This window comes from Rhizobium sp. YS-1r (assembly GCF_000757525.1).
Taxonomy (GTDB): domain Bacteria; phylum Pseudomonadota; class Alphaproteobacteria; order Rhizobiales; family Rhizobiaceae; genus Neorhizobium; species Neorhizobium petrolearium.
The window spans coordinates 1-55,316 of record NZ_JPYQ01000009.1; the positions used below are offsets into that span (position 1 = coordinate 1).

55 protein-coding genes and 1 tRNA gene (1 of these 56 running past the window's edge) are annotated in these 55,316 nt (G+C 61.6%); 36 read left to right on the top strand and 20 right to left on the bottom strand.

Features of this window, described 5'->3' with window-relative positions; translation table 11 throughout:
* Window positions 1-50 precede the first annotated feature (50 nt).
* The gene (locus JL39_RS09290; RefSeq protein ID WP_037148970.1) at window positions 51-563 is read right to left on the bottom strand and encodes a pyridoxamine 5'-phosphate oxidase family protein; all 513 of its coding nucleotides are present in this window, start codon (window positions 561-563) and stop codon (window positions 51-53) included.
* 184 nt (window positions 564-747) lie between these two features.
* On the opposite strand from JL39_RS09290, the gene JL39_RS09295 reads away from it, so the two are divergent.
* A complete protein-coding gene (locus JL39_RS09295; protein WP_037148978.1) occupies window positions 748-1,494 on the top strand; it encodes a YebC/PmpR family DNA-binding transcriptional regulator in 747 nt (248 codons plus the stop codon).
* A gap of 165 nt (window positions 1,495-1,659) precedes the next feature.
* Here JL39_RS09295 and JL39_RS09300 read toward each other — a convergent pair whose 3' ends face one another.
* Window positions 1,660-2,661, bottom strand: a complete 1,002-nt coding sequence (locus JL39_RS09300; RefSeq protein ID WP_037148980.1) for an LLM class flavin-dependent oxidoreductase — start codon at window positions 2,659-2,661, stop codon at window positions 1,660-1,662.
* 115 nt (window positions 2,662-2,776) lie between these two features.
* Window positions 2,777-3,607 carry a methyl-accepting chemotaxis protein gene (locus JL39_RS09305; RefSeq protein ID WP_037148982.1) on the bottom strand — a complete coding sequence of 277 codons (831 nt, stop codon included), beginning with the start codon at window positions 3,605-3,607 and terminating at the stop codon, window positions 2,777-2,779.
* Between the two features lie 198 nt (window positions 3,608-3,805).
* Here JL39_RS09305 and ruvC point away from each other — a divergent pair, with 198 nt between their 5' ends.
* The 6 genes from ruvC (at window position 3,806) to JL39_RS09335 (ending at window position 7,460) form a co-directional block, all read left to right on the top strand.
* Window positions 3,806-4,315, top strand: a complete 510-nt coding sequence (gene ruvC, locus JL39_RS09310; protein WP_037149610.1) for a crossover junction endodeoxyribonuclease RuvC — start codon at window positions 3,806-3,808, stop codon at window positions 4,313-4,315.
* 165 nt (window positions 4,316-4,480) lie between these two features.
* On the top strand, window positions 4,481-5,098 hold the full coding sequence (ruvA, locus tag JL39_RS09315; RefSeq protein WP_037148984.1) for a Holliday junction branch migration protein RuvA: 618 nt from the start codon (window positions 4,481-4,483) through the stop codon (window positions 5,096-5,098).
* A 65-nt stretch (window positions 5,099-5,163) separates the two neighbouring features.
* Window positions 5,164-5,442 carry an AbrB/MazE/SpoVT family DNA-binding domain-containing protein gene (locus tag JL39_RS09320; protein ID WP_037148987.1) on the top strand — a complete coding sequence of 93 codons (279 nt, stop codon included), beginning with the start codon at window positions 5,164-5,166 and terminating at the stop codon, window positions 5,440-5,442.
* Window positions 5,439-5,846 (top strand): type II toxin-antitoxin system VapC family toxin, encoded by a 408-nt coding sequence (locus JL39_RS09325; protein WP_037148989.1) that lies wholly within the window; start codon window positions 5,439-5,441, stop codon window positions 5,844-5,846. The genes JL39_RS09320 and JL39_RS09325 overlap by 4 nt, the downstream gene beginning before the upstream one ends.
* A complete protein-coding gene (gene ruvB / locus JL39_RS09330) occupies window positions 5,843-6,883 on the top strand; it encodes a Holliday junction branch migration DNA helicase RuvB (RefSeq protein ID WP_037148991.1) in 1,041 nt (346 codons plus the stop codon). The genes JL39_RS09325 and ruvB overlap by 4 nt, the downstream gene beginning before the upstream one ends.
* A gap of 190 nt (window positions 6,884-7,073) precedes the next feature.
* Window positions 7,074-7,460, top strand: coding sequence for a hypothetical protein (locus tag JL39_RS09335; protein ID WP_037148993.1), 387 nt, complete (start codon window positions 7,074-7,076; stop codon window positions 7,458-7,460).
* On the opposite strand, the gene JL39_RS09340 is transcribed toward JL39_RS09335, so the two are convergent.
* The 3 genes from JL39_RS09340 to JL39_RS09350 all read right to left on the bottom strand — a co-directional run bounded on the left by JL39_RS09340 (window position 7,423) and on the right by JL39_RS09350 (window position 10,477).
* Entirely contained in the window at window positions 7,423-8,310 is an 888-nt protein-coding gene (locus JL39_RS09340) for an NAD(P)-dependent oxidoreductase (RefSeq protein ID WP_037148995.1), read from the bottom strand. The genes JL39_RS09335 and JL39_RS09340 overlap by 38 nt on opposite strands.
* Complete coding sequence (locus JL39_RS09345) at window positions 8,307-9,119, bottom strand: glycosyltransferase (RefSeq protein ID WP_037148996.1); 813 nt, start codon at window positions 9,117-9,119, stop codon at window positions 8,307-8,309. The genes JL39_RS09340 and JL39_RS09345 overlap by 4 nt, the downstream gene beginning before the upstream one ends.
* A 137-nt stretch (window positions 9,120-9,256) precedes the next feature.
* On the bottom strand, window positions 9,257-10,477 hold the full coding sequence (locus JL39_RS09350; RefSeq protein ID WP_037148998.1) for an NAD-dependent epimerase/dehydratase family protein: 1,221 nt from the start codon (window positions 10,475-10,477) through the stop codon (window positions 9,257-9,259).
* Between the two features lie 122 nt (window positions 10,478-10,599).
* On the opposite strand from JL39_RS09350, the gene ybgC reads away from it, so the two are divergent.
* From ybgC to glmM, 10 genes are all read left to right on the top strand, one after another.
* Window positions 10,600-11,049 (top strand): tol-pal system-associated acyl-CoA thioesterase, encoded by a 450-nt coding sequence (ybgC, locus tag JL39_RS09355; RefSeq protein WP_037149613.1) that lies wholly within the window; start codon window positions 10,600-10,602, stop codon window positions 11,047-11,049.
* Window positions 11,050-11,303: 254 nt separating this feature from the next.
* Window positions 11,304-12,023 (top strand): protein TolQ, encoded by a 720-nt coding sequence (tolQ, locus tag JL39_RS09360; RefSeq protein WP_037149000.1) that lies wholly within the window; start codon window positions 11,304-11,306, stop codon window positions 12,021-12,023.
* Between the two features lie 25 nt (window positions 12,024-12,048).
* Window positions 12,049-12,501, top strand: a complete 453-nt coding sequence (gene tolR, locus JL39_RS09365) for a protein TolR (protein WP_037149007.1) — start codon at window positions 12,049-12,051, stop codon at window positions 12,499-12,501.
* A gap of 10 nt (window positions 12,502-12,511) precedes the next feature.
* Window positions 12,512-13,675: a hypothetical protein gene (locus tag JL39_RS09370; protein WP_037149009.1), complete on the top strand. Its 1,164-nt coding sequence runs from the start codon at window positions 12,512-12,514 to the stop codon at window positions 13,673-13,675.
* A gap of 14 nt (window positions 13,676-13,689) precedes the next feature.
* On the top strand, window positions 13,690-14,997 hold the full coding sequence (gene tolB / locus JL39_RS09375; protein WP_037149011.1) for a Tol-Pal system beta propeller repeat protein TolB: 1,308 nt from the start codon (window positions 13,690-13,692) through the stop codon (window positions 14,995-14,997).
* Window positions 14,998-15,181: 184 nt separating this feature from the next.
* A complete protein-coding gene (pal, locus tag JL39_RS09380) occupies window positions 15,182-15,691 on the top strand; it encodes a peptidoglycan-associated lipoprotein Pal (protein WP_037149017.1) in 510 nt (169 codons plus the stop codon).
* Between the two features lie 178 nt (window positions 15,692-15,869).
* Entirely contained in the window at window positions 15,870-16,904 is a 1,035-nt protein-coding gene (gene ybgF / locus JL39_RS09385; RefSeq protein WP_037149019.1) for a tol-pal system protein YbgF, read from the top strand.
* A 10-nt stretch (window positions 16,905-16,914) separates the two neighbouring features.
* Entirely contained in the window at window positions 16,915-18,297 is a 1,383-nt protein-coding gene (gene tilS / locus JL39_RS09390; RefSeq protein WP_037149021.1) for a tRNA lysidine(34) synthetase TilS, read from the top strand.
* A 109-nt stretch (window positions 18,298-18,406) separates the two neighbouring features.
* On the top strand, window positions 18,407-20,344 hold the full coding sequence (ftsH, locus tag JL39_RS09395; RefSeq protein ID WP_037149022.1) for an ATP-dependent zinc metalloprotease FtsH: 1,938 nt from the start codon (window positions 18,407-18,409) through the stop codon (window positions 20,342-20,344).
* 287 nt (window positions 20,345-20,631) lie between these two features.
* Window positions 20,632-21,987: a phosphoglucosamine mutase gene (glmM, locus tag JL39_RS09400; protein ID WP_037149024.1), complete on the top strand. Its 1,356-nt coding sequence runs from the start codon at window positions 20,632-20,634 to the stop codon at window positions 21,985-21,987.
* A gap of 48 nt (window positions 21,988-22,035) precedes the next feature.
* On the opposite strand, the gene JL39_RS32105 is transcribed toward glmM, so the two are convergent.
* Window positions 22,036-22,194 (bottom strand): hypothetical protein, encoded by a 159-nt coding sequence (locus JL39_RS32105; RefSeq protein WP_200883933.1) that lies wholly within the window; start codon window positions 22,192-22,194, stop codon window positions 22,036-22,038.
* Between the two features lie 235 nt (window positions 22,195-22,429).
* On the opposite strand from JL39_RS32105, the gene JL39_RS09405 reads away from it, so the two are divergent.
* From JL39_RS09405 to serA, 4 genes are all read left to right on the top strand, one after another.
* The gene (locus JL39_RS09405; protein ID WP_037149028.1) at window positions 22,430-23,269 is read left to right on the top strand and encodes an outer membrane protein; all 840 of its coding nucleotides are present in this window, start codon (window positions 22,430-22,432) and stop codon (window positions 23,267-23,269) included.
* 83 nt (window positions 23,270-23,352) lie between these two features.
* Window positions 23,353-24,603, top strand: a complete 1,251-nt coding sequence (locus tag JL39_RS09410; RefSeq protein ID WP_052182785.1) for a GNAT family N-acetyltransferase — start codon at window positions 23,353-23,355, stop codon at window positions 24,601-24,603.
* Between the two features lie 142 nt (window positions 24,604-24,745).
* Window positions 24,746-25,924 carry a phosphoserine transaminase gene (locus tag JL39_RS09415; protein ID WP_037149030.1) on the top strand — a complete coding sequence of 393 codons (1,179 nt, stop codon included), beginning with the start codon at window positions 24,746-24,748 and terminating at the stop codon, window positions 25,922-25,924.
* Between the two features lie 80 nt (window positions 25,925-26,004).
* Window positions 26,005-27,600, top strand: coding sequence for a phosphoglycerate dehydrogenase (gene serA / locus JL39_RS09420; RefSeq protein ID WP_037149032.1), 1,596 nt, complete (start codon window positions 26,005-26,007; stop codon window positions 27,598-27,600).
* A gap of 52 nt (window positions 27,601-27,652) precedes the next feature.
* Here the strand turns inward: serA and JL39_RS09425 are convergent, their stop codons facing one another.
* Window positions 27,653-28,099: a DUF305 domain-containing protein gene (locus tag JL39_RS09425; protein WP_037149042.1), complete on the bottom strand. Its 447-nt coding sequence runs from the start codon at window positions 28,097-28,099 to the stop codon at window positions 27,653-27,655.
* Window positions 28,100-28,358: 259 nt separating this feature from the next.
* On the opposite strand from JL39_RS09425, the gene JL39_RS09430 reads away from it, so the two are divergent.
* Window positions 28,359-29,390, top strand: coding sequence for a Tim44 domain-containing protein (locus tag JL39_RS09430; RefSeq protein ID WP_037149045.1), 1,032 nt, complete (start codon window positions 28,359-28,361; stop codon window positions 29,388-29,390).
* Here JL39_RS09430 and JL39_RS09435 read toward each other — a convergent pair.
* Window positions 29,387-29,806 (bottom strand): DUF1810 domain-containing protein, encoded by a 420-nt coding sequence (locus tag JL39_RS09435; RefSeq protein ID WP_037149048.1) that lies wholly within the window; start codon window positions 29,804-29,806, stop codon window positions 29,387-29,389. The two genes, JL39_RS09430 and JL39_RS09435, sit on opposite strands and share 4 nt — an antisense overlap.
* A gap of 118 nt (window positions 29,807-29,924) precedes the next feature.
* On the opposite strand from JL39_RS09435, the gene JL39_RS09440 reads away from it, so the two are divergent.
* The 3 genes from JL39_RS09440 (at window position 29,925) to JL39_RS09450 (ending at window position 33,611) form a co-directional block, all read left to right on the top strand.
* A complete protein-coding gene (locus JL39_RS09440; RefSeq protein ID WP_037149051.1) occupies window positions 29,925-31,040 on the top strand; it encodes a mechanosensitive ion channel domain-containing protein in 1,116 nt (371 codons plus the stop codon).
* 1,166 nt (window positions 31,041-32,206) lie between these two features.
* Entirely contained in the window at window positions 32,207-33,403 is a 1,197-nt protein-coding gene (gene mnmA, locus JL39_RS09445; protein WP_037149055.1) for a tRNA 2-thiouridine(34) synthase MnmA, read from the top strand.
* 131 nt (window positions 33,404-33,534) lie between these two features.
* A tRNA-Met gene (locus JL39_RS09450) sits at window positions 33,535-33,611 on the top strand.
* Between the two features lie 432 nt (window positions 33,612-34,043).
* Here the strand turns inward: JL39_RS09450 and JL39_RS09455 are convergent.
* Window positions 34,044-34,340, bottom strand: coding sequence for a ribbon-helix-helix protein, CopG family (locus JL39_RS09455; RefSeq protein ID WP_037149059.1), 297 nt, complete (start codon window positions 34,338-34,340; stop codon window positions 34,044-34,046).
* Window positions 34,341-34,520: 180 nt separating this feature from the next.
* The gene (locus tag JL39_RS09460; protein WP_037149618.1) at window positions 34,521-35,882 is read right to left on the bottom strand and encodes an amidase; all 1,362 of its coding nucleotides are present in this window, start codon (window positions 35,880-35,882) and stop codon (window positions 34,521-34,523) included.
* A 156-nt stretch (window positions 35,883-36,038) separates the two neighbouring features.
* Here JL39_RS09460 and JL39_RS09465 point away from each other — a divergent pair, with 156 nt between their 5' ends.
* Window positions 36,039-36,341: a membrane protein gene (locus JL39_RS09465; protein WP_037149063.1), complete on the top strand. Its 303-nt coding sequence runs from the start codon at window positions 36,039-36,041 to the stop codon at window positions 36,339-36,341.
* 5 nt (window positions 36,342-36,346) lie between these two features.
* Here the strand turns inward: JL39_RS09465 and JL39_RS09470 are convergent, their stop codons facing one another.
* Window positions 36,347-37,201 (bottom strand): glycerophosphodiester phosphodiesterase family protein, encoded by an 855-nt coding sequence (locus tag JL39_RS09470; RefSeq protein WP_037149066.1) that lies wholly within the window; start codon window positions 37,199-37,201, stop codon window positions 36,347-36,349.
* Window positions 37,202-37,414: 213 nt separating this feature from the next.
* Here JL39_RS09470 and JL39_RS09475 point away from each other — a divergent pair, with 213 nt between their 5' ends.
* A complete protein-coding gene (locus tag JL39_RS09475; RefSeq protein ID WP_037149068.1) occupies window positions 37,415-37,834 on the top strand; it encodes a DUF983 domain-containing protein in 420 nt (139 codons plus the stop codon).
* Window positions 37,835-37,987: 153 nt separating this feature from the next.
* Entirely contained in the window at window positions 37,988-38,845 is an 858-nt protein-coding gene (locus JL39_RS09480) for an SDR family oxidoreductase (protein ID WP_037149071.1), read from the top strand.
* Between the two features lie 77 nt (window positions 38,846-38,922).
* Here JL39_RS09480 and JL39_RS09485 read toward each other — a convergent pair whose 3' ends face one another.
* Together JL39_RS09485 and JL39_RS09490 are read right to left on the bottom strand one after the other, a co-directional pair.
* Window positions 38,923-39,207, bottom strand: a complete 285-nt coding sequence (locus JL39_RS09485; protein ID WP_037149074.1) for a hypothetical protein — start codon at window positions 39,205-39,207, stop codon at window positions 38,923-38,925.
* Window positions 39,204-40,529: an NAD(P)/FAD-dependent oxidoreductase gene (locus JL39_RS09490; protein ID WP_081952772.1), complete on the bottom strand. Its 1,326-nt coding sequence runs from the start codon at window positions 40,527-40,529 to the stop codon at window positions 39,204-39,206. The genes JL39_RS09485 and JL39_RS09490 overlap by 4 nt, the downstream gene beginning before the upstream one ends.
* Before the next feature lie 37 nt (window positions 40,530-40,566).
* Here JL39_RS09490 and JL39_RS09495 point away from each other — a divergent pair, with 37 nt between their 5' ends.
* Complete coding sequence (locus tag JL39_RS09495) at window positions 40,567-40,746, top strand: hypothetical protein (RefSeq protein ID WP_037149077.1); 180 nt, start codon at window positions 40,567-40,569, stop codon at window positions 40,744-40,746.
* A gap of 97 nt (window positions 40,747-40,843) precedes the next feature.
* On the opposite strand, the gene treY is transcribed toward JL39_RS09495, so the two are convergent.
* Both treY and treZ read right to left on the bottom strand, forming a co-directional pair.
* A complete protein-coding gene (gene treY, locus JL39_RS09500) occupies window positions 40,844-43,384 on the bottom strand; it encodes a malto-oligosyltrehalose synthase (protein ID WP_037149080.1) in 2,541 nt (846 codons plus the stop codon).
* Entirely contained in the window at window positions 43,381-45,195 is a 1,815-nt protein-coding gene (gene treZ / locus JL39_RS09505) for a malto-oligosyltrehalose trehalohydrolase (protein ID WP_037149622.1), read from the bottom strand. The genes treY and treZ overlap by 4 nt, the downstream gene beginning before the upstream one ends.
* Window positions 45,196-45,381: 186 nt before the next feature.
* Here treZ and JL39_RS09510 point away from each other — a divergent pair, with 186 nt between their 5' ends.
* The 5 genes from JL39_RS09510 to lpdA all read left to right on the top strand — a co-directional run bounded on the left by JL39_RS09510 (window position 45,382) and on the right by lpdA (window position 51,638).
* Entirely contained in the window at window positions 45,382-46,512 is a 1,131-nt protein-coding gene (locus JL39_RS09510; RefSeq protein ID WP_037149082.1) for an acyl-CoA dehydrogenase family protein, read from the top strand.
* Between the two features lie 47 nt (window positions 46,513-46,559).
* Window positions 46,560-47,810 (top strand): 3-methyl-2-oxobutanoate dehydrogenase (2-methylpropanoyl-transferring) subunit alpha, encoded by a 1,251-nt coding sequence (locus JL39_RS09515; RefSeq protein WP_244446858.1) that lies wholly within the window; start codon window positions 46,560-46,562, stop codon window positions 47,808-47,810.
* Between the two features lie 3 nt (window positions 47,811-47,813).
* The gene (locus JL39_RS09520; RefSeq protein WP_037149086.1) at window positions 47,814-48,827 is read left to right on the top strand and encodes an alpha-ketoacid dehydrogenase subunit beta; all 1,014 of its coding nucleotides are present in this window, start codon (window positions 47,814-47,816) and stop codon (window positions 48,825-48,827) included.
* Window position 48,828: 1 nt separating this feature from the next.
* Entirely contained in the window at window positions 48,829-50,124 is a 1,296-nt protein-coding gene (locus JL39_RS09525; protein ID WP_037149089.1) for a dihydrolipoamide acetyltransferase family protein, read from the top strand.
* Between the two features lie 116 nt (window positions 50,125-50,240).
* Window positions 50,241-51,638, top strand: a complete 1,398-nt coding sequence (lpdA, locus tag JL39_RS09530; RefSeq protein ID WP_037149092.1) for a dihydrolipoyl dehydrogenase — start codon at window positions 50,241-50,243, stop codon at window positions 51,636-51,638.
* A gap of 129 nt (window positions 51,639-51,767) precedes the next feature.
* Here lpdA and JL39_RS09535 read toward each other — a convergent pair whose 3' ends face one another.
* Together JL39_RS09535 and JL39_RS09540 are read right to left on the bottom strand one after the other, a co-directional pair.
* Entirely contained in the window at window positions 51,768-52,487 is a 720-nt protein-coding gene (locus JL39_RS09535) for a metallophosphoesterase (protein WP_037149628.1), read from the bottom strand.
* Between the two features lie 32 nt (window positions 52,488-52,519).
* A complete protein-coding gene (locus JL39_RS09540) occupies window positions 52,520-53,311 on the bottom strand; it encodes a nucleotidyltransferase family protein (RefSeq protein WP_244446869.1) in 792 nt (263 codons plus the stop codon).
* Between the two features lie 331 nt (window positions 53,312-53,642).
* On the opposite strand from JL39_RS09540, the gene JL39_RS09545 reads away from it, so the two are divergent.
* Window positions 53,643-53,831 (top strand): DUF3008 family protein, encoded by a 189-nt coding sequence (locus JL39_RS09545; RefSeq protein WP_037149094.1) that lies wholly within the window; start codon window positions 53,643-53,645, stop codon window positions 53,829-53,831.
* Between the two features lie 92 nt (window positions 53,832-53,923).
* Window positions 53,924-54,154, top strand: coding sequence for a hypothetical protein (locus JL39_RS09550; protein WP_037149096.1), 231 nt, complete (start codon window positions 53,924-53,926; stop codon window positions 54,152-54,154).
* Between the two features lie 299 nt (window positions 54,155-54,453).
* Here JL39_RS09550 and hutX read toward each other — a convergent pair whose 3' ends face one another.
* Together hutX and JL39_RS09560 are read right to left on the bottom strand one after the other, a co-directional pair.
* Window positions 54,454-54,978, bottom strand: coding sequence for a heme utilization cystosolic carrier protein HutX (gene hutX, locus JL39_RS09555; protein WP_037149098.1), 525 nt, complete (start codon window positions 54,976-54,978; stop codon window positions 54,454-54,456).
* 9 nt (window positions 54,979-54,987) lie between these two features.
* On the bottom strand, window positions 54,988-55,316 hold the 3' portion of the coding sequence (locus JL39_RS09560; protein ID WP_037149100.1) for an antibiotic biosynthesis monooxygenase. The gene runs 16 nt beyond the window's last position; 329 of the gene's 345 nt are visible here — the last part of the coding sequence; its start codon lies beyond the right edge, outside the window; it ends in the stop codon at window positions 54,988-54,990.

Sequence of the window (55,316 nt, forward strand, 5' to 3'; positions counted from 1 at the left end):
GTCTTATCCAATACCTTTGCTCAACGAGTCATAATCTCTGGGACGTCACACTAGTGGAATTGCGGAAAGGCGAGGTGCTGCTTGACGCCGACCTCCGGCACCTTCTCGTCCTTCAGGTTCGCCTTGGCGATTTCCCAGCCGAACTTCAGCGAACTGTCCGTGGACGCCCAGATTTCCGCATCGTCGACGCGGAAGGCGAGCATGGTGAGCAGCGAGTCCTCCTTGCCGTTTTCGTACCAGGCGGCGGTCACGGCGCTCCAGTAGTTGTCGATCTTTGCCGGATCCTTGCGCACTTCGAGCGTTCCGGCAAGGCAGGCATGATAGTCGTGGTTCTTGCCGACGACGCAGAAATGCGCCCGTGTACCCGGACGGATGGCTCGCACCAGGTCCGTATCGGTCTTGGTGAAGAACCAGATCGTGCTGGTCTTCCGATCCACATGCGGCGCCATCGGCTGGAAATGCATATGCGAGCCTTCGATGCCGAGCATGCCTGCATGGATGTTGTCGATCTCGTCCCAGAGCTGGCGTTCCGGCGCTTCGCGGGCTTCTGTCAGGCTTGCCATAGATTGTCTCCTCTATCTTCGTTCAGATGAAGAAACAGCGAGGCTCGGGCTTTGTTCCTGGATCGGGGCGGCGAAAAGCCCGCGCCCCAACCGGAAATGCTCTTGAACGGAAAAGCCTTGAACCTGTTGGGCTTCGAAATTATAAGGCGCCCATTCCAAAGCAAGCTAAAGCGTCAGGGGTCCCATGGCTGGCCATTCACAGTTCAAGAACATCATGCACCGGAAGGGCAAGCAGGACTCGATCCGGTCGAAGCTGTTCTCCAAGCTCGCGCGCGAAATCACCGTCGCCGCCAAGCAGGGTTTGCCCGATCCGACCATGAATGCGGCCTTGCGTCTGGCGATCCAGAACGCCAAGGCGCAGTCCATGCCGAAGGACAATATCGACCGCGCCATCAAGAAGGCGTCCGGCGCGGATGCCGAAACCTATGATTCCGTCCGCTACGAAGGCTACGGTCCGGGCGGCACGGCAGTCATCGTCGAGGCGCTGACCGACAACCGCAACCGCACGGCCTCGAACGTCCGTTCGATCTTCACCAAGGCGGGCGGTGCGCTCGGCGAAACCGGTTCGGTCTCTTTCTCCTTCGATCATGTGGGCGAGATCACTTACAAGCCGGGCGCCGGCGATGCGGACAAGGTAATGGAGGCGGCGATCGAGGCGGGCGCCGACGACGTGACCTCCGACGAGGACGGCCACACGATCATCTGCGCGTTCGAAAGCCTTGGCGAAGTATCGAAAGCGCTGGAAGCCACGCTCGGCGAAGCCGAGACCGTCAAGGCGATCTGGAGGCCGCAGAACACGATCGAGGTCGACGAGGAAAAGGCGCAGTCGCTGATGAAGCTCATCGACAACCTGGAAGACGACGACGACGTGCAGAACGTCTATTCGAACTTCGAGGTCTCAGACGAGGTGATGGCCAAGCTTTCGGCTTGAGCCTACGCATCTTTCAACGCCCCTCATCCGCCCTGCCGGGCACCTTCTCCCCGTCAGAACGGGGAGAAGGACATATGCCGCGCCGGTTTCCGCGCCATGGACGTTGAGTTTGGCACGTTCCCTCTCCCCGCGAGGGGCAGGGTTCGGGTCGGGTGTAAATAGCCGCTACGCCTTCACCTTCTCCATCATCGGCAAGGTCGCGAACAGTTCCACCGAGCGCAGGCGCTTGTCGACGTCGTGGATCGGCATGGAGATGATCAGTTCGTCGGCCTCGGTCTCTTCGAGAAAATCGCTGAGCTTCGCCGTGATCGTCGGCACGGAGCCCACTGCCGCGTAACGCAGCGTGTGCTCGACGTTCATCTTCTCCATCGGCGTCCATAGGCCTTCCATGCTGTCGACCGGCTTCGGGAAGCGGGTGCGGACGTTCTTGCGCAAATTGACGAACTGCTGCTGCGAGGACGTGAAAAGCCGCTCAGCCTCGGCATCGGTTTCTGCCGCGACGCCCATGACGCCTACCATCACATAGGGCTTGTCGAGCTCAAGCGAGGGCTGGAACCGCTCACGGTAGATTGCGATCGCTTCCATCAGCATGTCGGGCGCGAAATGCGAGGCGAAGGCGTAGGGAAGGCCCAGCGCGGCGGCGAGGTGGGCGCTATAGATGCTCGATCCAAGCAGCCAGATCGGCACATGGGCGTCCATGCCGGGAACGGCGATGAGGCCCTGGTCCCTTTCCGGCGTGCCAAGCAGTTTTTGCAACTCGAGGATGTCGTGCGGGAAATTTTCCGCACCTGCTTCGAGGTTGCGGCGAAGCGCGCTTGCGGTGCGCATGTCGGTTCCCGGTGCACGGCCGAGGCCGAGATCGACACGACCGGGCAGCAGTGCTTCCAGCGTGCCGAACTGTTCGGCAATAACGAGCGGCGAATGATTGGGCAGCATGATGCCGCCGGAGCCGACGCGGATTGTCCTGGTCGCGGCGCCCACATGGCCGATCACCAGCGATGTGGCGGCGCTTGCGATGCCCGGCATGCCATGGTGTTCGGCGAGCCAGACCCGTTTATAGCCCTCTTCTTCCGCCTTGATCGCCATGCGGCGGGACTGATCGAGTGCATCGCGCACGGAATAACCTTCGCCGATTGGCGAAAGATCGAGAATGGAAAAGGGGATCATCGGCATGTCCTGAACGGATGGGTGACAGGGTGTCCCATCTATTTAGGCAGCCGTGTCCAGGAATGCGACCCCTCCGATCCACGGAAAAAGGGGCCGCGATGGCGGCCCCGACAGATCACGATTTGACCAGCCGCAGATGCGGACCACGCGTACCGGGATCACGCGGCGGCGGGTTGATGACCGTGACATGCATGAAGCGGCTTGCCTTCTGGTCGATCTCGGCGATCTCCCGGTCCATGCGGTCGAGCGTCAGCGTTTCGATATCTGCCTTCAGGCTTGCGGAGCGTCTCGATTTTGCAAGTTCGTTCAGTTCGTCATAGGTGGAGGACGCGGTGCCGGCCTGGGTTTCAACCCCCTCCGCGAGATTGCCGATGTGTTCGCCTAGAGCGTCCAGATAAAGGCTGAGGGCGTCCAGTTCCCGGCCGATCTGCTCAGTCTTCTCCGAGAGCGCCTCGATGCGGCCGGGTGATGCCTTGCCGCCGGGGTCGCTGCCGATCTTTTCAATAAGCCTCAGCGCGGCGGCAACCGCCTCCTTGGGACGGTGGATGTCGAGCTTGGCGTTCTCGGCGATGGTGGCCGCGTGCTGGGCAAGTGCCTTCTGCTGACGAAGGCCCAGGGCCACGGTGCCGGCAGCCGCGACCGCTTTGGAAAGGCGCGTGGATTCGTCGGCCTCTTTCCCGGCGTTTTCGGTCATGCTCTTCCGAAGAGCATCGGATTCGCGGCGCAGGAGACGGGCATTGCCGATGACCGAATCCACCGTGCTGCTCAGTGCGCGCAGACCGCGGTTGAAATCCCGCCGCATGCCCTCCAAGTGGGTGGGAAAGGGCGTATCGATTGTCGCCTCCAGGTCCCCGACGGCAAACCGTCTCAGCCCACTGTCCAGCGCGTTGACGACGACACGCATATGCTGCAGTTCCAATTCATTCGGATCTCGATCCCGTATCATTCGGGCGCCTCCTTTATGCTTCGGCTCCCCCCTTTGTGCTCAACCAACGCGGTGAAGGAAAGGCGGTTGCCGGATTTGTTGAGGTTCTGCCCAAATCCTTTTCCACATAGTTAACGGCGGCCGAGTTAGGCCGAAGTCGCCGATATGGCCGTCACGTCGGCGTGGCGCCTTTTGCGGGAAGGCGATAGGCTCATGCGCATGACAGAGACGATTCGCATCATCGGTATAGATCCGGGGCTTCGCCGCACCGGTTGGGGGATCATCGAGACGCTGGGCAACAGCCTGCGATTCGTCGCATCGGGCACGGTAACCTCGGATGGCGACATGGACCTCGCCTCGCGCCTCTGCCAGCTCCATGACGGGCTTGCAGAGATCGTGCATGCCTACAGGCCGGACGAGGCCGCAGTGGAACAGACCTTCGTCAACAAGGACGCGGTGGCGACGCTGAAGCTCGGCCAAGCGAGAGGGGTCGTCATGCTGGTGCCCGCGCGTGCCGGTCTGCCGGTTTCCGAATATGCACCGAATGCGGTGAAGAAGTCGGTGATCGGTGTCGGACATGGCGAAAAGCAGCAGATTCACATGATGCTGAAGATCCTGATGCCGAAGGCGGATTTCAAAGGCAATGACGCGGCCGACGCGCTGGCGATCGCCATCTGCCATGCCCATCACAGGGGTGGAAGACGCATGCGGCAGGCATTGGCGGGGTAGTTTGTTCTTGACTTGTTCACGTTGGGTCAATAGGTAATACTTGAGAAGTATTATCGTGCGCGTCACTGAAAAAGGTGTCTTCTTACGCGCGACGCGTCCCGCTATCGCGCCTATTTCCTTCGCTCGACATCATCTCCCCGAAACTCATCCCTGACGGACTTTCTTATGATCGGCAAGCTCAAAGGCACTATCGACGAGATCGGCGACGACTACGTTCTCGTGGACGTGCATGGCGTCTGTTACGAGGTCTTTTGCTCGTCCCGCGCGCTTTCGAAAATGGGCTCGGTGGGCGAGGCGGTGGTGCTCTTCATCGAGACGTATGTGCGTGAAGACCAGTTGAAGCTCTTCGGCTTTCTTTCGGCGCTGGAGCGGGAATGGTTCAACCTGTTGCAAAGCGTGCAGGGGGTCGGCGCCAAGGTGGCGCTCGCCGTGCTTTCGACGCTGACGCCATCCGAGCTTGCCAATGCGATCGCGCTGCAGGACCGGACTTCCGTGTCGCGGGCGCCGGGCGTTGGCCCAAAGGTGGCGATGCGCATCGTGACGGAACTGAAGAACAAGGCCCCGGCCTTTGCGGGCGAGGCGTCCGCGAATATCGGCTTCAAGCAGGAGATCGGCGAGGGTGTCGCTTCGGCGCCGGTCGCGGACGCGGTCTCGGCGCTGACCAATCTCGGCTACTCACGTGACCAGGCGGCGAATGCGGTGGCCGCCGCGTTGAAGAACGGCGGCGAAGGGGGTGACAGCGCCAAGCTGATCCGGCTGGGCTTGAAGGAACTGGCGCGGTGAGGGGATTGCAAAAGAGAGATTTCGCCTTACTATTCTCGGAATGTAAGGCGTAGCGGAGTTGCGATATGGGTTTCAGCATCACGATCACATCCAAGGGACAGATGACCATACCGAAAGACCTGCGTGACCAGTTGAAGGTCAAGCCGGGCGACAAATGCTATGCTTGGGTTCGCAACGGCGAGATGGTTGTCATTCCGCGTAATAAGCCTCTTGGTGAATTGGCTGGCGTACTCGGCAAGCCGCTGGCAAATGGACCGCTTTCGCAGAACGATATCGACAATGCTGTTATGGACGCCGCCGTCGAGCGATACGAAAACGCGATCAGACAGAGCGGCGGAGAATGAGTGGACGCATCGGCATCGATACCAACGTCCTATTGCGGATCGCCATTCCGGATGATGCGAGGCAGGTGGATGCCGTTAGCAGGCTTCTGGATCGGCTGGATGCCGACGATATTCTTTTCATCAATGTATCCGTCATCCTTGAAGCGAGCTGGGTCCTGAACCGCAAATACCGCTATCCCAGGGATCGTATCTTGGACTTCATTCAGGCCATATTGGAACGGCGCGAGTTCGAGGTGGCGGATTATGAGGCGGTCGGCAATGCTATCCATATCTGCCGTATGTCGAACGTGGATTTCGCCGATGCCTTGCTGAGTGAGATGAATCGTATCGATGACTGCAGTAAGACTTTTACGTTCGACAAGAAAGCCGCCGCGCGCGTCCCCGGAATGGAACTTCTCGCATGAGTGAAGCTGCCCGCCTGATATCGCCGGAAAAGCGGGGCGAAGACCTGGATGTGACGCTGCGCCCGCAGTCGCTGGACGAGTTCACCGGCCAGGCGGAGGCGCGCGCCAACCTGAAGGTCTTCATCGAGGCGGCGAAAGGGCGTGGCGAGGCGCTCGACCACGTGCTTTTCGTCGGCCCGCCCGGGCTCGGCAAGACGACGCTGGCGCAAATCATGGCGAAGGAACTCGGCGTCAATTTCCGTTCCACCTCCGGCCCGGTCATCGCCAAGGCGGGCGATCTTGCGGCACTGCTCACCAATCTCGAAGAGCGCGATGTGCTCTTCATCGACGAAATTCATCGCCTCAATCCGGCGGTCGAGGAAATCCTTTATCCCGCCATGGAGGATTTCCAGCTCGACCTCATTATCGGCGAGGGACCGGCGGCGCGTTCGGTGAAGATCGACCTTTCGAAATTCACGCTGGTCGCCGCCACCACCCGTCTCGGCCTGCTCACCACGCCGTTGCGGGACCGTTTCGGCATTCCGGTGCGCCTGTCGTTCTACACCGTTGAGGAACTGGAGCTCATCGTGCGGCGCGGCGCGCGGCTGATGAACCTGCCGATGACGGACGACGGCGCCCGTGAGATCGCCCGGCGTGCGCGCGGCACGCCGCGCATCGCGGGCCGGCTGTTGCGCCGCGTGCGTGACTTCGCGGAGGTCGCGAAGGCGGAGGCGGTGACGAAGGAGATAGCTGACGAGGCGCTGACGCGGCTTCTGGTCGATCATGCGGGTCTCGACCAGCTCGACAAGCGCTACCTCAACATGATCGCCGTGAATTTTGGTGGCGGGCCGGTTGGCATCGAGACGATTGCCGCTGGCCTGTCCGAACCGCGCGATGCGATCGAGGACATTATCGAGCCCTACATGATCCAGCAGGGTTTCATCCAGCGCACGCCGCGCGGCCGCGTTTTGACCGCAAATGCCTGGAAACATCTCGGAATGCAGCCGCCCAAGGATCTTGAGGCCGCGCAATTCCGGATGTTCACCGAGGACGAGTAAGCGATCACCTCCGGCGGTCCCGGCTGACCCGATCTTGATCTCCGGTCCCGGCCGGCGGAACCTTCGCTGTCTGCCTGGGTTTTCCTTGAAAAGGAGAACGCCATGCGGACGATCGATATCGAGAACGCAGTTCATCGGACATGGCAGCGAAGCGAGGGGGAGCTTCCGAAGAGCCGGTCGGAGTTCTGCCATGTCTGACCAGGGTCCCGATCGCATCCCCCCGGCCGAAGTGGCAGAAAATGCGGAGAAGGGGCTGAAATTGCGCGCGCAATATCGGCGCGGCGGCACGATGGCGGGTATCGCCCGGGCCCGCGATCTGAAGAACCGCAAGCCGCTTTCCGAGAAGACGATCAGGAAGATGGTAAGTTACTTCCATCGTCATAAGGCGGACAAGCGCGCCGAGAACTTCGGTGACGATGAGAATCCATCAACCGGCTATATCGCCTGGTTGCTTTGGGGAGGCGATGCCGGTCAGAAATGGGCCGAAGAGCACAAAAAGGCGATCGAAACGGCCAGAAACGAGGGCAGGATGCGGCGTTTCAAACAGTCGGAGCACGGGCGTTCGCCAGATTCCTGACAGTTCCGCTCAAAAGCATCATGCCGCCCGGCTTCCAGCCCAGCGTTCTGATCTTCTCCGTCGACATGGGATTGATCGAATGACGGTCGGCAGGGAGCGGCAGTTCATGCGGTCGATGCGGCAGATTGCCCAGGATTTCCCTTGTATCGGTCAGGATGTCGGAAATGTTGAAAACCTGCCCGTCGATCTTCCCTATCTCGGTATCGAGCATCAGGCGAACGGCAGCAGCCACGTCGTGGCCGTGGACCTCGGTGCCTGCCCGTGACGGCACGGGTCGACCGGCGAGGTAGTCCTCGAAAAGCGCGTCCCACTTGTTCGGCTGAAAGTCGCCGTAGACGCCCGTCAATCGCAGGCTCGCCGTGACGAAACCCGGGCCGGAGAGAGCTGCGAGTGCCCGCTCGCCGTCGAGCTTGATCTCTCCGTAAAGGCTGTCCGGCCTGAGGACGAGGTCTTCGGTCAGCGGCGTACCAGCCGGCAGTCCGTCGTAGACCGCACGACTGGAGAGAAAGATCGCGCGCCGCGTGCCCGCCCGTTTGGCCGTCTCGAAGAGCTTGACCGTCCCGTCGAGATTCAGCCGTCGGAAGCGGGCCGGATCGTCGCCTTCGCCGCCGCGGTATTTTCCGGGAAGGTGATCGAAGGCGGCATGCACGAAGAAATAGGCATCGTCGAAAGCCTCCATCCGGTCGATATCCGGATCAAGGGAGAGGGCTGCGAAACCGACCGGTCTGGAGAAGAGGTCGGGTGCGGGCGGCGTCCGCCCGCCGACGATGACCTGGTATCCGGCTTCCAGCAGGCCTTCGACGATGTAACGCCCCACAAGGCCCGTCCCGCCTGAAACCAGGACTTTCATGAAGGCTCCCCGGGTTTGGGAAGTGCCGCGAGATCCGGGACATCCCGACCCTCATGAAAGGCATCCCAAAGGTCGATCAGCGGGCGCAGGCGATCCGCTTTCGGATGATCCCTTTCCCAGGGTTTTTCATACTGGTAGTGCAGCACCGAAATGCTCTCCCAATCCCAGAGCGCCGGCATATTGAACCATACATATTGCAGCATGTTCATGAACACCGGCAGGCCGTGCCAGTCCGGGAAGAAGCTTTCGAGAAAGGTCTGGTCGGTGCGCCGCCAGAAGGCATCCGGCCGGTCGAGCGCGGCCAGCATCCGCTCGAAGGTCTCTGTGGAAGGCTTGGCAACGAAGACACCTGAGTTCAGCCGATGGAAATCGGCGAGGCTTTCATAGACATTCGGCGCGGCGGAGAATTCCGGATAGTCGAACAGCTTGTCGATGTTCTTCAGCACCAGCGCATCGGCATCGATGAAGACCGTCTTGTCGTATTCGGTGAGCTGCCAGAGGCGAAGCTTGCAGAAGTTGTCGAGGGGCGTGTGGAAGTCCGGCTTGCGGCCCTTGGTGAAGGGGGCCGCGCCATGCAGGTTTTGTCTGGCATGCCGTTCGTTGAAGGCGTCGGAGAGCGGCAAGTGGTCGACCTCGACCAGTCGGCAGCCGAGGGCTTCTAGCGGCGCAAGATCGTTTGCTCCGACACCGCCCGTGTGCAGTACGACGATGTCCGCCGCCGTTTCCGTCCGCTGGATCGAACGGGCGAGCGCCACGGCACCCATCGCGTAATCGGCATTGGTCACCAGCGTGACGAAGGCGTTTTTCATGGTGTGCAGTAGTCCCTTTTTAGCCCTCCGATCGTCATGCTCGGGCTTGTCCCGAGCATCTGCTGCCATTCAATATTCTCCGTGAACGGCAGATCCTCGGACAAGCCCGAGGATGACGGCGAGCAAATTCCCAGTCATCAGGATACCGATTTCAGCCGCTTGCCTTCCGGGTCGTGCTCCACCTTGGCGGCGATGTCCCTGGTCCAGGCAGAAACGGCGGGAACGCGTGATCTGTCAACGCGATAGGCGTATTTCTTCGCAACATCGACGATCTCGCCGAGCAGGCCTTCTCCGGGCGTGGTGGGAGCAAGGCCAAGACCGAGGAACTTCTCGTTCTTGACGATCAGCTCGTTTTCCGGCGCCTCTTTTCGCGGGTTCGGCAGCCAGGCGATCTTCGCGCCGGTCATCTTCGCGACCAATTCGGCAAGATCGCGCACCCGGTGAGTCTCGGTCATCTGATTGAAGATCTCGACGCGGCTGCCGCGCTCAGGCGGGTTGTTCAGTGCGATCTCGATGCAGCGCACCGAATCCTGGATATGGATGAAGGCGCGCGTCTGGCCGCCAGTGCCGTGCACGGTCAGCGGATAACCGATCGCCGCCTGGATGAGAAAACGATTCAAGACCGTCCCGTAATCCCCGTCATAATCGAATCTATTGATCAATTGCGTATGCCGCCGCGTTTGCTCCGTATGGGTGCCCCAGACGATGCCCTGATGCAGGTCGGTGATCCTCAGCCCGTCGTTCTTCGCGTAGAACTGGAAGAGAAGCTGATCCAGGCACTTCGTCATGTGGTAGATCGAGCCGGGATTGGCGGGATAGAGGATGTCCTGGGAAACGGTGCGGCCATCGGGGGTCTCGATACCGACCGGCAGATAGCCTTCCGGAATTGCCGCGCCGACCGTCGAATAACCGTAGACGCCCATTGTGCCGAGATGCACGAGGTGCGCGTCGAGTTCGAGTTCGACCAGAGCGTTCAAAAGGTTATGCGTGGCGTTGACGTTGTTGTTGACCGTGTAGTTCTTGTGCCGGTCGCTTTTCATGGAATAGGGCGCGGCGCGCTGTTCGGCGAAATGGATGATGGCGTCCGGTCGATGCTTTGCAAGCCAGCCCTTCAGGAGCTCGTAGTCCTTGGCGAGGTCGATCAGGTGGAAATGGATGCGGCGGCCGGTCTCCGCGTGCCAGATGCGGGTGCGCTCCTGGATGCTGTCCATCGGGGTGAGGGACTGGACGCCGAGCTCTGTGTCGATCCAGCGGCGGGAGAGGTTGTCGAGGATGTGAATTTCGTGGCCCGCATCGGACAGGTGAAGCGATGTCGGCCAGCCGACGAAACCGTCTCCGCCGAGGACTGCAATCTTCATGAGGTACTCTCCGCTGGTTTTCGATGAATTTCCTGATAGGGAGGAACTGTGACAGCTCTTGAAAGCTGGTTCAGTGTTCCACGATTATCCAGTGGGCGATGGGGTTTTTCCAAGGCAAGCTTATGCAGGCACACAATTTTTTGTTATCGGGCGAATTGGTCGAGGGAGGCCATCGGCTTGCCCAGCGCGTCTATTATGAAGACACGGATTTCTCGGGCCTCGTCTATCACGCGCGCTACCTGCACTTCCTCGAACGCGGCCGCACGGACTATCTGCGCTGCCTCGGTTGCGAGCAGAGCGCGCTTCTTTCGGCCGACGAGGAGGGGCTCGTCTTCGTCGTCCATCGGATGGAGATCGATTTCAAGCAGCCGGCCCGCATGGACGATATCCTCGTCATTCAGACGATGACGGAAAAGGCGGGCGGCGCGAAAATGGTGCTCAATCAGGAAATCCGCCGCGGCGACACGCTCTTGATTGCGGCAAAGGTGGTGATTGCCGTCATCAACAAACACGGCCGCCCGCGCCGCCTTCCGGAGAGCGTGGCGGAAAAGTTTCTGGGGCACCCGGTTTAGCTAAATGAAGTAAACCGGCATCCTCGGCTGTAACACATCCTTAACGATAATGATGTCTTACTGGCCGGTGAGGAATTTGTGCAACGCACGCCTTCCTTTGACCAAAATTGAAAGCGAGAAGCCAAGCTGGAAACTCAGGGCATCTTGGGGTTACGGCGGGCGCATTCAGCGATCAAGGACATTCTCGCGAGAGCGCGCTTTTGAACCCGCCCGGTCCTTAAAAACCGGGCGTTTGGATTCGGGGATAGTAGTAGATGGAACAGGTAGGTTTGGCGGCGGCGGCAAGCGAAGTAAGCCTCTGGTCGCTGTTCATGCAGGCCGGTCTTGTCGTCAAGCTGGTCATGATCGGTCTTATCGGCGCGTCGGTCTGGACCTGGGCGATCGTGATCGACAAATACGTGAGCTTCAACAAGGCGAAACGCCAGTTCGACCAGTTCGAACAGGTCTTCTGGTCCGGCCAGTCGCTGGAAGAGCTCTACCGCACGCTTTCGGAACGCCAGAACAACGGGCTTTCCGCTATCTTCGTCGCTGCCATGCGTGAGTGGAAGAAGAGCTTCGAGCGCGGCGCACGCGCGCCGATCGGATTGCAGATGCGCATCGACAGGGCGATGGACGTCACCATGGCACGTGAGAGCGAGGCTTATGAAGCCCGTCTCGGATCGCTCGCGACGATCGGTTCGGCGGGTCCGTTCATCGGCCTTTTCGGTACGGTCGTCGGTATCATGACCTCGTTCCAGGCGATCGCCGGTTCGAAATCCACCAACCTCGCCGTCGTCGCCCCGGGTATCGCCGAAGCGCTGCTTGCCACCGCGATCGGCCTCGTGGCGGCCATACCGGCGGTCATCGCCTACAACAAGTTCACCGCAGATGCCGGCAAGCTTTCGGGCCGCATGGAAGGTTTCGCGGACGAGTTTTCCGCCATTCTGTCGCGCCAGATCGATGAGAAGCTCCAGCCGCGCCAGGCGGCGCAGTAAAGCGATCCGCAAGGAGTAACGTATCATGGGTATGTCGGCCGGAGGAGCAAAGGCATCGGGTGGCGGCCGTCGCAGGCGCGGCGGCCGGCGCGGCGCTATCAGCGAGATCAACGTCACGCCGCTCGTCGACGTAATGCTCGTGCTGCTCATCATCTTCATGGTGGCGGCGCCGATGATGACTGTCGGCGTGCCGATCGACCTGCCGGAAACGCAGGCGAGTGCGATGAATGCCGATACGCAGCCGATCACTGTCTCGGTCAATCCGCAGGGTGAGATCTACCTGCAGGAAACGCCGATCGGCATCGACGAGATCGTACCGAAGCTGCAGGCGATCGCCACGACCGGCTACAACGAACGCATCTATGTGCGCGGCGACACGACCGCGGCCTACGGCGTCGTCATGAAGGTCATGGCCCGTATTTCCTCGGCCGGTTACAAGAATATCGGCCTCGTCACGCTTCAGGAACAGGAGAAGTGATCGCGGCGCCATGAGAGGTAGTCTCGGCACATCGCTGGTTCTCCACACACTGGTGCTCGGTTATGCGCTGGTGTCCATCAGCGCGCCGGCCTCCTTCGAGGTGGCCGACGTGGAAGCTTTGCCTGTCGATATCATTCCGGTCGAGTCGATCACCCAGATCCAGCAGGGTGACAAGAAGGCGCCCGTTGCCGAAAAGGCCGCGCCGAAGCCGACGACCAAGCCGAACATCGTCGAGAATGCCGAAAATGCCGGCGACAACGATATCGATCTGAAGACGCCGCCGACGCCCGCCAAGAAGCCGGTGCCGACGGAGGCGGCCGCTGCGCCGAAGCCGGCCGAGAAGCCGGTGCCGACCCCGACCCCCGAACAGAACGAGGTCAAGGACATCGTACCGGAGGAGACGGCACCGAAGCCGGCCGAGGTTGCCGCCCTGCCGGAACCAAAGCCCGAGGTGACGCCGCCGCAGCCCCAACCCGAACCGGCGCCGCAGCCCCAGCCGACACCCGCACCCGCCGAAACCCAGGCGGAAGAGATCCCGCTGCCGGACGCCGTGCCGATCCCCGCCGCCAAGCCGCGGCCGGAACCGCCGAAGGAAGAGGCCAAGCCCGTCGAGAAGCCTGCCGAAAAGCCGGCCGAGAAAAAGCCTGAGACGCCGAAGCCGGCGGAGACCGCAAAGGCTGCCGAGAAGCCGACCGACAAGAAGGAAGGCAAGAAGCAGGAGACCGCCAAGTCTTCTTCCTCGAAGGAGAGCGACTTCAACGCAGATCAGATTGCCGCACTGCTCAACAAGCAGGAGGCATCCGGCGGCGGCGCGAAACGTTCCAGCGCACCGGCGGCCATGGGCGGAAAGAAGGATACGGGCGGCTCCAAGCTCAGTCAGAGCGAAATGGATGCATTGCGCGGCCAGATCGAGAACAACTGGTCCGTCATCGCCGGCATCGAAGGGGCGGAGGGCGTGATCATCACCGTCACCATGAAACTGGACGAAACCGGTGCGATTGTCGGGCGACCGGAAGTGACGGCCAGGGGCGGCTCCGACGGCGCCCGCCGCACGCTCGAAGGCAGCGCGCTTCGTGCGGTCATGCGCTCGTCGCCCTTCAGGAACCTGCCCGCCGACAAATACGACGCCTGGAGCGAAGTCGTCGTTAACTTCGACCCAAGCGAATTGCTTTGAAAGGCTCTGATATCATGATGAAACGTTCTTTCATCCGCCTCGTGATCGCGCTTGCCGGCATGGCCGTGATGTTTGCCGCGCCGGCCGAGGCGCGCGTGGAAATCAACATCAACAAGGGCAATGTCGAACCGCTGCCGATCGCGATTACGGATTTCCTGTCGAACAACGAACTGGGGCCGCAGATTTCCCAGGTCGTTGCCGCCGACCTGAAGCGTTCCGGCCTTTTTGCGCCGATCGACAGACAGGCCTTCATCGAGAAGATTGCCGACCCGAACCGTGCACCGCGCTTCGAGGACTGGAAGGTCATCAATGCCCAGGCGCTGGTGACGGGCCGCGTGACCCGCGAAGGCGACGGGCGGCTTCGCGCCGAGTTCCGTCTCTGGGACACCTTCGCCGGCCAGCAGATGACCGGACAGCAGTTCTACACCCAGCCGGAGAACTGGCGCCGGGTCGCCCACATCATTGCCGACGCGATCTACAAGCAGATCACGGGCGAGGAGGGCTATTTCGACACCCGCGTCGTGTTCGTCTCGGAGAGCGGCCCCAAGACGGCCCGCCAGCGCCAGCTCGCGATCATGGACCAGGACGGGTTCAACGTCCGCACACTCACCGATGCCAGGAACATCGTGCTGACGCCGCGCTTCTCGCCGAGCCGCCAGGAAGTCACCTACATGTCCTTCGAAGGCAACCAGCCACGCGTCTACCTGCTCCAGCTCGAGACGGGACAGCGCGAGGTGGTCGGCAACTTCCCCGGCATGACGTTCTCGCCGCGCTTCTCGCCGGATGGCCAGAAGGTCATCATGAGCCTGCAGCAGGAAGGCAATTCCAACATCTATACGATGGATCTTCGCTCGCGCACCACGACGCGGCTGACCTCGACCCAGGCGATCGACACGTCGCCGTCCTATTCGCCGGATGGCACGCGCATAGCGTTTGAAAGCGACCGCGGCGGAAGGCCGCAGATCTATGTGATGAATGCCGACGGTTCGGGCCAGACCCGCATTTCGTTCGGCGACGGCTCTTATTCCACGCCGGTCTGGTCGCCCCGCGGAGATCTGATCGCCTTCACCAAGCAGTCGGGCGGCAAGTTCTCGATCGGCGTGATGAAGACGGATGGTTCGGGCGAACGCATCCTGACGACCGGCTTCCACAACGAGGGCCCGACCTGGGCGCCGAACGGCCGCGTCCTGATGTTCTTCCGCCAGGCGGCGGGCTCGGGCGGTCCGCAGCTCTATTCGATCGACCTGACCGGCTACAACGAACAGCTCATCAAGACCCCCTCCTATGCGTCCGACCCGGCCTGGTCTCCGCTTCTGGAGTAGGACCGATGAACACAAAGGAGGCGGCTTGTCGCCTCTTTTGCGCCCGAATCTACTGAGAAACGACCTAATAAGGGGCGCGGTAACATTTCGTTAACCATAAGTGTTTGGTCATGGTTAACCGAGCCCGGTTAGAGTCTGGCAACTCTGAAATTTCGGAATTGATTGATCTAAGGAGAGACCGGCCATGAGCCGCATGCAGAATCTCGCTCGCAACCCTGCCGTCATTGCGCTCACGCTCGCACTCGCGCTCGCCGGCTGCGCCAACAAGAAGAACCTGCCGAACAGCGCCGGTGAACTCGGGCTTGGCGGCGCCGGGGCTGCGACGCCCGGCTCGAGCCAGGATTTCACCGTCAATGTCGGCGACCGCATCTTCTTCGACACCGACAGTTCCTCGATCCGCGCCGACGCCCAGCAGACGCTCGACCGTCAGGCCCAGTGGCTGCAGCGCTATCCGAACTATGCAATTACCGTCGAAGGCCATGCCGACGAACGGGGCACGCGCGAATACAACCTCGCCCTCGGCGCCCGCCGCGCCGCGGCCACCAGGGAATATCTCGCTTCCCGCGGCGTTCCGGCCAACCGCATGAAGACCATTTCGTACGGCAAGGAGCGCCCGGTCGCCGTCTGCGACGACATTTCCTGCTGGTCGCAGAACCGCCGCGCCGTCACGGTTCTCGGTGGCGCCGGTTCGTAACTGAGGCCACGGGTCCCCGGAATAAAAGGCGGCTATCCAGGCCGCCTTTTTGCTTTTTCCATAGTTTGGCCCTGATTTCAGGGATTTTTGAACGTGACCTTGGTTGCTTTTTGGCGTCAGTTGGAAAAATCTCCTGCTGCGCCAATCCGGTGCACACGAAAGAGCAGGACGGACACCTATGAAGAAACTTGTCTTGGCAGCGATGCTGGGGCTGATGGCGACGAGCGCTTCTGCGGGGGCTTTCTCGCTGCCGAAACTTTTCCGGGGTGATCAGGCTGCGGCGGAACGATCTCAGGCTCATCAGCCGCCGGTGGTTCTTGCGCAGAGCGCTGATGCCGTTCGTATCCAGCAACTCCAGGAAGAGGTCCGCCAGTTGAACGGCCGGATCGAGGAAATGAGTTATCAGCTTCTGCAGATGCAGGAGCAACTGCGCAAGACGCAGGAAGACAACGAATTCCGCTTCCAGGATCTGGAGAAGAACAAGCGTAGTGAAATCGATACCACGGCCGGGAGACCGGCCGTGGCGTCCAATCGTGCTCCAGGACAAACCGCGCCCTCCGCCCAGCCTTCCGACGATGTCGCCAGGATCATCGAATCACCGTCCGAAGGCGAAATCGGACAGGATCAGGCCGCTGACGGCCGGATGGCGCCGCCGCCGACCACGCTTGGCTCCATCGAGCTCGATCAGAACGGCAATCCGCAGGGCGCCTCGCGCAACGACCGGGTCAACAACGCCGCCGGCCTTCCAGGCGTGGATCTCGGCTCGCAGGCTCCCGGCAAGGCTGCGGCGCGCGCGAAGACCGATCCGCAACAGACGGCCGCCCTCGGCAGCGAGAGCGACGCCTATCAGATCGCCTACAATCACATCCTTACCGGCGACTACTCTCTCGCCGAGCAGGAGTTCTCCGGCTATATCCAGTCCTATCCGAGGAGCACGCGCCTCGCGGACGCCAATTTCTGGCTGGGCGAAGCACAGTATTCGCAGGAAAAATACAACGAAGCCGCCAAGACCTTCCTCAACGCGCACCAGAGTTACGGCAAGTCGCCGAAGGCTCCGGAAATGCTCCTGAAGCTCGGCATGTCGCTTGCCGCCCTCGACAATACCGAGACCGCCTGCGCGACGCTCCGCGAAGTCGCCAAGCGTTATCCGTCCGCCTCCAAGGCGGTGCTTTCCAAGGTCGGCAGCGAACAGAAGCGCTTGCGCTGCGGCTGACGGCGTCCTCGTGACTGCCTCCGCCTCAAACCTGCCGCCTGTCGAAGCGATCCAGCGGCTCCTTGACGTTATTACGAAACCGGCGCGCCTTCTCGTCGCCATTTCCGGCGGCAGCGATTCCACCGGCCTGCTCGTCGCTCTTTCGAAAGCCAATTCTCCCGGTTCCGGCATCTCGCTCTTCGCGGCGACCGTCGACCATGCCCTGAGGCCTGAATCTGCAGAAGAGGCGCGCGCCGTGGCTGCCCTTTGCAGCAGGCTCGGCATTCCACATGTCATCCGCCGCTGGGAGGGCGAGAAGCCGGATACGGGCCTTTCCGCCGCGTCCCGCGAGGCGCGCTATCGCCTCCTGGTGGAGATCGCCGACGAGCTCGATGCCACCGCCATCCTCACCGGCCACACGCTCGACGACCAGGCGGAAACGGTTGCCATGCGCGCTGCCAGGAGCGGCAGAGAAGACAATCTCGGCCTTGCCGGCATGGCGGAGGCGGTGCTTCTCGAACGACGCCGCTGGCTTCTGAGACCTTTCCTCAAAACCCGACGTGCCGATATCCGCGCTTTCCTGACCAATGAAGGGGAGAGTTGGATCGACGATCCCAGCAATCTCAATCCGCATTACGAGCGGGTGAGGGTGCGCGGAAAGCTCGCGGCTGAAGGCTCGTTCGACGCGGCAGCACTCACCCGGGCTGTCAAGCGGCGGACGGCGTTGTCCGATGCGGCGGCCCGTCTCGTTCACGATCATGTGACGATCCGTCTTGGCGTGCTGGCCCATCTTGCTCCGACGGGCCTTGCGGGCGACGGCGCCGTGCGCCGCCACGCCTTGTCGCTGCTTTCGGCGGTGCTCGGGGGGAGGGCACATGCCTTGCGCGGCGAGAGCACGAATAGGGTGATGGCCTTTCTCGACAGCGGCCGGCCCGGACGCATCACCGCCGGACGAGTGATCTTCGACCTTCGCCGCGACGGGCTTTATCTTGCTCGCGAAAACCGAGGTCTCATGCCGCTTGTCGTCGCACCCGGCGGGATCGCGGTATGGGATGGCCGATACCGGATCGCCAACGGCAGCGCCGCCGAGATCATCATCGGCCCGACCGCTCCGGATCGGGAGGAGGCGCGTGCCCTCTTTCCGGATGCGCCGCCGGCAATCGCCATGCGGGCTATGAGCGTGATGCCGTGGGTTGAGGCGAACTCCTTCTCCCCGCTGGAAAGAGGAAGGAGTTTGCCGATCGCGTTGAGCCAGCCGCCCACCGCCGGCCAAATTCACATCATGCCAACCCTTGCCCCCTTCGACCGCTTTTTGCCGCAGTTTGACCTTAATCTCGCAAGCGAGTTTGCTGTTTTGCTCGGATGCGACGTTTTTCCCCCGCTGCCGATTAAGGATTCCGCGCGGAAAAGCTAGGCGGCGGCTCCGGTTCTCCTTGGCAAGGACGTGCCGCAACCCTATGTTAAGCGGCAAGTAAGGCGGTCGCCTCGAAAAAAAAGCGGGCCGTCACAGTCCGGGGAGTTCAATGAACCCAAACTTTCGTAATATCGCCCTCTGGGTCATCATAGCCCTTTTGCTGGTCGCATTGTTCAGCATGTTCCAGACGGCGCCGACGCAGACCAACTCGCGTGAGATTCCCTATTCGCAATTCCTGCGTGACGTGGATTCGGGGCGGGTCAGGGATGTCGTCGTCACAGGCAACCGGGTGCTCGGCACCTATACGGAAAGCGGCTCTGGATTTCAGACCTACTCGCCCGTCATCGACGATACCTTGATGGAGCGGCTGCAGTCCAAGAATGTCACCATCGTGGCCCGCCCGGAAACGGACGGGTCTTCCGGTTTCCTGAGCTATCTCGGCACCCTTTTGCCGATGCTTCTGATCCTCGGTGTCTGGCTGTTCTTCATGCGGCAGATGCAGGGTGGCTCGCGCGGCGCGATGGGCTTCGGCAAGTCCAAGGCCAAGCTTTTGACCGAAGCACACGGGCGCGTGACGTTTGAAGACGTCGCCGGCGTCGACGAGGCCAAGCAGGACCTCGAAGAGATCGTCGAATTCCTGCGCGATCCGCAGAAATTCCAGCGGCTCGGCGGCCGCATCCCGCGCGGCGTGCTGCTTGTCGGCCCGCCCGGTACGGGTAAGACGCTGCTCGCCCGCGCGATTGCCGGCGAAGCCAACGTGCCCTTCTTCACCATTTCCGGTTCGGACTTCGTCGAAATGTTCGTCGGCGTCGGTGCCTCCCGTGTGCGCGACATGTTCGAGCAGGCCAAGAAGAATGCGCCCTGCATCATCTTCATCGACGAAATCGATGCGGTGGGTCGTCATCGCGGCGCCGGCCTCGGCGGCGGCAATGACGAGCGCGAACAGACCCTCAACCAGCTCCTCGTCGAGATGGACGGTTTCGAGGCGAACGAAGGCATCATCCTGATCGCCGCGACCAACCGTCCCGACGTTCTCGACCCGGCGCTTCTGCGTCCCGGCCGCTTCGACCGCCAGGTCGTCGTTCCGAACCCGGACATCGTCGGCCGCGAGCGCATCCTCAAGGTTCATGCCCGCAACGTTCCGCTGGCGCCGAATGTCGACCTCAAGGTGCTGGCGCGCGGCACGCCCGGCTTCTCCGGTGCCGACCTCATGAACCTCGTCAACGAGGCGGCCCTGATGGCGGCCCGGCGCAACAAGCGCCTTGTCACCATGCAGGAGTTCGAGGACGCCAAGGACAAGATCATGATGGGTGCGGAGCGCCGCTCCTCGGCCATGACCGAGGCGGAGAAGAAGCTCACCGCCTATCACGAGGCCGGCCATGCGATCACCGCGCTGAACGTCCCTGTCGCCGACCCTCTCCACAAGGCGACGATCATTCCGCGCGGCCGTGCGCTCGGCATGGTGATGCAGCTTCCCGAAGGCGATCGCTATTCGATGAGCTACAAGTGGATGGTGTCGCGCCTTGTCATCATGATGGGCGGACGCGTCGCCGAGGAAATCACCTTCGGCAAGGAAAACATCACCTCGGGTGCCTCGTCCGACATCGAGCAGGCCACCAAGCTTGCCCGCGCCATGGTCACGCAATGGGGCTTTTCCGACGTGCTCGGCCAGGTCGCCTATGGCGAGAACCAGCAGGAAGTCTTCCTCGGCCATTCGGTGTCGCAGTCGAAGAATGTGTCGGAATCGACCGCCCAGAAGATCGACACCGAAGTGCGTCGCCTGATCGACGAGGCCTATACAGAGGCCCGCCGCATCATCACCGAGAAGCACGACGAGTTCGTGGCTCTCGCCGAAGGCCTGCTCGAATACGAGACGCTGTCGGGCGAGGAGATCAAGGCACTGCTCAAAGGGCATAAGCCGTCACGCGATCTCGGCGACGACGCGCCGCCCGCCCGTGGTTCGGCAGTGCCGAGCACCGGCGGTTCCAAAAAGGACGAGCCGAAGGGCGGCGAGCCTGAAAGCGGTCTCGAACCCCAGCCGCACTGAGCCATTCAAACATAACTCAAAACCGCCGCAGAGCGATCCGCGGCGGTTTTTGTTTGACTGTCTATCTCCCCGGCTATCTCAATGAGTGACGGGCCTTAGCCTTATTGGTAACGGGATATAAGCGATTTTGACGCTAATTTATGTGCTTATTCATGCGATCTATGGCATGAGCCGACCATGAGGCCGGCCCGGCCGTCGAGAGGATCGCGGGTCCGATCCCTGCCAGGACTTCGCCCGGGATCGCGCCAGGACCGCGCGATGTGAGGCGCGATGACGAAGGAGTTTACATGACACGCCGCTATTTCGGCACCGATGGTATTCGCGGACAGTCCAACGTCTTTCCGATGACGCCCGATCTTGCGATGCGGGTCGGCATTGCCGTCGGCACGATCTTCCGCAATGGCAATCATCGCCACCGGGTGGTGATCGGCAAGGATACGCGTCTTTCCGGCTACATGCTGGAGAATGCGATGGTGGCGGGCTTCACCGCCGCAGGCCTCGATGTCTTTCTGCTCGGACCGATCCCGACGCCGGCGGTCGCCATGCTCACCCGTTCCCTGCGCGCCGATGTCGGCGTGATGATCTCCGCCTCCCACAATCCCTATCAGGACAACGGCATCAAGCTCTTCGGTCCGGATGGCTACAAGCTCTCCGACGAGATCGAGATGCAAATCGAGGATCTGCTCGACAAGGACATGCATGCTCAGCTCGCCAAGCCCGGCGATATCGGCCGCGCGAAACGCGTCGAGGGCGATATCTACCGCTATATCGAGCATGTGAAGCGCACGCTGCCGCGCGATGTCACGCTGCACGGCCTGCGCGTTGCGATCGATTGCGCCAATGGTGCGGCCTACAAGGTGGCGCCGCTCGCGCTCTGGGAGCTCGGGGCCGAGGTGGTGACGATCGGCAACGAGCCGAACGGCACGAATATCAACCTCGACTGCGGTTCGACCAGCCCGGAAAATTTGCAGAAGAAGGTCCATGAAGTGCGCGCCGATATCGGCATTGCGCTCGACGGCGATGCTGACCGCGTCATCATCGTTGATGAGTGTGGCGAGATCGTCGACGGCGACCAGTTGATGGCGGTGATTGCCGAGAGCTGGGCCGAGGACGAGAAGCTGAGGGGCGGCGGCGTTGTCGCAACCGTCATGTCCAATCTCGGACTGGAACGGTTCCTTCAGAAGAAGGGCCTCGACCTCCACCGCACCAAGGTGGGCGACCGTTACGTCGTGGAACACATGCGCCACAATGACTTCAACGTCGGCGGCGAACAGTCCGGCCATATCGTTCTTTCGGATTTCGGCACGACCGGCGACGGTCTGGTCGCCGCGCTGCAGATCCTGGCGCGGGTCAAGCGTCTTGGACGGCCGGTCAGCGAGATCTGCCGTCGTTTCGAGCCTGTGCCGCAGCTTCTGAAGAACGTCCGCTTCCAGGGGGGCAAGCCGCTGGAGGATAACGCCGTGCGTCAGGCGATCGCCGATGCGGAGGCCGAGCTTGCTTCGCATGGTCGCCTCGTGATCCGTCCCTCCGGCACCGAACCTCTGATCCGCGTGATGGCGGAAGGAGACGATCGGGCGCAGATCGAACGCATCGTCGACGGCCTTGTCGGTGCCATAGCCAGCGCCCGCAGCGCTGCGGCCTGAACGCGTCTTGCGCACATAAGGCTTGGGCTTGCTTGAACGCGGCGCGCCTCAGGGCTGCGCCGCGCCTGTCAGCGAAAAATAGATGAAGGCCGCCGCGAAGAAGGCGGCGATGCCGAGCGCGATCAGCAGGCGCTTGAGCCATGGCGGCGTTTGCCGTGGTGGCTTCGGTTTTGGCGGACGCTGGAACTTGATGACATTGTCTGGCATGTCGCCTTCCTTAAACGTCGCGGAAGCTTTTGCCAATGGAAGCCGTGCAGCGCCATGGTTAACTTGGTCAAAGCCAAGCTTTCGTCTGCGGCCCTGACTGAAATTAAGGAAAACATGCGGTAAACAAGCATGGTTAAGCGGCGCTTAACCTTTCTTCTTCATCATCTTTCGCGGATCAACCCGTTGGCTGCGCGCTCCGCCAGCCATACGCGATACGAGCTTTGGAGATGAAGCCATGAAAAAGTGCTTGACCAGCGCATTCGTGCTGGCGCTGACGGTGAGCACCGCCAATTCTGCAGATCTTTATCAGCCGCAACCCGAGCCGATCATGGATGCTCCGGAAGTAACCGTGCAGGAAGCCAGCGGGTGGTATCTGCGCGGCGATGTCGGCTATTCCTTCAACGACATACGCGGGGCGAATTACTATCAGGGCTCCAATTCCACGCTGACGAATTTCGACCACACGTCGCTGAAAGACAGTTTCCTGCTGGGGGCAGGTGTCGGCTACCAGATCAACAACCACCTGCGCACTGACGTGACTTTCGACTACCTCACCTCGGCGGATTTCCGCGGCGGCACGTCGGGTGTCTGCGGTGATGGTGTCGGCAACCCGTTCGTTGCATGCTCCTCCAGCGACAAATCCTACATGCACGCCTATTCGCTGATGGCCAACGTCTATGTGGACCTCGGCACTTACGGCTACATCACGCCCTATGTCGGCGGCGGTATCGGCGGTGCCTACGTCAAGTGGGGCAAGCTCCGCAACACGATCTGCGACGATCCCTATGCCGCCGGCTGCTATACCAGCGAACACGAAGGCCAGAAGAGCTGGCGCTTCACCTATGCTCTCATGGCGGGCGCGGCCATCGACATCACCTGCAACCTCAAGGCCGATATCGGCTATCGCTACCGCCACATCATGGGCGGGGACATGTTCGGCTACAATCTCGGCGGCGGTCCCGGCGATGACAAGGGCTTCGACATGCATGAGGCCCGCATCGGCGCACGCTACACGTTCGGTGGCTGCGACGTCCCGCCCTACGAGCCCCCGCCGGAGCCGATCGTTTACAAGTGAGTTTCAGATATCCGAAAGTAAAAGCCGCCTTCCGGGCGGCTTTTGCGTTTGAGGCGACAGATGAAGCGTCGTCGAAATTAACGATGTATCCGGTTTCGGGTTCAAAACTCGGGCCTGAGCCGCTATCGAATGCCGGGACATTCCAAAAAGGCTTGCAGATGGTGCTGGTGTTCAAGATCTCCGTCTTTGACGACCTCGACGACGTCTCGCAGGACTGGCCGCAGGGCGCAACGGCCGGGAACGGCGCACGCTTTCACCCTTTCCAGAGCGTCGCGTTTCTCAAGGTGTGGCTTTCGAGTCTCGGACGAACCGGCCGCCGCAGCCTGCATTTCGTGGAAGTGCGCGACGCTGCCGGCCGCCCGGTCATCTTCATCCCTCTTTGCATCAGCTTGTCGAAGGGGGCGAGAATCCTTGAATTCATCGATGCCGATGCGGCCGATTACAACGCACCGGTGCTGTTTCCGACGCCGATCGCCTGGTCACGCGAGACGGCGGAGGAGCTTTGGCGGGCCGTCACGGACGCCTTGCCGCCCTTCGATGTCGTGATGTTCAGCAAGATGCCGGGCGATATCGACGGCATCGTCAATCCGCTCGGCCTTATCGGCGATCGTCCGAACGGAGTTTCCTGTCACGGCAATGACCTGCGCCGGCCCTGGGCGGAGATCGAGGCGGGGATACCGCAACGCAAGACATTGATGCGCAAGATCCGCAACCTGGAAAAGATCGCGCCGCTTTCCTTCGGGATCGCGGCGGACGAGGCGGAACGCCGCCAGGCGACGTTGGCCTTCATGCGCCAGAAACAGTGGCGGTTCGAGCAGACCCGCGTTCCCGGTTTCGACGTCGATGCCGGAAAGCGCGACTTCTTCGACAGGGGCACCGAACTCTTCGCCCGCGAAGGCATGCTCCGGCTCTTCTACCTGAAGTCGGGAGAGGAAATCATCGCGACCATCTGGGGTCTTGTGGCCGGCCGGCGCTACTATGCAATCATGCTGTCCTTCGAGGCGGGCGCCTGGGCGAAATATTCGCCCGGCAGCGTGCTTTATTGCCGCACGCTCGAATGGCTCTGCGAAAACGGCTTCGAATGGCTGGATCTCGGTATCGGCGATGAGGCCTGGAAGCTCGAAAGCTGCGAGACGACCTTTCCCCTGACGGCCCGGGAGCAACCCGTTACACTGCGTGGCCGGATCTTCCTCATGCGACGCCGTGTCGCCGCGGGTATTCGCTCCACCGCCATCTGGCAGGCGGTGAGACCCCTGAAATGGGTCATCCTGCGGCGTTTGCGGCAGGCGAACGTCGCCTTTCTCGGATGGATGTATTTCCCGGTGATCTGCTGATCTCGCCGTATCGGGCGGCGCCTGCGGCAGAAATTTATCCAGGAGCGACATCGCCCGCTTGACTGTGAAAGCGGACAGGAATATCCACGGCGGCGGGACACTCCTCCCCAACGAGGAGCCATCTATCTGGAAGGATAGCATCATGGCGGATACCGCAAAGCCGGACGTACGTCCGAACAATACCCATTTCTCTTCTGGCCCTTGCTCGAAGCGCCCCGGTTGGTCGCTCGAAGCGCTCGCTGATGCCCCGCTCGGTCGTTCGCACCGCGCCAAAGTCGGCAAGACGAAACTGAAGCAGGCCATCGATCTTACCCGCGAAATCCTGAACGTGCCGGCGGATTACCGCATCGGCATCGTGCCGGCTTCCGATACCGGCGCCGTCGAGATGGCGCTCTGGTCGCTGCTCGGCGAACGCGGCGTCGACATGCTCGCCTGGGAAAGCTTTGGCGCCGGCTGGGTCACCGACGTCGTCAAGCAGCTGAAGCTCAAGGACGTCCGCAAGTTCGAAGCCGATTACGGCCTGCTGCCGAACCTGGCGGAAGTCGATTTCGACCGCGACGTGGTCTTTACCTGGAACGGCACGACCTCGGGCGTGCGCGTTCCGAACGCGGATTTCATCCCCGCCGACCGCAAGGGCCTGACGATCTGCGACGCCACTTCGGCGGCCTTCGCGCAGGACATGGACTTTACCAAGCTCGACGTCGTCACCTTCTCCTGGCAGAAGGTCCTGGGCGGCGAGGGCGGTCACGGCATGCTGATCCTTTCCCCGCGCGCCGTTGAGCGTCTCGAGACCTACACGCCCGCGTGGCCGCTGCCGAAGATTTTCCGCATGACCAAGGGCGGCAAGCTGATCGAAGGCATCTTCACCGGCGAGACGATCAACACGCCGTCGATGCTCTGCGTCGAGGACTATATCGATGCGCTTCTCTGGGCGAAGCAGGTCGGCGGCCTCAAGGCGCTGATCGCCCGCGCCGATCGGAACGCCAAGGTCATCTTCGATTTCTGCGCCGCGAACTCCTGGCTTCAGAACCTCGCAGTTGATCCGGCGACGCGGTCCAATACGTCCGTCTGCCTGAAGATCGTCGACCCCGAAATCTTGGCGCTCGATGACGATGCGCAGGCCGCATTCGCCAAGGGGATCGCCGCGATCCTCGAAAAGGAAGGCGTCGCCCTCGACATCGGCGCCTATCGCGACGCGCCGTCGGGCCTGCGCATCTGGGCGGGCGCCACGATCGACGAGGCCGACATGAAGGCCCTGATGCCGTGGCTCGCTTACGCCTTCAATACTCAGAAGGCCGCGCTCGCCAAGGCTGCCGCGTAAACGATCGCGCTTCGGCTCCGCTTTTCGAGGCGGAGCCCGCTTCCTCATCCAAGACAGAACCCTTTTCAAGGAGCCCAGACATGGCACCTCGCGTTCTCGTATCCGACGAATTGTCGGAAACCGCCGTCCAGATTTTCCGCGATCGCGGCGTCGAAGTCGATTTCCAGCCGAAACTCGGCAAGGACAAGGATAAGCTTGCCGAGATCATCGGCAATTACGACGGCCTTGCCATCCGTTCCGCCACCAAGGCGACGGAGAAGCTGATCGCGGCTGCGACCAACCTCAAGGTCATCGGGCGCGCCGGCATCGGTGTCGACAACGTCGATATCCCGGCCGCTTCTCGCCGCGGCATCATCGTCATGAATACGCCTTTCGGCAACTCGATCACCACGGCCGAGCATGCCATCGCGCTGATGTTCGCCGTCGCCCGCCAGCTTCCGGCTGCCGATAGTTCGACGCAGGCCGGCAAGTGGGAGAAGTCCCGCTTCATGGGGGTCGAGATCACCGGCAAGACGCTCGGCGTCATCGGCGCCGGCAATATCGGCTCGATCGTCTGCAAGAAGGCGATCGGCCTTGGCATGCATGTTCTCGCCTATGACCCGTTCCTCTCGAAGGAACGCGCCGAGGAAATGGGCGTCACCAAGGTCGAACTCGATGAGTTGCTCGCCAAGGCCGACTTCATCACGCTGCATGTGCCGATGACCGACAAGACGCGCGGCATCCTGAACAAGGAAGCCCTTGCCAAGACGAAGAAGGGTGTCCGCATCATCAACTGCGCCCGCGGCGGCCTAGTCGATGAGGCAGCGCTTGCCGAAGCCATCAAGTCCGGCCATGTCGCCGGCGCCGGCTTCGACGTCTTCGAGGTGGAGCCCGCCACCGAGAGCCCGCTTTTCGGCCTCGACAATGTCGTCTGCACGCCGCATCTCGGCGCCTCCACGACGGAAGCGCAGGAAAACGTCGCTCTGCAGGTGGCCGAGCAGATGTCGGACTATCTCGTCAAGGGTGCTGTCTCGAACGCCATCAACATGCCGTCGATCACGGCCGAGGAAGCACCGATCCTGAAGCCCTTCATCAAGCTCGCCGACGTGCTCGGTTCGTTTGCGGGGCAGGTGACGGAAAACCCGATCAAGGAAATCGAAATCCTTTACGACGGCATCACCGCGACGATGAACACGAAGGCGCTGACCTCCGCGCTGCTCGCCGGCCTGATCCGCAACCAGGTTTCCGACGTCAACATGGTTTCGGCGCCGATCATGATCAAGGAAAAGGGCATCATCCTGTCCGAGGTCAAGCGCGACAAGACGGGTGTCTACGACGGCTATATCAAGCTCACCGTCACCACCGAGAAGCAGACCCGTTCGGTCGCCGGCACCGTCTTCTCGGACGGCAAGCCGCGCTTCATCCAGATCAAGGGCATCAACATGGATGCCGAAGTCGGCCAGCACATGATCTATATCGCCAACACGGACGTGCCCGGCATGATCGGCTTCATGGGGACCACGCTTGGTGACGCCGGCGTCAACATCGCCAACTTCCAGCTCGGCCGCGACAAGGAAGGCGGCGACGCGATCGCGCTGCTTTATGTCGACGGCCCGGTGGCCCCGGAAGTCCTGGAGAAGCTCACCGCCAATCCGGCGATCCGGCAGGCCAAGCCGCTGGTCTTCAACATCGACTGAAGGTCATCCTCCCAAGGATAGTGCAAGAAGCCCGGCGCGTTTCGTGCCGGGCTTACTGTTTCTGCAGATCGGCAATCAGGCCCTTCATCTCATCGATCTCCCGTCGCTGCGTCTCGATGATGTCATCGGCGAGCTGGCGCACGCGCGGATCGGAAATATTGGCCCGGGAACTTGTCAGGATGGCGATCGAGTGATGAGGGATCATCGCCTTCATATAGGAGACGTCGTCCACGGTCGTCTGGCTGCGGACGAGAAAAAGAGCTGCCGCGAAAACGATTACACTCCCTATGAAAATGGCGATATTGGCCATCCGGTTCGTATACATCTGCAGCATGAAGGCGAGCATGATGATCGCCATGACGGCGCCCATCACGAGGGCCATGTAGGCGCGTGTTTCGCTGAAGAAGACATGATCCAACTGGTAGGTGTTGAGATACATCAGACCGAACATGACGACGGTCGATATCGCGATCATCGTAAAAAAGCGCGCATAGTGCATGGATGAAAACCTTTCTTGATGCCTGTGGCGGGAACAGGGGCGGGGGATGATTGTTCCAGTCACGCAAAGGCCGGATGTAATTCGAGCTTACCCAACGTTTCCGGAATCCCTTATAGGTTGTATTTTTGAGGCTTGCCTCTCGTTTCTTCGTCCATTATCTACTTCAGCGCGAAAAGCGACGAGGCCCTCTAAAATCGAAAAGGGTGCATCGCTATATAATCCGGGAATGCCGCATCCATGCGGTTATGAGGAGAAAGAGATGTTATCCAAGCTTCGGCGATTCCAGAAACTGTTCGCGGTCCTTGCGATCGGCATGGCGGTTTCGCTGACCGCCGTCGACATGGCCGAGGCGCGTCGCGCCGGCGGTTTCAGCGGCTTCGGCAGCCGCGGCACGCGCACCTATTCTGCTCCGCCGGTCACCCGCACGGCGCCGGCACCGGCGACCGGCATTGAACGCTCCATGACCCCGAACACGCAGCAGAACGCCACGCGTCCGCAGACCGGCCTCGGTCAGCAGACGGCCCAGCAGCCTCGCCGCGGTCTCTTCGGTGGCCTGGCAGGCGGACTTTTCGGCGGGCTCTTGCTCGGCGGTTTGTTCGGCATGCTGATGGGCACCGGCTTCGGCGGTGGCTTCGGCTTCCTCGGCATGTTGCTGCAGATCGCGCTGATCGGCGGGCTTGCCATGCTGGCTTTCCGCATGTTCGGCCGCCGGCAGCAGCCGGCCGGTCCGGCCGGGGGCTACGGCCAAGAGCGCAACGCTTACGAGACGTCGCATCAGAACACGTCGTCCTCCTTCCAGATCCCGAAGATCGGTTCTCTGGGCGGCGGCGGTACGGCTACCGGTTACAGCTCTGCACCCCGTCAGGCTGGGCCTGAAACCGACGAGATCGGCATCACCAACCGCGACCTCGACCAGTTCGAGAAAATGCTGGCGGACGTGCAGGCGGCTTACGCTGCCGAGGACTATGCGAAGCTGCGCAATCTCACCACGCCGGAAGCCATGTCCTACCTGGCTGAGGAGCTTGGAGAGAACGCGACCAGCGGCCGCAGGAACGAGGTGAAGGACGTGAAGCTCCTGCAGGGCGACCTTGCAGAAGCGTGGCGTGAGAACGGCCAGGAATATGCGACCGTGGCCATGCGCTATTCGAGCATCGACTTTATGCGTGATCGCGATAGCGGCGCGGTGACTGAAGGTGATCCGGACAACGCCACGGAGACCGTGGAGATCTGGACCTTTGTCCGCAAACCCGCCAACGACTGGAAGGTCTCGGCGATCCAGGTCGCGGCCTAGGCGCGCAACAGCGCGATGGTCTTTTCGTCGCGCTCACCGGGATAGAACTGCTCAAGGGCTCTCTCGAAAGGGGAGCCCTTTTCGCTGACCGTTTCGAACAATGTCATTGAACTTTTGAACTTCATGTCGTCCGGCGAGCCGAGGATCGCGTGGGCCGAGAGATCCTTGTGGGCAAGCATCGCCTCGGTGCATTCAAGCAGCCGGCGTCCGAGCAGCGGATGGCGGAGATAGGCCAGGGCTTCTTCCTTCGAGCCGATCGCGAAACGCTGCGACATGATCGAGAAGCCAAGCCCGGCGACCTGCGGGAAGATGTACCACATCCAGTGAGTGTCTTTCCTGCCGTTCCGCAATTCGTCGATCACCCGGTCATAGACAGGCGCCTGCGCATCGACAAAGCGCATGAGATCGAATTCCATCGCATTCTCCTCCGCCCTGTTTTTCGTGCCTTGGTCGCCCCACGCCATCAGGCCCGCCAAACATGATATTTTTGCGGCCACTCTTTTCTATGCTGCATCGCACTCTAGGTCATGACCTATGGAGCACTTCATTCAGGAATTCCGCAGCGACACGGCCTGGCTGCCGGACTGGTTCGTCAGCATCGGTGTGCTCGTGGTCGCCTTCCTTATCGGCTTGGCCATTCAACGCTTCGGCTTCCGCTTCCTGACGCGGCTCGTCGCGAACCGGGATCTCTTCTGGCGCTCGCTCGTCTCCCGCACGCGGCGGCCCATGCGGCTTGCGATCCTGACCTGGACGCTGTCCTTCGGCGCGACCGTTGCGCCTCTCACCGGCAATCAGGCGTCGGTGATCCGCCATATCCTGCTGCTTTGCTTCATCGTCGTGGTCGGCTGGATGGCGAAGATCGCTCTGCATGTCTGGACGGTCGTTTATCTGCGCCGCTTCAAGCTCGACGCCGAAGACAACCTGCTTGCCCGGGCGCATGTCACCCAGTCACGCATCATGGAGCGCATCTTGAGCTTCATGATCGTGGCGATCACCATCGCCGCCACGCTGATGACCTTCCCGGCGGTGCAGCAATACGGCGTCAGCCTGCTTGCATCCGCCGGTGTCGCGGGTATTGTGCTCGGCCTGGCGCTTCAGCCGGTGCTGAAAAATATCTTTGCCGGCATCCAGCTTGCGATCACCCAGCCGATCCGGATCGACGACGCGCTGATCGTCGAAGGGGAGTGGGGCAATGTCGAGGAGATTACCTCCACCTATGTGGTGATGAAATTGTGGGACTGGCGGCGGATGATCCTGCCGCTCAGCTATTTCATCGAACAGCCTTTCCAGAACTGGACGCGCGAGGGGGCGGCGCTGATCGGCACGGTGATGATCTACCTCGATTATTCCGTGCCGGTGGACGTCATCCGAAAGAAGGTGGAGGAGATCGCGGCCGCCTCGAAACTCTGGGACAAGAGGGTCGTTGCGGTGCAGGTGACGGACTTCAGGGAAAACGTCATGGAGATCCGCATCCTCGCCTCCGCTTCCAACGCGCCCAGGACCTTCGACCTGCGCTGCGAAATGCGCGAGAAGCTGATCGACTTCATCCAGCGGGAATATCCGTCGGCATTGCCGCGGGTCAGGGCGGAGGGGGCGACCAACGGCGCGGTCGTTGGCGAGGCGGCGCAGCCCAGGACGCTTCAGTCATGATGGAGCGGCAGGCTACATTTCTTGTTGAACTTCGGTGTGCAACCGAATGCGAATTAACATTTGTTAGCTAGGGTGAATTAGCGTTTGTTGTCGCAGATCAAAGAAGCTAGCTTGCGAATCGGGAAGGGCAGGCTTGAGATTTAATGATGTCGGCATTCGAAAATCTGTTGCCTCTCATCTTTTTCTTTTTGGCTGTCTATCTCTTTTTCCGCTGGGTCGTCCGCGACATGAACCGGTCTTCGGATCGGTGAGGGTGAAGAGCGGTTGGGCGAAACCCGAGCAATCGATCCAATGAATCGATTGCAGTTCTGAACGCCCGGCGCCAAAGCGACGGGCTGTTCCGTGCCGCCCCCCTCTGCCCTGCCGGGCATCTCCCCTACAAGGGGGGAGATTGACTGGACGCGCCGGCTTCCTCAAACAACAAGTGCCGCTATCCGACACATCGTCGGCTTGGTGGGAAGGCCATGCCGCTTGTGATCTCCCCACCTGTGGGGGAGATGCCCGGCAGGGCAGAGGGGGGGATGGTGAGGCAAATCAAGGCCTTGGAAGAAATCGGCAGGAAAAATCACTTCCGTTCATCCCCGCCCTCTCAACTCACGCCTACAATCTCCCCGTTCCGTTTCGGCTACACCGGTTACGCATCGCCGGCGAGATGGGACCGGTGCCCTTTCGGTCTGCCGTTGATGCAGGCGGGCCATCAGGGGCTGCGCAGAAAATGGTTCCCCTCCCGTCTTCAGGCGGGGCGTGCGTGTGTCGCACACAACCCGGTATGGCATCCGCAAGGACGTAAGACCATATCGCCGCAGAGGAACCGGAGTTGCGCGGAAAAACACACCGAACGGGACACGTCGGGTGTCACCCATAAAAACTTAAATCGAGGCACACGACGTGTCCCGGCCGATTGAAAAAGACGCAACGTACCAAGGGAGGAGTCTGTCCGCTCGTCATCCGGTCACAGGTTCAGTCCGGGGGAAGGCGAAATGCGATCCGAGGGCAGGACCGAAACCATGCCAAAGCCGCCGAAATACCCATCCTCCTTGCGCCGGCCACAAATCCTTTCTATATCCGGCAAGAATAGCCCGGCTTGCGGCCGATCCCGCGCCGGGCCCCGACTTCCCGCCCTTCCTGACATGGACCGGCGGCCCGATATACCGAGAGAGTTACCCGTGAATACGCTGGATTTTGACAAGAGGCCGGAAGACACACGCGTTGTCGTTGCCATGTCGGGGGGCGTGGATTCCTCCGTCGTCGCCGGTCTGCTCAAACGCCAGGGCTATGACGTGCTCGGCATCACGCTGCAGCTCTACGATCACGGTGCGGCCGTGCATCGCGCGGGTTCCTGCTGTGCAGGCCAGGATATCGACGATGCGCGTCGGGTTTCCGAAACGCTCGGCATTCCGCATTACGTGCTTGATTACGAAAAGCGGTTCCGCGAGACGGTGATCAATCCGTTCGCCGAAGCCTATGCGATGGGCGAAACGCCGATCCCCTGCGTTGCCTGCAACCAGACGGTCAAGTTCGCCGATCTTCTGGCGACGGCGCGGGAGCTTGGCGCGGATGCGCTTGCGACCGGCCATTACATCCGTTCGCGCCGCAATCCGACAGCGGACAATCCGAACCGCCGCGCGCTGTTCCGCCCGGTAGACAGCGACCGCGACCAGAGCTGGTTCCTGTTCGCCACCACCCAGGAGCAGATCGACTACCTGCGCTTCCCGCTCGGCGGCATGTCCAAGGCGGAGGTGAGGGCGCTGGCCGAAGACATGGGCCTCGTCGTCGCGAAGAAAGCCGACAGCCAGGACATCTGTTTCGTGCCGCAGGGCAAGTATGCCGACATCATCAGCAAGGTGAAGCCGAATGCGGCGCTTGCCGGCGATATCGTGCACATGGACGGCCGTGTGCTCGGGCGCCACGAAGGCATCGTGCATTACACGGTCGGCCAGCGTAAAGGGCTCGGAGTGGCCACAGGCGAACCGCTCTATGTCGTCTATCTCGATGCCCGCTCGCGTCGCGTGATCGTCGGCCCGAAGGAGGCGCTGGATACGCATCGCGTCTATCTGCGCAACGTCAACTGGATCGGCGACGGCGCGCTCGATGAAGATGCCCGCGACGGCTTTGCGTGCTTTGCCAAGGTCCGTTCGACTCGTCCGCCGACGCCGGCCACCGTCCATTGCGACGACCGCGGCGCCTATGTCGACCTGATGATGGGCGAGGCGGGCGTGGCACCGGGCCAGGCCTGCGTCCTCTATTCTGCGGAAGGGCCGGATGCACGCGTCTATGGCGGCGGTTTCATCGAACGTTCGGAACGCGCGGCTGCGGCTGAAGCGTCTCTCCAGGCGCTGCTTTCCGCCCCTGTCGCGGCCTGATCCGGCGCTTTCCGGCGGTCTTTAAAATAGCCGCCGGATTTGCCAAAACCGCGCTTGACACTTTGGTGACGGGCGACTTATAAGCCGCACGACCAAAGCGGACCGGACTTTCGGAACACCGCAAATCCTGTGGCGGGATAGCTCAGTTGGTGAGAGCGTGGGATTCATAACCCCAAGGTCGGCAGTTCAATTCTGCCTCCCGCTACCAATCCATCACCGAATCCTCCGGGCCGAACAGGCTCGACAGATATCCTTGATGCCGAGCTTATATGGTTCGGCGGGCCATCCTGCTGGAATTCCTCGTCGCCCGCGTGTGATCGGGAGGTGTTGATCTGAAGATATTCTCAGGAAAATGTAATTTGCCGCCGGATCATCAGAATGACGAAGCCCGCGCAATTCCCCCAGCGCGGGCTTCGCCGAAAGTCGAGCCTCTTCTATGCTCGGCTTACAATCATGGATTTTAGTCCGATGTTTTCTGCCGGTGAACCTGGCCTAAAGGAGTAGGCGCATCAGCACGGCCTACTTCCAATCATCTGGCGAGGCGGATATGTTGGGTATGCCCGGCGTTGGAGCGGTTGCCTTCCATTCCGCCATCGTTTCCCGGCCTGCTGAGCCGGCTGCGCGATGAGCGCCGGTTCGCTTACGTCTTTCCTGCGGTATCGTCATCTTCCCCTTGCCGGCGCACAGGCGAATAGGCATTCCCTTCCAACCATTCCCGTACCATCAGCCGGACTGCTTCGTCTCGAGTGACGCCCAACTCCTTGGCGATGGCCTGAATGGCAGATGCGATCTGCTGATCGAATTTGACTTCGCCGGTGTTCCAGGCGTGCGCTGCCGCCTGCCGTAGCGCGTCCATGAGCTCCGGATCGACAACCTTAGCCGCGGCCTCTGCTACTCTTCGCGATTGGTCCGACCGATCGTCCTCTTCCGATGACATCAAGCCATTCCTCTATCCGGTGAGCTTTCGATCGTGCGGATCAGGCGGGCGGGCACGATGCGCCGTTCCGCCGCGCTCACCGAACCAAAGTGCCACGATGGACAGCAGAGTCAATGGTGCGGGTCCTGTCTGACGAGGTGCTTGGCAGTCCGTGTCAGGACGTCCCTTCGCCGCCGTTTCCTACCCTCTGACGGTCTCCTCGCAACTCATCGCGGCCTGAAGCAGCGCCTCGTCATGGTTGGCGCCTGCCGACAGCAGGAAGCCGACGGGCATATCGGCGTCGCCCGTGCCGCAGGGGATCGAAACACCACACCAGTCGAGGAAATTGCCGAGTGCGGTGTTGCCCAGCGTCTTGCCATTGGTCGCGAAGAACAGTTCGTCATCCTTTTCGAGCGCCTCAATCGGCGGCGCAACATGAGCGACCGACGGCATGGCGACGAAACGGTCGCCGATCAGCGCTTTGGTCTCGGCGATCAGGCGTGCTTTCGTCTCAAGAATGGCGATATAGTCCGGCATGCTGATCTTCTCGCCAAGACGCGTCCGGGCCACGACCCGGTGATCCATTTCGGCAGCCTCCGGTCCCGACAGCCGCTGCTGGTGAAGCGCAAAGGCTTCCGCCGTGACGAGCGCGCCGCGCTTTGCCATCAGGGCCGGGATCTCATCGAAGGCCGGAATGGTGATGCGGGTGATCCTCGCGCCGGCCTTTTCGAGCCGGCCAATTGCAGCTTCGAAGGCGGTGACGACGCCCGGTTCGGCACCGTCGAAGACGATGTTGGTCGGGATGACGATGTCGAGCGGTTCTTGCGGCCGGCGGGCTGTCTGCGGGGCGGCAAGGCCGCGCATGGCGGCATCGATCCAGACTGCGTCCTGGACCGTACGGCAGAGGGGGCCAAGCGAATCGAGGCTCGTCGCCAGAGGATAGACCCCGTCCATCGCATGGCGACCGCGTGTCGCCTTGTAACCGACGATACCGTTCAGTGCCGACGGGATGCGGATCGAGCCGCCGGTGTCCGTACCCATGGCGACGGGAACGAGGCCGGCTGCAACCGCGACGGCGGAGCCGGAGGACGAACCGCCCGGAATGCGTGGCACATCCTTTCCATGCGGATTGCGAGGAGTGCCGTAATGCGGGTTGATGCCGATGCCGGAAAAGGCGAACTCGCTCATGTTGGTGCGGCCGACCGCCACCATGCCCGCCTGTTTCAGAAGGTCGACGATCGCGGCATCCTTCCTGGCAGGCTCGGCCTTCTTCAGCACCTTGGAGCCTGCGGTGGTGGGCAATCCTTCGACGTCGAAAAGGTCCTTCCAGGCGATCGGAATACCATCGAGCAGGCCAAGCGAGCGGCCGTCCTTCTGGCGCTTCGAGGACGCCTCGGCCTCTGCCAGCGCCCGGTCCTTCAGCAGGGAGATGAAGACCGCCTTGTCCGGATAGGCCTCGATGCCCGCAAGCACTGCTTCGGTCACCGCGACGGGGTCGACCGTTCCGGTCTGGATCAGCGCGGAAAGCTCGGCGATCGACATGGCTCCATACGGTTTCGTCACGGCACGCATTCTCCCCATTCAGTGATTGGCGATTGAAATGTGTAACGAATATTCTGGCGATGGGTAGAATATTTATCGGCCGGGCCGGTTGGGAACTTCGGATCGACTTCTGAATTGAGACAATCCGCCACTGCTTCAAACCGGGAAGGATCACTCATGAGAACCATCGTCGCCATCGCCGGCCTTGTGCTTGCGCTCGCCGGCTGTACCGTTGATAGCGTCGGCAGGCCTAGTCCAGCTCTCGAAATCGGACCGGGGATCGAGCCCATTCCGGGCAGCATCACCTATGGCGGTCAGCCGCGCACCCGGCTCACCAAGTCTCCGATCGGCAGCGTCGTGAGCCATCAGTTCCGAAACGAGTTCGGCCAGCGGGTCGAGGAGCGATATATCCTGCAGCCGGATCGAAGCCTGAAACTGGTCAGCCGGCGCGTCTATCGCGAGCCGTTCTGGGACGATTGAGACGTTCAACCTGCGAGCCCGGCCCAGGCGCGTTCCGTGGCGGGGGCCTCGTCGGTGGTGATCTGGTCCGGCTTCAGCGCCATCAGGGCGGCGAAATCGCGCGCTTCTCCCTCGTCGAACCCCGCATCCGGGTTCCTGAGGTTGAAGGTCCAGGCGTCGACCAGCTTGCCGGCATCGTGGCAGAGGCCGATCATGTCCAGACCGGCTTTGGCGGCGTCGAGCAGGATCGGCCAGTAGAGATAGACCGTGTCCGGTTCGGTTGGACCATGAATGTCGGCGAGCAGGTCCTTCTCGACGGCGCTCCAGCCGCCGGCCTTGTAAATGTCGCCAAACTTGTCGCTGGGATCGATGCCGCGTTTCAAATCCGGCAGCCTTTCCTTGACCGCGAGTATCAGGTCGAGGTCATGGCCGCTGATGATGATCGATGAGCCGGCATCGGCAAAATAATGCACAAGATGGTCCATCCCACGCGGACCGATGGCGGCAAGCTCATCCTTCATGTCGAACTGAAGAAGCGCTTCCGGATGAGCGGTCTGAAGCATCGTAGCCAGATCTTCGCTGAGGATAGGCGGATGGCCGCCGCTCTTGAGGTGAAGTCCGCGGATGGCATCCGCGGAGGCCTCGCGGATGGGGCCGCAGCCATCGGTTTCCCCTTCGAGCTCCGCGTCGTGCAGGACGACGAAGCCGCCATCGGCGCGTATGCGCAGATCAAGTTCGGTTGAGGCACCCAATCGGAACCCCTCGGCCATTATCTCGGCGGAAAACAGGGGATCTGACAGGCTGCGGCGCAGCCGGTGCCATTTGAGCCGCGTGAAGTGGCCGCGATGCGTGATGCCGAGGCCTGAAAATTCGGATGTCATGGGATTCCGTCGAGAGCAGCAGGGCGATTCGGTTGTCCTCAGACTATGCATTTCGCATCTCCTGCCATAGACCTGTCACAGAAGTTTCATGGTTCGACATGGCAGTTCGCATGCGGGGCGAATTGACGCGTATCAAGAGAAGACCTTGCTTGAACGGTATTGCCGAGCCAGAGATGAACCACAGATTGTGTCCTGTCACGAAAGGCAGATGTCATGGCATATGACGCCGATTGGCCCCCGCTTTCTCCCTCCAGCACCGGTATGCGTGGCCGGTGCCCGCGTTGCGGCCAGGGACATCTTTTCAACGGCTTCCTGACGCTCAGGCCCAATTGCGAGGTCTGCGGCCTCGACTATTCCTTTGCCGACCCGGCGGATGGTCCGGCCTTCTTCGTCGTCTGTTTCGGCAGCGTGCCCAGCATCGCGTTGGCTGTGTGGCTTGAAGTCTCCTACCAGCCGCCATTCTGGGTGCATCTCCTGATCTCTCTGCCGGTGCTGCTCATCACCTGCCTCTTGCCACTCCGGCCCCTCAAAGGGTGGCTGATCGCGAGCCAGTATTTCTACAAGGCCGAGCAGGGCAAACTGGACCGAGGTTCCGGCAGTCCGCAGGCGGATGATACGCAGCACAAAGGCTGAGCCTCCGGCGACGTCAATGTCCCAGGGAGCCTTCGGCTCCCGCATCGCCGCGGTCTCGGCGCCTTCTTCCTTTTCCGTGTTTGCGGTCGGGAACATCCGCCTTTGCAGCGAGTTGGAAAAGCAACTTTCCAACCGAAAAGGAGGACGCTTCCCATGGCCCGGTACCCGACGCCGCCCTTTCCCGAACAGCAGCAACCGATGCCCGGCTTTACGAACCGGATGGATCCGGTGCCGGATCATGGCGAGCTTTCCTACCGAGGGTCGGGGCGGCTTGCCGGCAAACGCGCCGTCATTACCGGCGGCGACAGCGGCATCGGCCGGGCGGTCGCGATCGCCTATGCGCGCGAGGGGGCCGATCTTCTGATTTCATATCTCGATGAGGACGAGGATGCCGAAGACACCAAGCGTCTTGTTGAAGAAGCAGGACGCAAGGCTGTGCTCATGCCGGGCGACATCAAGGCCTCCTCCCATTGCCGAGCGATCATCGACAAGGCGGTGGGGGAATTCGGCGGTATCGACATCCTCGTCAACAATGCGGCACATCAGGCGAGCTTCTCCTCGATCGAAGATATCAGCGACGAAGAATGGGAGCTCACCTTCAAGGTCAACATTCACGCGATGTTCTATCTCTCCAAGGCCGCCGTACCGCATATGAAGCCAGGCAGCACCATCATCAATACCGCGTCGATCAATTCGGACAATCCGAACCCGGGCCTGCTTGCCTACGCGACCACCAAGGGCGCGATCCAGAATTTTACGGCAGGGCTGGCACAGCTTCTCGCCGAAAAGGGCATCCGGGGGAATGCCGTGGCACCCGGCCCGATATGGACGCCGCTCATTCCCTCCACCATGCCGGAAGACAAGGTCAAGGAGTTCGGCAAACAGGTGCCGATGAAGCGGCCAGGTCAGCCGGCGGAGCTTGCAACGACCTATGTGATGCTTGCCGACCCGCTTTCCAGCTACGTTTCCGGCACGATGATCGCAGTGACGGGCGGCAAGCCGATCCTCTGATCTTCTTCTTCCTCCATCGAGAACAGCGGCGGCATGCGCTCATGCCACCGTTCAGAGCCCGCGATCCATCCAATATCTCAGGTTCGCCGACCGATCTCCCGCGCCAGATCATCGAAACAGAATGTCTTGCCCTGTTCGTGTGCCTCGTTCGCCAGAAGCAGAAGTCGGATCGGGAACGCGACGGCTTTCTGATGGGAGCTCGAAATGCTGAGCGGCTTGTCGTCGGCAAGCACCGCACGTTCGGTGGTCTGCAGGACATCCTGGATTTCGACGTGGGATACGAGGCCCTTTTCGACCAGAAGGCGGTTGATCGCGGCAAGCGCGAGATAAAGACCTTCGAGCTGCGGGTTGGCGGTGTTCATGTCTCGGTCCTTTGCGTGGATGACGGCACGAAGGCAGCGGCATTCTCGTCGATCAGCCGGGCTCCGCGCTGCCGGGTCAGATAGCGCCAGATCCACTGAATGCTGACGAGCAGGCGCTTTTCGAAATTGACGAGCAGATAAACATGCACGATCGCCCAAAGAAGCCAGGCAAACCAGCCCTTGAGCGTCCATTTGCCGAAGTCGAAGATCGCGGCATTGCGGCCGATCACGGCTGTATTGCCGCGGTTTTGGAAGTGGAAAGGTCCGACAGGTTTGCCGTCCAGCAATTTCTCTTTGAGTGCGCGGCCGAGATATTCGCCCTGCTGCTTGGCGACCTGGGCGAGTGCCGGCAACGGTTTACCGTCTTCGGCAAGGCCAAGCGCCGTATCGCCGATCGCGAAGATATCGGGAAACCCCGTGACGGAGAGATCAGGCTCGACCGGAATACGGCCGCCGGCCTTGCCTTCGATGCCGAGCCACCTGCCGGCCGGGGATGCTTTCACGCCTGCTCCCCAGATGATGCAGCCGGCGCGGAAGTGCCGCGAGCCTGCCACGACCTCATCCTTGGTCATTGCTTCCACGGGAAGGTTTGTCAGCACCTCGACGCCCGTTTTCTCAAGTTCCCGAAGCGCATACTGGACGAGATTATCGGGGAAAGCTGAAAGGATCTTCGGACCAGCCTCTATGAGGATCACCCGCATATGGTCGGGCTCCAGCTTGCGAAAATCACGGGTGATCATGAAGCGGCCGAGTTCGGCAATCGCGCCTGCCATCTCCACCCCGGTCGGGCCGCCGCCGATGATGACGCTGGTCAGAAGCGCCTTCTTTTCCTCCGAATCCTGTGAGAGTTCGGCCTTTTCGAAGGCAAGCAGCAGGCGCTGGCGGATCAGCCGCGCCTCATGGATCGTCTTGAGCCCCGGCGCCCAGGCGCGCCAATCCTCGTGGCCGAAGTAATTATATTCGGAGCCGGTGGCGATCACCAACTGGTCGTAGGGTACCGAGGCGCCGTGATCGAGCTGAACCGTTTTCGCCGAGGGATCAATGCCGGTCACTTCCGCCAGCATGACCTTGATATTGCGGAAGCGGCCGAGCGTGCGGCGGATCGGTTCGGAAATATCGGCAGGTGACAGCGCCGCGGTCGCAACCTGATAAAGCAGCGGCTGAAAGAGATTGTGGTTGCGCCGATCGATGACGGTGACGTCGATTCCGGTATTGCCGAGGGTGCGGGCGGCCGCCAGACCGGCAAAGCCTGCACCGACGATGACCACGCGATGCGTCGTCGCTCCGGTCATATTGTCGCCCTGAGGCGTTTCTCCGGCCATTTCACCCCACCCTTCCTGACGGAGGTCGAAGCTCCGCATGACGCTCGTTCAACACGTGCCGACCTTGTTTGTTCCAAAGGCATTCTACCGGAACATTTTCAGTCCCGCGCCGTTCACACCACAACATCGAAAGGAGAAAGACATGAACAGCATCATCTGGTTGGTCGGCGCCATCGTTATTGTCATCGCGATTCTGAATCTCGTCGGATTCGCTTGATTTCGTTGAGAAATCTACGGGAATCTCAACCTCTGCAAGAGAATCAAGGCGCCGTCTCGAAGCAGATCGGCGCTTTCTCCATTGACGAAACCGACAGCTATTCCGCAAGCAAGAGCGCGAAGGGATAGTCGGCGAAGACCCTGCTGAGGGCGACCTGCTCTCCGAAATGCATCGTCTTTCCGGCACAGATGTCACGATAGCGGCGATGGGCGAGTTTTTCCGGCAGCGAAACCTCAGTTTCGGCCCAGCGGTCTGCCCCGAACTGAGGGGATGCCGTATGGAAGGCGCTGAAGACGAGCCGGGGGGCGATCACGATCAATGCATCTTCGGCGTCGGCGCGGGCGAAGGCAACGATATTGTCGGCGCGCTTGCCGACGGCTTCAAGGGGCAGGTATTCGCCCTTGCGAAACAACGTCGGTGCTTCCTGGCGCAGCCGCAGAAGGACGGCGGTGACATGCTGTTTCAGCCGGCCGCTCTGCCATTCCTCATTTGTCGACGGACGCATCTCACTCTCGGAAAGCCAGGTCTGCAACGTCTCGAAATCCGGCTCACGGCGATTGTCCGGATCGACGAGACTGAAATCGAGGCCTTCGCAGCCCTGGTAGATATCCGGCACGCCGGGAGCGGTGAGTTTGATGATGGTCTGGGTGAGGCTGTTCACCAGACCGGCATGGATGAAGGGGCGGAGCGTATTGGAAAAATCCGCCAGAAAAGTCTGGTTCCCGGGCGAAAGAAGTCCGCGGGCATAGCCGATGACGGCTTTCTCGTAGGCCTCGTTGGAATCACCCCAATTGGTGCGGAGTTTCGCCTCGCGTAACGCCTTCCCGACGTAAGCGGCGAAGCGCTCCTCCAGGGCCTTCAGATCTTCCAGGTTCCCCGGATCGAAGGTTGCCGGCCAGACGCCGGCGAGCGCCTGATAGAGCATCCATTCGACGGGAGGTTCGGGGGCGGGGCCGTCATCCAATGCCGAGATCAAAGCGCTGTTCATTTCATGCCAGCGCGCGGCGGCTTCGGCCCAAAGTTCGGGAGCTTCGCTCAGTGTATAAAGACGTGCGCGGGCATCCTCACCGCGTTTGGTGTCATGGGTGGAGGTGCCGGAAAGGGCGTCGGGCTCCCTTTCAAGCCTCGTCTCCATCGCTCCATGGAACCGCCCGAGCGAAGAGGCGCGAGGGAGCGGTTCACCGCCGACCTCGTTCAGCGCGAGCAGCATATGGTGACGATAGAAAAGCGTGTCCTCCATGGACTTCGCCATAAGCGGACCGGTCAGTTGCTGGAAGCGGGTGCGGAAGACTGAAGCGCGGCCGGCGACGGATTGCTCGACATCGCCGATCAGAATGCGCTCCAGGAAAGCGAGAGCGTGGAGCGGCGGGGCGTTCGGTCCGTTTCGCACCGTGTCCAGAACTTTTCCCAGTACCCTCCGGTCTTCCGTCGGCAGGCCTTCCCGCGTGCCGTAAGTCCGGTAGATAGGAAAGGCAACCAGCAACTCGCGCAGGGCTGATCTCACGGAGGCTTCGGCAAGTGCCGATTCCCGATCCTCCACCTGCTGGATCTGCATGGCGAGCTTCAGCAGAATTGCAACTTCTCCGGCGAAGTTGTTGTCCACCATCATCAATTTCGCGGCACGGAGTTCGGCCTCCATGTCGACCGCATGGCCGATGACCCGGTGATAGGTCTCCCGGAGCGTATCGAGCTTTCCCGCATCGATGAGGACGTCGCTGACGGCGGCGATGAATTCGTAGCCGGTCGTACCGGAGACCGGCCAGTCGGCAGAGATATGCTCGCCTTCGCCAAGGATCTTTTCGACGATGATGTAGCAGTCCGGTCCGGCCTCGTGGCGCAGCCGTTCGAGGTATCCCTTCGGGTCGGCAAGGCCATCCACATGGTCTATGCGCAGGCCATCGACCATGCCGCCATGGACGAGTTCGAGGATGAGGTGATGGGTATCGTCGAAGACCGAACCGTCCTCAACCCGGACGCCGACGAGGCCGGCGATTTCAAAGAAGCGGCGGTAGGAGAGTTCGCGCGGCATGTCCCGCCAGGACATCAGCCGATAGGGCTGCTGGTCATGAAGCCTGGCGATCGCAGCTTTGTCCGTGGTCGCGAGCACCGCCGTCCCGCAGCCGGCATAGCTCGACGGCGTCAACGGATAGAGCGTTTCGTAATAGGCAAGCGCCGGCCTGCCGGTTTTGGGATCGAGCCTGATGGAAATCTCGCCGGCTTCAAGCACCTTTTCGAACGTGTCGCCGAGAAAGGGAAGGGTGAGACGACGGCTCCAGTCGATGTCGAAATGGCGGGCGTAACGGCTGTTTTCGCCGTTTTCGACCACATCGCGCCACCACGGGTTTTCGAGCGATGCGGCCATGTGGTTCGGTACGATGTCGAGGATGAGGCCGAGGCCGCCTGCCTTCAGTGCTCGCATCATGCGCTCGAAACCGGCACGGCCACCGATCGCTGGATCGATCTCGTTGGCGTCGGTGACGTCATAGCCGTGCGTAGAGCCTGTCGTGGCGGTGAAGATCGGCGAGGCATAGAGGTGGCTGATGCCGAGCCGTTTCAGATAGGGCACCAGCGCCGCGGCGCGGTCGAAGGTCATGCCGTTGCGGAATTGGATGCGGTAGGTGGCGGTCGGGACCTTCATTCCGTGTCTCCGGTCGGTGCAAAGCTCACCACGATGGAGTTCGGTGCCAGATCCCTGGCCTGTTCCGGCCATGCGAAGATCACCTTGCCGGACAGCCCGGGCAGGGTTTGCGGCTCTTCGCCGATGTTGATCGCCATCGAAAGCGTGCCTTTCGGGAAGGTCCACGTGACGGCAAGGAAGCCCTTTTCCGTCTTCAGGACTTTGCCGCTGCCACCGTGCGCCGAGCGGAGCAATGGCAAGACATATTGCTTGCGAAGCTCAAGCAGCTTGCCGGTGAATTCCAGCCAGTCCCGGCCGTCGACGGAGTCCGGCTTGTTCCAGTCGAGCGTGGAGAAGTCGAAGGTCTGCCTCGCATTCGGATCAGGCACCAGGGTATCGTCGTCATGGCCGGCATGGCCCTCGAATTCCTTCCGGCGGCCGTCGCGCACCGCCTTCGCAAGATCACCATGGAAATCCGTGAAGAACAGGAAAGGGTTGGTCTCGCCATATTCCTCGCCCATGAAGAGGAGCGGGATATGCGGAGAAAGCAGCAGGGCGGCGAACAGCACCTTGGTCTTGTATGCACCGGCGAGCGGGAGCAGTCGTTCCCCTTGCGCCCGGTTGCCGACCTGATCGTGGTTCTGGATGAAGTCGACGAAGGCAACGGGCGGCTGATCTGTGCTTTTGACGCCGCGTACTTTACCCTTCCGCGGCGAAATCTCCCCTTGATAGGCGAAGCCCTCGGTCAGCGCACGGGCTGCCAGCTTTTCCGGATCCGTGGCGAAGTCCTCGTAATAGGCATGCGTTTCGCCGGTCGCGAGCACATGGACGGCATTGTGGAAATCGTCGTTCCACTCGGCCGTGAAGAGAGGAGCGTTGCCGTCCTCGTCGCGAGGGTGCAGGAAGGTGACGTTGCGGTTGTCCTCGGTCGTCAGATGGATCGGCCGGCCGGTGATTTCGGCGCGGATGCGCTCGGCGATCTCGATCAGGACATGCTTTTCAGATGTGTCCTCGATCACGTCGACAGCATCGAAGCGCAGGCCGTCGAGATGGAATTCCTCCAGCCAGTAGAGGGGGTTCTCGACAATATAGCGCCGCACCGGATCGATGTCGTAAGCGATCGCAGCACCCCAGGGCGTCATTCTTTCCTTGTGGAAGAAAGACGGCGCGAGCATTGGCAGATAATTGCCTTCCGGACCGAAATGGTTGAGCACGATATCGAGCACGACCATCAGGCCATGGCCATGGGCAGCATCCACAAAGGCCTTGAAATCCTCCGGCGGACCATAGGCCGCATGCGGAGCATAGAGCAGTGCTCCGTCATATCCCCAGCCGCGGTTGCCGCCGAAATGAGCGACCGGCATGACCTCGATCATGGTGATGCCGAGTTCGGCCAGATAGGGTAATCTTTCGATCGCGGCGCGGAACGTGCCTTCCTTGGTGAAGGTGCCGATGTGGAGTTCGTAGATGACGGCCTCTTCCCAGGGACGCCCTTTCCAGTCCGGATGCTGCCAGGCATAGCTGGTCGGATCGATCACCAGCGATGGTCCGTTAACGTCCTGTTTCTGGCCGCGGGAAGCGGGATCGGGAATGATCATGCCGTTGGCGAGCAGATAGCTGTATTCCGTGCCCGGCACGACGCCGGTCGCGAGCAGCTCGAACCAGCCGTCAGGGCTGCGGGTCATCTCGGTGTCTTCGCCGTTGAGCCTCAGCCAGACTTTTTTCTGGCCCGGCGCCCAGAGCCGGAAGCGCACCTCGCCGGCGGCGACATATTCCGCCCCCCATGTTCTTGGAAAAACGCGGAATTCGGTGACGGCATCCAGTTCCGGCATATCGACCTGTCCCTGATTGAGAGAGACCGGCAAACGGCTGAATTGCTTTCGAGTTCCATAGGGCCGTATACGCGCAAGAAAATTGCTGAAAGGCGTAACAAATAACAAGTTCGCAGGAGTGGTCCGCCATCGATTCCGGCTCTAGATTAAAGCTGGTGCAGACGGTTTCGAGGAGGAGATCTTTGCATGCTGACCGATGAGGAGGAGCTCATCCGTTCGACGGCCGCGGAGTTTTCCCGCGATGTGCTGAAACCCGGTGCCGCGGCGCGCGACAAGGCGCATGCGATCGAGCCGGAGGTGTTGCAGCAACTCGGCGAACTCGGCTTTCTCGGCATGCGAACGAGCGAGGAATGGGGCGGCGTCGGCTGTTCCTATGTCGCCTATGCAAGCGCCCTGATGGAGATTGCCGCGGGCGACGGGGCGGTCTCGACGCTCGTCAGCGTCCACAATTCCCCGGTCTGCTCGCTCATCGACGCGCATGCCTCCGACGAACAGAAGGAAACATTCCTGCGGCCGCTCGCCGAAGGCCGGCATATCGGCGCCTTTGCACTGACCGAAGCCGATACCGGCTCCGATGCGGCAGCGATCCGCACCCGGGCAACGAGGGATGGCAGCGATTACGTCATCAACGGCTCGAAGATGTTCATCACCTCGGGCAAGATCGCCGGTACCGTGATCATCTTCGCCGTCACCGATCCCTCTGCGGGAAAACGCGGCATTTCCGCCTTCGTCACCTCCACCGATGTGCCCGGTTTTTCCATTTCCAAAATCGAGGACAAGCTCGGCCAGCGCGCCTCTGATACAGCGGCGCTGATGTTCGACAACCTGCGCATTCCCGAAAGTCAGCGGATCGGTGAGGAGGGGGCGGGGCTGAAGATAGCCCTTTCCGGCCTCGAGGCAGGCCGCATCGGGATTGCAGCCCAATGTGTCGGGATGGCGCAGGCGGCGTTCGACGTCGCACTCACCTATGCCAGGGAACGCAAGGCCTTCGGCAAGGTGCTGCTCGACCATCAGGCGGTCGCTTTCCGCCTGGCCGAGACGAAGACCCAGATCGAGGCAGCGCGTCAACTGGTCTTGCATGCGGCAAGGCTCAAGGATCGCGGTGAGCCCTGCCTTTCGGAAGCCTGCATGGCAAAACTCTTCGCATCGGAGATGGCGGAAAAGGTCTGTTCCGCAGCGATCCAGACGCTTGGCGGCTACGGCTATATTTCCGATTTCCCGGTCGAGCGTATCTATCGCGACGTGCGGGTCTGCCAGATCTACGAAGGTACGTCCGACATCCAGAAGATCATCATCGCCCGGGGTTTGGCGAATTGAGTTGAGGTGACGGGGCAATTGTCGGTTCTTTGGGAGGAGAAGCGAATATGAAAGATGGAATGAGGCCCAGCCTGCCCGGCAAACTAAGCCTGCATGTGCCGGAGCCGGAGGTGAGGCCGGGCGGAAGGCCTGACTTTTCCAACGTAGCCATTCCCAAGGCCGGTTCCGTGCGCCGGCCGGAGGTCGACGTCGACCCGGAGACGATCCGCGATCTTGCTTTCTCGATCATCCGGGTGCTGAACCGGGAAGGGGAGGCCGTCGGACCCTGGGCCGGAACGCTCACCAACGAGGAATTGATGGAGGGGCTGAGGCACATGATGCTGCTGCGCGCCTTCGATGCCCGCATGCTGATGGCGCAGCGGCAGGGCAAGACCTCCTTCTACATGCAGCATCTCGGCGAGGAGGCGGTCTCCTGCGCCTTCCGCAAGGCGCTGCAGCCGGGCGACATGAATTTCCCGACTTACCGTCAGGCAGGCCTCCTGATCGCCGGCGGGTATCCGATGGTTCAGATGATGAACCAGATCTATTCCAACGATGCCGACCCGCTGAAGGGCCGGCAGTTGCCGATCATGTATTCGGCGAAAGACCACGGTTTCTTCACGGTTTCAGGCAACCTCGCCACGCAATACGTGCAGGCGGTCGGCTGGGCCATGGCGTCGGCCATCAAGAACGATACGAGAATCGCCGCCGGCTGGATCGGCGACGGATCGACGGCCGAATCCGATTTCCATGCGGCGCTGGTCTTCGCCTCGACCTACCGGGCACCGGTCATCCTCAACGTCGTGAACAACCAGTGGGCCATTTCCACGTTTCAGGGCATCGCTCGCGGTGGCTCCGGCACGTTCGCGGCGCGGGGTCTGGGTTTCGGCCTGCCGTCGCTCAGGGTCGACGGCAACGATTATCTCGCCGTTCATGCGGTCGCCAAATGGGCGGCGGAGCGGGCACGGCGGAATATCGGCCCGACGCTGATCGAATACGTCACCTATCGTGTCGGCGCCCATTCCACCTCCGACGATCCCTCCGCCTACCGCCCCAAGGAGGAGTCGGAGGCCTGGCCGCTCGGCGATCCAGTCATTCGCCTCAAGAACCATTTGGTCCGCATCGGTGCCTGGAGCGAGGAGCGCCACAGCCAAATGGAGGCGGAAATCCGTGACACAGTCGTGGCCGCCCAGAAGGAGGCGGAGCGCCACGGTACACTGCATTCCGGCGGCCGCCCCTCGATGCGTGACATGTTCGAGGGTGTCTATGCCGAAATGCCGCCGCACCTGAAACGCCAGCGCCAGCAGGCGGGGGTGTGAGATATGGCACGGATGACGATGATCGAGGCGATCCGCAGCGCCCTGGACGTTTCCATGGGGCGTGACGACGACGTGGTCGTGTTTGGCGAGGACGTCGGGTATTTCGGCGGCGTCTTCCGCTGCACGCAGGGCCTCCAGCAGAAATACGGCAAGACGCGGTGTTTCGACGTGCCGATCAATGAATCCGGGATCGTCGGAACCGCGATCGGCATGGCCGCCTATGGATTGAAGCCCTGTGTGGAGATCCAGTTCGCCGACTACATGTATCCGGCCTATGACCAGATCACCCAGGAAGCGGCGCGACTGCGTTATCGCTCGAATGGCGATTTCACCTGCCCCATAACCATCCGCATGCCGACCGGCGGTGGCATCTTCGGCGGGCAGACGCACAGCCAGAGCCCGGAGGCGCTGTTTACCCATGTCTGCGGCCTGCAGGTCGTGGTGCCCTCCAATCCCTATGACGCCAAAGGCCTTTTGATCTCGTCGATCGAGAACCCGGATCCGGTGATCTTCCTGGAGCCGAAGCGGCTCTACAACGGCCCCTTTGACGGCCATCACGACCGGCCGGTGACGTCCTGGGGCTCGCATCCGCTCGGCGAGGTGCCGGCGGAGCACTACACGGTGCCGCTCGGCAAGGCGGTCGTACGCCGGCCGGGTTCGGCGGTCACGGTCCTCGCCTACGGCACGATGGTACATGTGGCCGAGGCGACGGCGGAGGAGACGGGGATAGATGCGGAGGTGATCGACCTGCGCACGCTGCTGCCGCTTGACCTCGAAACCATCGTGGCGTCAGTGAAGAAGACCGGCCGCTGCATGGTTGTGCACGAGGCGACAATGACCTCCGGCTTCGGTGCGGAGCTCGTGGCATTGGTGCAGGAACACTGCTTCTATCATCTCGAAGCGCCGGTCATCCGTGTCGCCGGCTGGGATACACCTTATCCGCATGCGCAGGAATGGGACTATTTCCCGGGGCCGGCCCGTGTCGGCCAGGCACTGCGCGACATGATGGAGGCCTGACATGGGTGAGAAAATCATCAAGCTGCCGGATGTCGGCGAAGGGGTCGCGCAAGCCGAGCTCGTGGAATGGCATGTGAATATCGGCGACCTTGTGCGGGAGGACACGATGCTCGCCGCCGTGATGACCGACAAGGCAACCGTGGAAATTCCCTCTCCGGTGGAAGGCGAGGTCACCTGGAGGAATGGCGATATTGGCGACATGATTGCCGTCGGGACAGCCATTCTGAAGATCAAGACCGCTGGTGAAGCGGGTGAGGAGGAGCCGGCGATCGAGCTGACTTCGCCTGAGCGGGCGCCGCGTTCGGCCGAGCTCGAAGATGAGCCGAAGCCTGTCGCGGAAAAGCGGGAACCCGCAGCGGGGGGCACTCCGGCAAAACCGTCTGCAGCGGCGGCATCCCCAGGTGTCGGTGCACCGCGCTCCGGAGGCGAAAGGCCACTCGCACCGCCAGCCGTCCGCCTGCGGGCCAGGGAAGCAGGTATCGATCTCAGGCAGGTACCGGGAACCGGTCCGGCCGGGCGCATCACCCATGAAGACCTCGATATGTTCCTGAGCCGCGAGACAGGGAGCGCTGTTGCGGCCGGCCTGCAGCCCAACAAGAGCGTGCAGGAGGTCAAGATCGTCGGCCTTCGCCGCCGCATCGCGGAAAAGATGGCGCTCGCCAAGTCGCGCATTCCCCACATCACCTATGTGGAGGAGGTGGACATGACGGCGCTGGAGGAATTGCGGACCCGTCTGAATGGCACCCTGAAGCCGGGCAAGCCGAAGCTCACCATATTGCCGTTCCTGATGCGGGCGATGGTCGGGGCGATCGCAGAGCAACCGGGCATCAATGCACATTTCGACGACGAGGCGGGGGTGATCCATCAATTCGGCGGCGTGCATATCGGCATTGCGGCGCAGACGCCCTCCGGCCTCGTCGTGCCGGTGGTCAAGCATGCCGAGGCGCGGGACATATTCGACTGTGCCCGCGAGGTTGCGCGGCTGAGCGAAGCTGCGAAGAACGGCACCGCCTTGCGCGAGGAGCTTACCGGTTCGACGATCACCATCAGCTCGCTCGGCGCGATGGGCGGGATCGTCTCGACGCCGGTCATCAACCGTCCGGAAGTGGCGATCATCGGCGTCAACAAGCTCGCGATCCGGCCGCATTGGGACGGGACGCAGTTCGTGCCGCGCAAGATGATGAACCTGTCTTCCAGCTTCGATCATCGGGTGATCGACGGCTGGGACGCCGCGACCTTCGTGCAGAGGCTGAAGGCGCTCCTGGAAACGCCGGCGTTGATATTCGTCAGCGAATAGGCCCGAAAATCGGTTCCGATTTTCGGAAGGCACTATTCGCCGATTCAAAGAGTTAGAGCGTCCCTTGTGCATCCGGAGGATGCACGGCGCTCTATGAGTGAGGTGGAAGAAGAACAATGAAGGAAATCGCCTGCAAGCTTCTCGTCATCGGGGCCGGTCCGGGCGGCTATGTCTGCGCCATCCGGGCCGGCCAGCTGGGAATCGATACGGTCATCGTCGAAATGGCGAAGCCGGGCGGCACCTGCCTCAATATCGGCTGCATCCCGTCCAAGGCGCTGATCCATGCGGCCGACGATTTCCACGGAGCCGTGGCCATGGCCGCGGGTAGGAACGCCATGGGCATCCGAGCCGAGAACCCGGCCATCGATCTCGCGAAGACCGTGGCCTGGAAGGACGGGATCACCGGCCGCCTGACCATGGGCGTGTCGGGCCTCCTGAAGAAGGCGGGTGTGAAGATCGTCGTCGGCCGGGCGAAGTTCCGCGACGGCAAGACGGTTGCGGTGGAGACCGAGACCGGTCAGCAGGTCATCCGGGCGGAGAATATCGTCATTGCCACAGGCTCCGCGCCGGTCGAGCTGCCGGCATTGCCGTTCGGCGGAAAGGTTATTTCATCGACCGGTGCATTGTCGCCGACCAAAGTGCCTGGCAGATTGGCGATAGTTGGTGCGGGTTATATCGGCCTCGAACTCGGCATCGCCTTCGCCAAGTTGGGGTCGAAGGTGACGATCGTCGAAGCGCTCGACCGCATCCTGCCGCTCTACGACGCACACCTCACGCAGCCGGTTGCAAGGCGGCTGTCGGCTCTGGGGGCCGAGGTGCTGCTCGGTACCAAGGTGAGGGGCATGTCGGCGACCGGCGAGGCACTGCTTGCGGAAACCGGAGATGGCGAGGAGAAACGGATCTCCGCCGACAAGGTGCTCGTGACGGTCGGCCGCCGGCCGGTCACCGAGGGCTGGGGCCGCGAGGAACTGGAACTCGACATGGACGGGCGGTTCCTGAGGATCGACGAGCAATGCCGCACGTCAATGCGCGGTATCTATGCGATCGGCGACGTGACCGGGGAGCCGATGCTGGCGCACCGGGCGATGGCGCAGGGCGAGATGGTGGCGGAGATCGTTTCGGGCAAACGCCGGAACTGGGACAAGCGCGCGATCCCCGCCGTCTGCTTCACCGATCCGGAGATCGTGTCGGTCGGGCTGTCGCCGGACGAAGCGCGAGCGGGCGGCCGCGAGATCAAGGTCGGCCAGTTTCCGTTCACGGCCAATGGCCGGGCGATGACCTTGTCATCGGAAGAAGGATTTGTGCGGGTGGTGGCGCGCGCCGACAACCATCTGGTGCTCGGCATACAGGCGGTCGGGACAGGGGTTTCCGAATTGTCCGCGGCTTTCTCGCTGGCGGTCGAGATGGGGGCGAGGCTGGAGGATATCGCCGGCACGATCCATGCGCATCCGACACAATCGGAAGCATTTGCCGAGGCGTCGATGAAGGCGCTCGGGCACGCGCTGCATGTGTGAGATTTCACCCTCCCCTTGAGGGGAAGGGTCGGACCGTAGGTCCGGGGTGGGGTGAACCGTCGGAGATCAAATTGGTCACCCCCACCCGTCGCTTCGCGACGACCTCCCCCCTTGAGGGGGAGGTGGGTTTCACAACTCCAGCAGCGCATACGGTCTTCCGGTCGGCTTCTCGACATGCGACGCGACGTTGTAGACGGGGGCGCCGCCGGGCGTCTTGCCGGAATAGGTGCCGCGATGGGCGTGGCCATGTACAACCGCTTTCACCGGGAAGCGGTCGATGGTTTCCGCCAGACGCGAGGAGCCGAGGAAGGGATAGATTTCCTGCGGTTCACCTGCCACTGTATCCAGAACCGGGGCATAATGCAGCACGACCACCGCCCGTTCAGAGCGCACCTGCCTGAGCGCGTTTTCGAGCCGCATGGTCTCTTCCACGCTTTCCGCCACCATGGCCTTGATCGCCGGTTCGCCGAAGGAGCCGAGCATGTAACGGCCGAAGCCCCCGGCAAAACCCTTGACGCCTGCAAACCCGACGCCGTCGATCTCGACCGCCTGGCCTTCGAGCAGCTGGACGCCGGCATCCTTGATGATTGCCGTCACCTCTTCCACATGACCACATTCGTAGTCGTGGTTGCCGAGCACGCCGACGACGGGGATGGAGCAGGAGCGCAGCTCCGCAGCAAGGATTTCCGCCTCCCTCGGCTTGCCGAGGTCCGTCAGGTCACCGGTGAGCACGAGGATGTCGGAGATCTGGGAAATCTCGCTGAACAGCTCCCTGTACGAGGTGCCGTCGTTTTCCTTCACATGCAGGTCGCCCATGGCGGCGATCTTCAGCCTGCCGTTGGATTTCATCGCGGTGTCGTCTTTTGCGTCGGTCGTCCGGGTCACGACGATACTCCTTGCAAGTCCTTGGGCAGGTTGTCGCGCAGGTCGCCTTCGCCGCCCACATCGGCAAAGCCCCATTCCTTCACGTCGATCTCGAAATCCACCCGGCTGAACATGCGGCCGCGGCAGATCTTCATCTGCGGCAGCGGTAGCTCGCGCTGCGCCTTCAACCGGTCGAGCAACTCGTCCAGCAGCCAGTCGGGCACCTTGTCGCGCTCGGTGGGGTAGATCCAGCGGAAGTTCAGGAGGTGGATCAGCAGCACCTCCCAATGCACTTCCATGTGGTTCAAAAGCCGCTGCCAGTCGATCTGGTCGTGAGCGCGCAGGATGACATGGACGATGTCTCCGCCGTCATAGCGGTGGCGGAGCTGCACGAAACATTTCGACCAGATGAGCTCGGTCGGCGCGATGATGCTCACCTTGTGGCCGCCCATCTCGATCTGCCGGGCATTCTCGAACCAGGCGTCGCTGATCGGCATCGTGCCGTTCGAGCCGGCGAAAATGACATCGAAGAAATGCGGGCCTTTCTTCACCTTGCCGAGCCAACGGTCGTCCTCCACCTCGATCTCGTAGCCCTTCTCCTTGAAATGAGCGAGAATGCGGGCGTAATCGCCGGCGCGGCAGAAGATATCGAGGTCCTTCGTCTGCCGGGAAATGCCGGTATAGGCACTCACCGCAAAGGTGCCGGCGACGAGGAAGGGGATATGGCATTTGACGAGGTCTTCGAGCGCCATGGCCACGAAGGACTCGGAATCCGGATCGGCAAGCGTCGGTGACGCCTTGACTTCCATCTCGGGCTCGTTCCCCAGTATAGCCTTCGCCGGCTTCGGCATCAGGTTCTGCGCGGCATTGGCTTCGGCGTTCATTGACGATCTCCGATTCGGTTGCGTGCAGGAGAACACTCGTGCGGGTTCTTGAGTTCCGCCCTGGGCGGTTTGCGGATGACAGGTTCAACGTTCCGGATTGTCCGCATTCATAGTTGTCCCTTCCTCTTATCGCGCCGTCCAAGGGCGCCGCTGGTTATCAGAACAACCCGTGGGTAAATGAGATGTTCCACCTCAAAGGCGGGAACCAAAACCATGCCGGTCTGTTCTTCTCGGATGTGAAACCGAGGAGGCAGACATGCCAGCGAAATCGAAATCACAGCAGAAGGCCGCCGGCGCGGCGCTCGCCGCCAAGCGGGGCGAGATCAAGAAGGGCGAGCTCAAGGGCGCTTCGAAGGGCATGGAAAAATCCATGAGCGAAAAGGAGTTGCACGAGATGGCTTCGGCGAAGCGCAAGGGCAAGCCGGAGCATGCCGCGCACCGCTGATCCCTGATCCCAAGGGCTTTGCAGCCAGATCGGAACTTCCCGGGGAGACGGACGTTTTCGGAGCGCCGTCTTTTCGTGGAGGAGGAAAAGCCATGCCGCCGGAAGAACTCGATGCGACATTGACCGCCTTGCCGCTCCGGATCGGAGTCTATGTTCCGGACGATCTTTTGGAAGACTGGTTTGCACCAGGCACCGGCATGAAGCCGGCGAGCGCGGCGGCGCTGACCGCGGCGGAAGCCTATGGCCGGCGCTTCGAATGCGAGTTCAAATATTATCCCGAGCGGATGGAAGGCGTTTTCTGGAAATGGGTTCCGGCCCTTTGAGGGCACCGGTGAAGGCTCCAGGCCCTATCAGAACGGGAAGGCTGCCGTGCCGTTCGAGATCGCTCTCCTCCACGCCGCTGGAGCGAGCGAACGGTCCGCCAAGAGACACGGCAGCACTCCACGCAATCATACGGGACCGACAAACGACAAAACGGGAAGCCGCCGTCACCGGCGGTCCCGGACCACATGATACCCGGTCCCATCGCCGTTAACGAGCAGACCGGCAGGTGGTTCCGGAGAAAATGCAACCCGGCTAAAATATGTTTCCGCCGGGTCACTTATGGTTGTTCCGATCCGGTCTACGCAGGAACGTAGCGGTCGCGCAGGGCTTCGAACTTATTGAGCTGCTCTGCGATCAGTTCGCGGTTTTCGTCGCGGCGGACAAAGACCTTGAACATCGCCGAACCCTTGTCGTTCATGAACCAGACCGAACAGGAGCGGCGGCCGTGGAAGGCACGGTCCACGAACGTCACCGACGCGCAGTTATCCTTCCGGATATGGCCGCCGATCGGACTGTCTCCGTGGATGTTGAACCAGCCGTGTGCCTCGGAACCCGCAGGAAGGCTGCCTTCTGCCTCCAGTACGATGTCCTCCGTATGGACGATAAAGAGGATTTCGCCCCAGGTGCCCATCTCGGACCAGATATCCAGGAAATGATCCTTCCCGACGATAACCGCGGCACCTCTCGGCAGGATTTCGAGAATTTCGGCCGGCGTCACCTCGGCCTTTGCGGCAATCGCCTCGACCACGCCGTCGGGCTTTTCCACAAGTGCTGCGAGCGCCCGTTCACGGCGGTCCGGCTTGACGTCTGAATCAGCATTCATCGGCCTGCCTCAGGCAGCGTCGGCGCGTGCGCCGTTCTTGTCTTCGTGGATGATGACCTCGAAACCCTCGAAATGCGGGCCTGAGAGATATTCGACCTTGCCGCGGTTTTCGCCGGCCTTGGCATGGGCGGCGCGGAACTGCTCCGACTTCGTCCAGGCCTCGAAATCCGCGAAGCTTTCCCAGACCGTGTGCGATGCATAGAGGGTGTGATCCTCCGCCTTCGGACCCTTCAGCATGTGGAACTCGATATAGCCGGGGAGTTCGGCCAGGCGGCCCTGGCGGCTGCGCCAGATGTTCTCGAAAGCCTCTTCATAGCCCGGCACCACACGGAATCGGT

What these genes read in the sequence shown, in the direction of transcription:
- JL39_RS09290 (WP_037148970.1), bottom strand. Translation starts at nt 563, where the DNA reads ATGGCAAGCCTGACAGAAGCCCGCGAAGCGCCGGAACGCCAGCTCTGG.
- JL39_RS09295 (WP_037148978.1), top strand. Translation starts at nt 748, where the DNA reads ATGGCTGGCCATTCACAGTTCAAGAACATCATGCACCGGAAGGGCAAG.
- JL39_RS09300 (WP_037148980.1), bottom strand. Translation starts at nt 2,661, where the DNA reads ATGATCCCCTTTTCCATTCTCGATCTTTCGCCAATCGGCGAAGGTTAT.
- JL39_RS09305 (WP_037148982.1), bottom strand. Translation starts at nt 3,607, where the DNA reads ATGATACGGGATCGAGATCCGAATGAATTGGAACTGCAGCATATGCGT.
- ruvC (WP_037149610.1), top strand. Translation starts at nt 3,806, where the DNA reads ATGACAGAGACGATTCGCATCATCGGTATAGATCCGGGGCTTCGCCGC.
- ruvA (WP_037148984.1), top strand. Translation starts at nt 4,481, where the DNA reads ATGATCGGCAAGCTCAAAGGCACTATCGACGAGATCGGCGACGACTAC.
- JL39_RS09320 (WP_037148987.1), top strand. Translation starts at nt 5,164, where the DNA reads ATGGGTTTCAGCATCACGATCACATCCAAGGGACAGATGACCATACCG.
- JL39_RS09325 (WP_037148989.1), top strand. Translation starts at nt 5,439, where the DNA reads ATGAGTGGACGCATCGGCATCGATACCAACGTCCTATTGCGGATCGCC.
- ruvB (WP_037148991.1), top strand. Translation starts at nt 5,843, where the DNA reads ATGAGTGAAGCTGCCCGCCTGATATCGCCGGAAAAGCGGGGCGAAGAC.
- JL39_RS09335 (WP_037148993.1), top strand. Translation starts at nt 7,074, where the DNA reads ATGTCTGACCAGGGTCCCGATCGCATCCCCCCGGCCGAAGTGGCAGAA.
- JL39_RS09340 (WP_037148995.1), bottom strand. Translation starts at nt 8,310, where the DNA reads ATGAAAGTCCTGGTTTCAGGCGGGACGGGCCTTGTGGGGCGTTACATC.
- JL39_RS09345 (WP_037148996.1), bottom strand. Translation starts at nt 9,119, where the DNA reads ATGAAAAACGCCTTCGTCACGCTGGTGACCAATGCCGATTACGCGATG.
- JL39_RS09350 (WP_037148998.1), bottom strand. Translation starts at nt 10,477, where the DNA reads ATGAAGATTGCAGTCCTCGGCGGAGACGGTTTCGTCGGCTGGCCGACA.
- ybgC (WP_037149613.1), top strand. Translation starts at nt 10,600, where the DNA reads ATGCAGGCACACAATTTTTTGTTATCGGGCGAATTGGTCGAGGGAGGC.
- tolQ (WP_037149000.1), top strand. Translation starts at nt 11,304, where the DNA reads ATGGAACAGGTAGGTTTGGCGGCGGCGGCAAGCGAAGTAAGCCTCTGG.
- tolR (WP_037149007.1), top strand. Translation starts at nt 12,049, where the DNA reads ATGGGTATGTCGGCCGGAGGAGCAAAGGCATCGGGTGGCGGCCGTCGC.
- JL39_RS09370 (WP_037149009.1), top strand. Translation starts at nt 12,512, where the DNA reads ATGAGAGGTAGTCTCGGCACATCGCTGGTTCTCCACACACTGGTGCTC.
- tolB (WP_037149011.1), top strand. Translation starts at nt 13,690, where the DNA reads ATGATGAAACGTTCTTTCATCCGCCTCGTGATCGCGCTTGCCGGCATG.
- pal (WP_037149017.1), top strand. Translation starts at nt 15,182, where the DNA reads ATGAGCCGCATGCAGAATCTCGCTCGCAACCCTGCCGTCATTGCGCTC.
- ybgF (WP_037149019.1), top strand. Translation starts at nt 15,870, where the DNA reads ATGAAGAAACTTGTCTTGGCAGCGATGCTGGGGCTGATGGCGACGAGC.
- ftsH (WP_037149022.1), top strand. Translation starts at nt 18,407, where the DNA reads ATGAACCCAAACTTTCGTAATATCGCCCTCTGGGTCATCATAGCCCTT.
- glmM (WP_037149024.1), top strand. Translation starts at nt 20,632, where the DNA reads ATGACACGCCGCTATTTCGGCACCGATGGTATTCGCGGACAGTCCAAC.
- JL39_RS32105 (WP_200883933.1), bottom strand. Translation starts at nt 22,194, where the DNA reads ATGCCAGACAATGTCATCAAGTTCCAGCGTCCGCCAAAACCGAAGCCA.
- JL39_RS09405 (WP_037149028.1), top strand. Translation starts at nt 22,430, where the DNA reads ATGAAAAAGTGCTTGACCAGCGCATTCGTGCTGGCGCTGACGGTGAGC.
- JL39_RS09410 (WP_052182785.1), top strand. Translation starts at nt 23,353, where the DNA reads ATGTATCCGGTTTCGGGTTCAAAACTCGGGCCTGAGCCGCTATCGAAT.
- JL39_RS09415 (WP_037149030.1), top strand. Translation starts at nt 24,746, where the DNA reads ATGGCGGATACCGCAAAGCCGGACGTACGTCCGAACAATACCCATTTC.
- serA (WP_037149032.1), top strand. Translation starts at nt 26,005, where the DNA reads ATGGCACCTCGCGTTCTCGTATCCGACGAATTGTCGGAAACCGCCGTC.
- JL39_RS09425 (WP_037149042.1), bottom strand. Translation starts at nt 28,099, where the DNA reads ATGCACTATGCGCGCTTTTTTACGATGATCGCGATATCGACCGTCGTC.
- JL39_RS09430 (WP_037149045.1), top strand. Translation starts at nt 28,359, where the DNA reads ATGTTATCCAAGCTTCGGCGATTCCAGAAACTGTTCGCGGTCCTTGCG.
- JL39_RS09435 (WP_037149048.1), bottom strand. Translation starts at nt 29,806, where the DNA reads ATGGAATTCGATCTCATGCGCTTTGTCGATGCGCAGGCGCCTGTCTAT.
- JL39_RS09440 (WP_037149051.1), top strand. Translation starts at nt 29,925, where the DNA reads ATGGAGCACTTCATTCAGGAATTCCGCAGCGACACGGCCTGGCTGCCG.
- JL39_RS09455 (WP_037149059.1), bottom strand. Translation starts at nt 34,340, where the DNA reads ATGTCATCGGAAGAGGACGATCGGTCGGACCAATCGCGAAGAGTAGCA.
- JL39_RS09465 (WP_037149063.1), top strand. Translation starts at nt 36,039, where the DNA reads ATGAGAACCATCGTCGCCATCGCCGGCCTTGTGCTTGCGCTCGCCGGC.
- JL39_RS09470 (WP_037149066.1), bottom strand. Translation starts at nt 37,201, where the DNA reads ATGACATCCGAATTTTCAGGCCTCGGCATCACGCATCGCGGCCACTTC.
- JL39_RS09475 (WP_037149068.1), top strand. Translation starts at nt 37,415, where the DNA reads ATGGCATATGACGCCGATTGGCCCCCGCTTTCTCCCTCCAGCACCGGT.
- JL39_RS09480 (WP_037149071.1), top strand. Translation starts at nt 37,988, where the DNA reads ATGGCCCGGTACCCGACGCCGCCCTTTCCCGAACAGCAGCAACCGATG.
- JL39_RS09485 (WP_037149074.1), bottom strand. Translation starts at nt 39,207, where the DNA reads ATGAACACCGCCAACCCGCAGCTCGAAGGTCTTTATCTCGCGCTTGCC.
- JL39_RS09490 (WP_081952772.1), bottom strand. Translation starts at nt 40,529, where the DNA reads ATGGCCGGAGAAACGCCTCAGGGCGACAATATGACCGGAGCGACGACG.
- JL39_RS09495 (WP_037149077.1), top strand. Translation starts at nt 40,567, where the DNA reads ATGACGCTCGTTCAACACGTGCCGACCTTGTTTGTTCCAAAGGCATTC.
- treY (WP_037149080.1), bottom strand. Translation starts at nt 43,384, where the DNA reads ATGAAGGTCCCGACCGCCACCTACCGCATCCAATTCCGCAACGGCATG.
- treZ (WP_037149622.1), bottom strand. Translation starts at nt 45,195, where the DNA reads ATGCCGGAACTGGATGCCGTCACCGAATTCCGCGTTTTTCCAAGAACA.
- JL39_RS09510 (WP_037149082.1), top strand. Translation starts at nt 45,382, where the DNA reads ATGCTGACCGATGAGGAGGAGCTCATCCGTTCGACGGCCGCGGAGTTT.
- JL39_RS09515 (WP_244446858.1), top strand. Translation starts at nt 46,560, where the DNA reads ATGAAAGATGGAATGAGGCCCAGCCTGCCCGGCAAACTAAGCCTGCAT.
- JL39_RS09520 (WP_037149086.1), top strand. Translation starts at nt 47,814, where the DNA reads ATGGCACGGATGACGATGATCGAGGCGATCCGCAGCGCCCTGGACGTT.
- JL39_RS09525 (WP_037149089.1), top strand. Translation starts at nt 48,829, where the DNA reads ATGGGTGAGAAAATCATCAAGCTGCCGGATGTCGGCGAAGGGGTCGCG.
- lpdA (WP_037149092.1), top strand. Translation starts at nt 50,241, where the DNA reads ATGAAGGAAATCGCCTGCAAGCTTCTCGTCATCGGGGCCGGTCCGGGC.
- JL39_RS09535 (WP_037149628.1), bottom strand. Translation starts at nt 52,487, where the DNA reads ATGAAATCCAACGGCAGGCTGAAGATCGCCGCCATGGGCGACCTGCAT.
- JL39_RS09540 (WP_244446869.1), bottom strand. Translation starts at nt 53,311, where the DNA reads ATGGAAGTCAAGGCGTCACCGACGCTTGCCGATCCGGATTCCGAGTCC.
- JL39_RS09545 (WP_037149094.1), top strand. Translation starts at nt 53,643, where the DNA reads ATGCCAGCGAAATCGAAATCACAGCAGAAGGCCGCCGGCGCGGCGCTC.
- JL39_RS09550 (WP_037149096.1), top strand. Translation starts at nt 53,924, where the DNA reads ATGCCGCCGGAAGAACTCGATGCGACATTGACCGCCTTGCCGCTCCGG.
- hutX (WP_037149098.1), bottom strand. Translation starts at nt 54,978, where the DNA reads ATGAATGCTGATTCAGACGTCAAGCCGGACCGCCGTGAACGGGCGCTC.